At 47.8% G+C, this 57,671-nt stretch carries 35 protein-coding genes and 2 pseudogenes (2 of these 37 running past the window's edge); 20 read left to right on the forward strand and 17 right to left on the reverse strand.

The features are described from left to right. On the forward strand, positions 1-564 hold the 3' end of the coding sequence (gene putR / locus M1D98_RS01835) for a proline utilization transcriptional regulator PutR (protein ID WP_268521978.1). 672 nt of this gene lie to the left of the window's left edge; only the last 564 of its 1,236 coding nucleotides appear in the window; its start codon lies beyond the left edge, outside the window; it ends in the stop codon at positions 562-564. 36 nt (positions 565-600) lie between these two features. On the opposite strand, the gene M1D98_RS01840 is transcribed toward putR, so the two are convergent. The 3 genes from M1D98_RS01840 to M1D98_RS01850 form a co-directional block, all read right to left on the reverse strand. Then, positions 601-1,464 (reverse strand): TIGR03943 family putative permease subunit, encoded by an 864-nt coding sequence (locus tag M1D98_RS01840; RefSeq protein WP_010331348.1) that lies wholly within the window; start codon positions 1,462-1,464, stop codon positions 601-603. A 4-nt stretch (positions 1,465-1,468) separates the two neighbouring features. Next, positions 1,469-2,353 (reverse strand): permease, encoded by an 885-nt coding sequence (locus M1D98_RS01845; protein WP_456279941.1) that lies wholly within the window; start codon positions 2,351-2,353, stop codon positions 1,469-1,471. A 97-nt stretch (positions 2,354-2,450) separates the two neighbouring features. Beyond that, positions 2,451-3,305: an alpha/beta fold hydrolase gene (locus tag M1D98_RS01850; RefSeq protein ID WP_121641849.1), complete on the reverse strand. Its 855-nt coding sequence runs from the start codon at positions 3,303-3,305 to the stop codon at positions 2,451-2,453. Positions 3,306-3,467: 162 nt separating this feature from the next. Here M1D98_RS01850 and ffoR point away from each other — a divergent pair, with 162 nt between their 5' ends. Further along, positions 3,468-4,478, forward strand: a complete 1,011-nt coding sequence (gene ffoR / locus M1D98_RS01855; protein WP_121641850.1) for a ferredoxin--NADP(+) reductase — start codon at positions 3,468-3,470, stop codon at positions 4,476-4,478. 232 nt (positions 4,479-4,710) lie between these two features. On the opposite strand, the gene cobA is transcribed toward ffoR, so the two are convergent. The 5 genes from cobA to nirB form a co-directional block, all read right to left on the reverse strand. Further along, complete coding sequence (gene cobA, locus M1D98_RS01860) at positions 4,711-6,162, reverse strand: uroporphyrinogen-III C-methyltransferase (protein WP_121641851.1); 1,452 nt, start codon at positions 6,160-6,162, stop codon at positions 4,711-4,713. Positions 6,163-6,465: 303 nt separating this feature from the next. Beyond that, complete coding sequence (gene nirD, locus M1D98_RS01865) at positions 6,466-6,786, reverse strand: nitrite reductase small subunit NirD (protein WP_039075896.1); 321 nt, start codon at positions 6,784-6,786, stop codon at positions 6,466-6,468. 32 nt (positions 6,787-6,818) lie between these two features. Beyond that, positions 6,819-9,236: an NADPH-nitrite reductase gene (gene nasD, locus M1D98_RS01870; protein ID WP_010331341.1), complete on the reverse strand. Its 2,418-nt coding sequence runs from the start codon at positions 9,234-9,236 to the stop codon at positions 6,819-6,821. Between the two features lie 120 nt (positions 9,237-9,356). Further along, entirely contained in the window at positions 9,357-11,489 is a 2,133-nt protein-coding gene (gene nasC / locus M1D98_RS01875) for an assimilatory nitrate reductase catalytic subunit NasC (RefSeq protein WP_456279942.1), read from the reverse strand. 6 nt (positions 11,490-11,495) lie between these two features. Next, positions 11,496-13,811, reverse strand: coding sequence for a nitrite reductase large subunit NirB (nirB, locus tag M1D98_RS01880; protein WP_456279943.1), 2,316 nt, complete (start codon positions 13,809-13,811; stop codon positions 11,496-11,498). 178 nt (positions 13,812-13,989) lie between these two features. On the opposite strand from nirB, the gene M1D98_RS01885 reads away from it, so the two are divergent. The 5 genes from M1D98_RS01885 (at position 13,990) to zinU (ending at position 19,325) form a co-directional block, all read left to right on the forward strand. Continuing rightward, a complete protein-coding gene (locus tag M1D98_RS01885) occupies positions 13,990-15,195 on the forward strand; it encodes an MFS transporter (protein ID WP_435576943.1) in 1,206 nt (401 codons plus the stop codon). Between the two features lie 114 nt (positions 15,196-15,309). Continuing rightward, positions 15,310-16,224, forward strand: coding sequence for a GTP cyclohydrolase FolE2 (gene folE2 / locus M1D98_RS01890; protein ID WP_435576944.1), 915 nt, complete (start codon positions 15,310-15,312; stop codon positions 16,222-16,224). Beyond that, positions 16,221-16,838 carry a L,D-transpeptidase family protein gene (locus M1D98_RS01895; RefSeq protein WP_435576945.1) on the forward strand — a complete coding sequence of 206 codons (618 nt, stop codon included), beginning with the start codon at positions 16,221-16,223 and terminating at the stop codon, positions 16,836-16,838. Before folE2 ends, M1D98_RS01895 begins: the two co-directional genes overlap by 4 nt. 85 nt (positions 16,839-16,923) lie before the next feature. Next, positions 16,924-18,102 carry an FAD/NAD(P)-binding protein gene (locus tag M1D98_RS01900; protein ID WP_456279944.1) on the forward strand — a complete coding sequence of 393 codons (1,179 nt, stop codon included), beginning with the start codon at positions 16,924-16,926 and terminating at the stop codon, positions 18,100-18,102. A gap of 29 nt (positions 18,103-18,131) precedes the next feature. Then, positions 18,132-19,325 carry a zinc metallochaperone ZinU gene (gene zinU / locus M1D98_RS01905; protein ID WP_456279945.1) on the forward strand — a complete coding sequence of 398 codons (1,194 nt, stop codon included), beginning with the start codon at positions 18,132-18,134 and terminating at the stop codon, positions 19,323-19,325. 47 nt (positions 19,326-19,372) lie between these two features. Here the strand turns inward: zinU and M1D98_RS01910 are convergent, their stop codons facing one another. Together M1D98_RS01910 and M1D98_RS01915 are read right to left on the reverse strand one after the other, a co-directional pair. Beyond that, positions 19,373-20,053 carry an amino acid ABC transporter permease gene (locus M1D98_RS01910; protein WP_010330764.1) on the reverse strand — a complete coding sequence of 227 codons (681 nt, stop codon included), beginning with the start codon at positions 20,051-20,053 and terminating at the stop codon, positions 19,373-19,375. A 9-nt stretch (positions 20,054-20,062) separates the two neighbouring features. Further along, positions 20,063-20,926 carry a transporter substrate-binding domain-containing protein gene (locus M1D98_RS01915; RefSeq protein ID WP_010330765.1) on the reverse strand — a complete coding sequence of 288 codons (864 nt, stop codon included), beginning with the start codon at positions 20,924-20,926 and terminating at the stop codon, positions 20,063-20,065. A 167-nt stretch (positions 20,927-21,093) separates the two neighbouring features. Between M1D98_RS01915 and M1D98_RS01920 the strand changes: the two genes are divergently transcribed. The 7 genes and pseudogenes from M1D98_RS01920 to M1D98_RS01950 all read left to right on the forward strand — a co-directional run. Further along, the gene (locus tag M1D98_RS01920; RefSeq protein ID WP_121641860.1) at positions 21,094-22,230 is read left to right on the forward strand and encodes a zinc-dependent alcohol dehydrogenase; all 1,137 of its coding nucleotides are present in this window, start codon (positions 21,094-21,096) and stop codon (positions 22,228-22,230) included. A gap of 12 nt (positions 22,231-22,242) precedes the next feature. Then, positions 22,243-22,698 (forward strand): RDD family protein, encoded by a 456-nt coding sequence (locus M1D98_RS01925; protein ID WP_010330225.1) that lies wholly within the window; start codon positions 22,243-22,245, stop codon positions 22,696-22,698. Positions 22,699-22,780: 82 nt separating this feature from the next. Further along, positions 22,781-23,113, forward strand: coding sequence for a YckD family protein (locus M1D98_RS01930; RefSeq protein ID WP_010330226.1), 333 nt, complete (start codon positions 22,781-22,783; stop codon positions 23,111-23,113). Between the two features lie 135 nt (positions 23,114-23,248). Next, on the forward strand, positions 23,249-23,671 hold the full coding sequence (locus tag M1D98_RS01935; RefSeq protein ID WP_010330227.1) for a MarR family winged helix-turn-helix transcriptional regulator: 423 nt from the start codon (positions 23,249-23,251) through the stop codon (positions 23,669-23,671). Next, positions 23,659-24,000, forward strand: a complete 342-nt coding sequence (locus M1D98_RS01940) for a DUF3147 family protein (RefSeq protein WP_010330228.1) — start codon at positions 23,659-23,661, stop codon at positions 23,998-24,000. Before M1D98_RS01935 ends, M1D98_RS01940 begins: the two co-directional genes overlap by 13 nt. Positions 24,001-24,011: 11 nt before the next feature. Beyond that, the gene (locus tag M1D98_RS01945; protein WP_268538059.1) at positions 24,012-24,740 is read left to right on the forward strand and encodes an AAA family ATPase; all 729 of its coding nucleotides are present in this window, start codon (positions 24,012-24,014) and stop codon (positions 24,738-24,740) included. Between the two features lie 137 nt (positions 24,741-24,877). Further along, positions 24,878-24,981 (forward strand): annotated as a pseudogene (locus M1D98_RS01950) (hypothetical protein); the annotation flags it as partial. A 36-nt stretch (positions 24,982-25,017) separates the two neighbouring features. On the opposite strand, the gene nin reads toward M1D98_RS01950, so the two are convergent. The 5 genes from nin to hxlA all read right to left on the reverse strand — a co-directional run bounded on the left by nin (position 25,018) and on the right by hxlA (position 29,093). Then, positions 25,018-25,416: a DNA-entry nuclease inhibitor gene (gene nin, locus M1D98_RS01955; protein ID WP_268538058.1), complete on the reverse strand. Its 399-nt coding sequence runs from the start codon at positions 25,414-25,416 to the stop codon at positions 25,018-25,020. A gap of 23 nt (positions 25,417-25,439) precedes the next feature. Next, on the reverse strand, positions 25,440-25,889 hold the full coding sequence (nucA, locus tag M1D98_RS01960) for a DNA-entry nuclease (protein ID WP_268538057.1): 450 nt from the start codon (positions 25,887-25,889) through the stop codon (positions 25,440-25,442). Positions 25,890-26,065: 176 nt separating this feature from the next. Further along, positions 26,066-27,787, reverse strand: a complete 1,722-nt coding sequence (gene tlpC / locus M1D98_RS01965) for a methyl-accepting chemotaxis protein TlpC (protein ID WP_268538056.1) — start codon at positions 27,785-27,787, stop codon at positions 26,066-26,068. A 111-nt stretch (positions 27,788-27,898) separates the two neighbouring features. Then, a complete protein-coding gene (gene hxlB / locus M1D98_RS01970) occupies positions 27,899-28,456 on the reverse strand; it encodes a 6-phospho-3-hexuloisomerase (protein WP_010330233.1) in 558 nt (185 codons plus the stop codon). 4 nt (positions 28,457-28,460) lie between these two features. Next, complete coding sequence (gene hxlA / locus M1D98_RS01975; protein WP_010330234.1) at positions 28,461-29,093, reverse strand: 3-hexulose-6-phosphate synthase; 633 nt, start codon at positions 29,091-29,093, stop codon at positions 28,461-28,463. A gap of 229 nt (positions 29,094-29,322) precedes the next feature. Here hxlA and hxlR point away from each other — a divergent pair, with 229 nt between their 5' ends. From hxlR to M1D98_RS02005, 6 genes and pseudogenes are all read left to right on the forward strand, one after another. Next, positions 29,323-29,685, forward strand: a complete 363-nt coding sequence (gene hxlR / locus M1D98_RS01980; RefSeq protein ID WP_010330235.1) for a transcriptional activator HxlR — start codon at positions 29,323-29,325, stop codon at positions 29,683-29,685. Positions 29,686-30,256: 571 nt separating this feature from the next. Then, positions 30,257-41,020 carry a surfactin non-ribosomal peptide synthetase SrfAA gene (gene srfAA / locus M1D98_RS01985; protein ID WP_456279946.1) on the forward strand — a complete coding sequence of 3,588 codons (10,764 nt, stop codon included), beginning with the start codon at positions 30,257-30,259 and terminating at the stop codon, positions 41,018-41,020. 12 nt (positions 41,021-41,032) lie between these two features. Continuing rightward, entirely contained in the window at positions 41,033-51,784 is a 10,752-nt protein-coding gene (gene srfAB, locus M1D98_RS01990; protein WP_456279947.1) for a surfactin non-ribosomal peptide synthetase SrfAB, read from the forward strand. Positions 51,785-51,820: 36 nt separating this feature from the next. Beyond that, entirely contained in the window at positions 51,821-55,651 is a 3,831-nt protein-coding gene (gene srfAC / locus M1D98_RS01995; RefSeq protein ID WP_456279948.1) for a surfactin non-ribosomal peptide synthetase SrfAC, read from the forward strand. Positions 55,652-55,679: 28 nt separating this feature from the next. Beyond that, the gene (gene srfAD, locus M1D98_RS02000; RefSeq protein ID WP_268523719.1) at positions 55,680-56,408 is read left to right on the forward strand and encodes a surfactin biosynthesis thioesterase SrfAD; all 729 of its coding nucleotides are present in this window, start codon (positions 55,680-55,682) and stop codon (positions 56,406-56,408) included. Between the two features lie 101 nt (positions 56,409-56,509). Further along, positions 56,510-56,602: pseudogene (locus M1D98_RS02005) on the forward strand (hypothetical protein); the annotation flags it as partial. Between the two features lie 116 nt (positions 56,603-56,718). Here M1D98_RS02005 and M1D98_RS02010 read toward each other — a convergent pair. Both M1D98_RS02010 and M1D98_RS02015 read right to left on the reverse strand, forming a co-directional pair. Then, the gene (locus tag M1D98_RS02010; protein ID WP_456279949.1) at positions 56,719-57,276 is read right to left on the reverse strand and encodes a YcxB family protein; all 558 of its coding nucleotides are present in this window, start codon (positions 57,274-57,276) and stop codon (positions 56,719-56,721) included. 52 nt (positions 57,277-57,328) lie between these two features. Continuing rightward, positions 57,329-57,671 carry the 3' end of a DMT family transporter gene (locus M1D98_RS02015; RefSeq protein ID WP_268537605.1) on the reverse strand. It continues 596 nt past the right edge of the window, so 343 of the gene's 939 nt are visible here — the last part of the coding sequence; the start codon falls outside the window, past its right edge; its stop codon occupies positions 57,329-57,331.

A 57,671-nucleotide genomic window follows, 5' to 3' on the forward strand; every position in this document is an offset into this window, starting at 1 on the left:
TTAACGATCGATTCAAATATTGTCATCGTCGTAGCGAGTTTTTCCCAAAAAAGCTCCGTCTCCTCGGCAGCTTCTGAATTTATTAACAAGCTGTTAACACATTTTCACTTTCAAAAAATTCCCACCCCTATTTATATCGGTATCGGAAACGAATATGATCACCTTTTAAAACTTGGCAAGAGCTACACAGAAGCGCTTGAAGTAATAAAAGCAGCGGAGATCACCGGCAATCAAGAAAATATTCCATATGAATATGCAAAACTCGGCATTTACCGTTATTTAGAGAGCATTGAACAGAAAAATCAATTTTTAGAATACGAGAATAAGGATTTGGCTTTATTAAAAGCAAAAGACCAAGAAAGCAGCACCGAACTGCTGAAAACGCTGGAAATCTATCTCCTCAACAACTGCAAAACAAAACCAGCAGCAGAACAGCTGTTTATTCACCAAAATACATTGAATTACCGCATTAAACAGATTACTGAAATGACGTCGATTAATTTAAGCGATTTTAGGACACGATGCCAGCTTTATCTTGATTTGATGCTGATGAAAAAGAAATAAAAAAGAAACCAGTACATGTACTGGTTTCGTCTTCACTTAAAATCCTCTGTAAACATAAGGATCATCAGGCTTTTTAATGGTGTTCCAGTCGGTCACTTTCACGACAGGGAGAGTTGACTTGAATGGCTGATAATATTCTGAGGCCAGCGTGCCTTTAATATGAATCCATTCATCATCCTTGATGTTCATGTCCTTCGGAAACTCCACAAGCATCCCGTACACGCCGGAATCAGCGATACAGTGAATGATGCCAAACCTCAACACGAACAGCTGGTTTTTGTTAATCGCATTTCCTTTATACGCAAATCCATGAAATTCAATCGTCCGTCCGAGAAATTCACCCGGGTAGTTATAAATGGTTTCCATTCCTTTTAGGAAATCATCATCAGTCAGAGAAATCTCTTTTTTGCCGGAATACTTATCAAACAGCTGTTTCATCTGTTTGTCATAGCTGTCTTGCGCGTAATAAAGGCTGGCATCAGGCCGCAAATACTGTGTTTGCGAATAATGGTCTCCGCTCTCCATCGCTTTAAACGAGAACCCTTTTGTTTTGACAATGGATGAGTCAAGCGTCGCAATCGGGAAGAAAATACCTGACACCAAAGGAAAAAGAAAAACAACATAAATCAAATAACGCTGATAAAACGGCTTGTTTTGTTCATGGTCATGCTCGTGATCGTGGCCACATCCGCACCCGCAATCATGATCATGGTGATGCCCGCCTTTATCAGGCGATTTGATAAATACATATGCTTGAACGGCTGTCAGAATGGCCAACAGGAAGATCGCAATAAAGGAAAGATAGGAATATTTCATATTGATATATTTTGTAAGATTTCCTGAGGCATGCAGATGATAAAAGAAAAACGTAAATCCCATCAGCACCAATAGACGAAACATCCAATCACCCCTTTACCAGTAGTGATCCCGCTAAGACGAGCACGACAATGTACGTAATCAGCAGGAAAACAAATCGTTTTTTGAAGGCCGCAAGCATCATCAATAGATTCTTAATATCCACCATCGCCCCAAATACGAGAAAGGCGATGAGCGATCCTAATGAAAATGTGCTGCTGAAGGAAGACGCGATGAACGCATCGACTTCTGAACAGAGCGACAAGACAAACGCCAGCCCCATCATCACAAGGGAAGAAGATACATCATTTTGCCCGATCGCAAGCAGAGTGGATGTTTTGACATACGTCTGCATAGCGGCTGCGATAAAGGCGCCGATGATTAAGTATTTCCCCACGGAGAAAAATTCATCAATGGCATGCCGCAAGGTCCCTCCCAGCTTTTGTAGCAGGGTGTGGTGATGATGGTGGTGATGCCCGGGTTCCTCAGGATTTAAAAGCTGGTTATCCTTAAATTGATAGGATAAGATGATTCCAATGATCAACGAAACGGCAAGCGCCAGTCCGCCTCGATAAAAGACAACGCTCCATCTATTCCCGAACGCAATAAAAGTAGAAAATAAGACGATAGGATTGATGATAGGCGCGGTCAGCATGAAAGCAACGCCCGCATGCAGAGGAACCCCCTTTAACAGCAGACGCCTCGTTATTGGGATAATGCCGCATTCACAGGCGGGAAATAAAACGCCGGCCAGCGCGCCGAATAAAACAGCGAGAAAGCGGTTCTTTGGCATGATTCTTGCAATCATTTCTTCAGAAACAAACATTTGAATGATTCCGGAAAGGATGACGCCGATCAGAATAAACGGAATGGCTTCTATTAAAATGCTGATAAAAATTGAATTCAGCTGAAGAAAAGATGATTGTGCTGTCACAATAAAACCTCCGCTCATGTTAAGCTGCCTTTTATCATATCAGAAAAAAAAGCACTGCTTGTTTGACGGAGGAGGAGGAAAAATTGTTTCACTTTGTTTAGGATTCTAAAAATTCGAATATGATTCTATCTGTTTCAGCAGCGTCTTTCCCGAGCCAAATCAGGTGCCCCCATGAGTGAAGCAAACAGAGAACAGCGCCAGGAATGTGTTTTTTAGCATGATGGGCATGTGACTTGTCGATAAAACCATCATAAACACTTTGCATAATCAATACGGGGCATGAGATGGCCTGCAGCTCCTTTGAAGAGATAGCGGCGGTTTGTGACAAGTCTAGCAGAAAGCCGTCACCGGAGCGCTGCCGGCTGTTCATTTTCCGAAATGCTTCAATGTCTTTTTCGTCCATCATGGTCTTGATTCTCTGAAACGAAAGCGTGCTGAATTGCGGGCTCATGGCTTTGAACATCAAACGCGGGAAGGCGTTATTCAGAGAAGAAATCAGCTTCCATATCCACTTTTCCACAGGCGGGCGGAAGAGGATTTTTCCCATTCTATATTCAGCGTCTTTTGGGGTGAGCCATTCTTTGGTCACCGCGGATTGCAGGGTCAGAGTGATTACCCTTTCAGGATAATGTGAAGCAAAACTTATGCCGCTCGGGCCTCCTGCTGAGATGGCCATCACATGCACACTGTCAATTTGCAGATGATCTAATAGCTTTACATAGAAACGGCAGGCCTCAGCAAGACTTTTTCCGATCTCTTTTGACGTCTGTCCGTAACCGGGCCTTGAAGGCGTGATGATGGAATACCCCTGTTCAATCAGTCCTGTGTACCCGAACTCCTCGTAACAATTTGAATGTCCGCCATGCATGACAAGAATGGGGGTTCCCTTGCCCGCAACGGAATATTCAAGCGTATGTCCTTCAATAGTGATCGTTTCGACTCGTCTTTTCATCTGTTTCTCCCATTTGTTTTCTGCCTATTATAGGGCTTTCAACCATTTACCACAAGGAGGAGAAATGAATAAACACAAGTCATGAAATATGATATACTTTGTATTGATATTCATTCTCAATTAAAGTGGTTTTGATATAGATGTGAACGGGAGGCAGGACGGATGGCTGAGAATCAAGAGGTATATGACGTTACGGTGATAGGCGGGGGGCCGATCGGGCTGTTTACGGCTTTTTACTGCGGGATGCGGGAGCTGAAAACGAAAGTGATCGAATTTTTGCCGCGGCTCGGAGGCAAAGTGTCTTTATTCTTTCCTGAGAAAATCATACGCGATATCGGCGGAATACCGGGGATTGCGGGAAAGCAGCTGATCGAGCAGCTGAAGGAGCAGGCGGCGACGTTTGATCCCGACATCGTGCTGAATCAGCGTGTGACCGGATTTGAACGCCTGGAAGACGGCACCATTGTGCTGACAGGTTCTGAAGGAGAAAAGCATTATACTCGTACCGTGATTTTAGCTGTTGGCATGGGAACGCTTGAGGTCAATGAGTTTGACAGTGAGGATGCGACCCGGTATGCGGGCAAAAATCTTCATTATGGAGTGGAGAAGCTTGATGCCTTTAAAGGCAAGCGGGTCGTGATATCAGGCGGCGGTGATACTGCAGTCGATTGGGCCAATGAGCTGGAACCGATTGCGGCGTCTGTGACTGTTGTTCACCGGCGCGAGGAATTCGGCGGAATGGAAAGCAGCGTGACGAAAATGAAGCAATCATCGGTGCGGGTGCTCACGCCCTATCGTCTGGAGCAGCTACGCGGCGATGAGGAGCGCATCCAAAGCGTGACTGTTTGTCATACTGCGTCAGGCCAGAGGGAAGACATAGAGGTTGACGAGCTGATCATTAATCATGGTTTTAAAATTGATCTCGGACCGATGAAGGAGTGGGGGCTGGAGATTGAAGAAGGCAGGGTAAAAGCGGACACACATATGCGGACGAACCTTCCGGGCGTGTTTGTGGCGGGTGACGCGGCTTTTTATGAAAGCAAGCTGAAATTGATTGCCGGCGGCTTTGCAGAAGGCCCTACAGCGGTCAACAGCGCGAAGGCTTATTTGGACCCTAAGGCTGAGAATATGGCGATGTATTCAACCCATCACAAAAAATTGGTGCATAAATAAAACAGCCCTTGAGAAAAGGGCTGCTCAGATTGTTGACAAAGTCATAAAACGGTTTTCGTTTTATGACTTTGTCATCTTTTCAGCGTGATTGAAAACCCTTGAAGTCTAGGAAGGACGAGCATTGGAGCACAGCGAATGCAGCAATTCGTGAGCACCAACGCGCAGGACTGACAACGAATGCGAGGGTTTGTCGACACGCTAAACAGCCCTTTAAGGAAAGGGCTGTGAGCAATCAGCTGTGAAGAAGCTTTTTTTCCGCCTGTTGATTCTGAATCAAAGCAAACAATTCATCCTGTTCTTGAACAACGGTGAATCCATAAGCGCCGGCAACTGAGTCATCACCTATACAGACGATGGGAGGCCGGTTCGCTGATGGTTCCGGTGAAATGCCGATTTGTTCGCCTGTGCTGATCAATTGCTGAACGGACGGTTTGCTCGGACAGATGATCATGTGCAGCGGAGATTCATTGACGGTTCGCTGAATCATGTGGGTGAACCGGTCATCTATGACGTTTTCATGGGTGATATAAAACGAACAGGACTCATGCTTCTGCATGTTTTCCACTGAATGACGGCTCCCGACCACAAGACGTTTTTCTGAATCTGGCTGAACGAACGAGACGAGAAAACCCCGTTTCTCAAGCTCCGTCTCTGCATGTTCAGATGCCGCACTTAGTCGGGCTGTCAGCTGGCGGATGTCGATTTTCTTGGATGCCAGCGCTTGGAAAAATGCACAAACCGCATGGCGCGATGTGAAAAAAATGTCTTCAAAGGTGCCGATTTTTCGAAGAATCTCTTCATTGACAGGCATGTTCTCAATCCGCCATTTCGGCCATTCGATGACATCGGCACCGGAAGCACGCAGCTTGTCTGCAAGCGGGTCTTCATCTTCGCCATGAGTGACCACCATCATATGCTGTCCGATGAGCGGTTTGCTTTCAAACCAGCTGTGTGTTTGAAAATTGACGATATCCCCGATGACGATAATCGCAGGGTTTGTAATCTGGTGTTCCTGTACTTTTTGCTGAATGTTCTCAAGCGATCCTTTCACGCTCCGCTGGCGGCCCCATGTTCCCCATTGGACCACAATGACAGGGACAGAAGGCGATTTTCCGTATGCGATGAGCTGCTGGCAAATATAAGATAAATTCTTGATGCCCATGTAAAAGACAAGGGTTTGAACGCTTCGGGCAAGCCCCTCCCAGTCCAGATTCGGGGTTCCTTTTAATGATTTGTCATGCGCGGTAATCATGGCAAAAGACGATGCGAAATCCCGATGCGTGACGGGGATGCCGGCATATAACGGCGCTGCAATTCCGGAGGTGATGCCCGGCACCATTTCATAGCGGATGCCATGCTCATGGAGAGCATCTGCTTCCTCGCCTACTCTGCCGAATACACTCGGATCTCCGCCTTTCAAACGGACGACGGTTAATCCCTTTGATGCTTCTTCAACCAGCAGGGCATTAATGTCTCTTTGTTTCATAAAATGGCGGTCTGGCAGTTTTCCGCAATAAATAAATTGGCAGTCTGATGATGCGAATTCGAGCAGCTTCGGGTTGGCGAGCCGGTCATATAAAATGACATCCGCTTCCTTCAGCGCCTGCTTCCCTTTAATGGTGAGCAGCCCGGGATCGCCGGGGCCCGCTCCCACGAAATATACGATTCCGTTCTTCATGATCATGTCATCCTTCCGTCACTGTGAAAAATGAAGGGTCACTTGAAAAGTGATCCAAAGCGTGTCAACAAGCTCTTGCATTCGTTATCAGGCTCGCGCATTGGCGCTCGCTCAAAAAGGCGAGCGGCTACAAGCGTCCTGCACGAGCGCCGCTGTCACCGAATGATGCGGAAGTCTGCGCCCATGCTCGGCCGTCCTGAACTCAAGGGTTTTCAACACTGAAAAGAGGACAACATCCTAAAACCTTAACCCGCTTTAGGATGTTGTCAACAATCTGGGAATCACTTGAAAAGCGATTCGGTGGTTTGGTTAATATAAAAGATAAACATGTTCTCCTTCGACCAGCGTTTCGTATGTTTTGACACATCCGTGATCTGGTTCTTGGACGATTCCATCTTCTAAAGAGATTTTCCAGTCGTGCATCGGGCAGAAAACATATTCGCCGCTGACGATGCCTTCCGCCAGGACGCCGCCCTTGTGCGGACAGCGATTTTCGATGGCCCGGATGCTTCCGTTTGAAAGCTTAAAAACCGCGAGCTCCTTATCTTCAATATACACTGTTTTGCCTAATTGTTCAGGTAATTCTTCAATTTTACTGATCCATACTTTTGTTACGCCTTTGTTTACCATGTCCATTCCTCCTTCATGTTTGTTTTTTGTCATTATGATGTGGTCACGACGTTTTGAAATAATTCATTAGAACTTTGTTTGTTTTCCAAAAAGCCCTTCCATGGATCCTTGTGGACAGAGAGTGTTTCGTTCATTCGGCCGTTTAGCTCCTGCCGTTTTTCCGGATCGTTTAATACGGATTGGACATGGGATAAACCGACGCGCTCAAGCCATGCGGAAGTACGCTCCAGATAGTTTGCGGTTTCCCGGTAATATTGCAGGTAGGCGCCTGCGTATTCTAAGACTTCTTCATTTGTTTTCACCTTCATCAGCAAATCACCGGCGCGTAAATGGGTTCCGCCGTTTCCTCCGACGTAAAGCTCCCAGCCTCCGTCGATGCCGACAACGCCAAGGTCCTTAATGCCGGACTCTGCACAGTTTCGCGGGCAGGCAGATACGGCCATTTTCACTTTGTGTGGCGTGTTGAGTCCTTCAAATTTTTTCTCAAGGTCGATGCCTAATGCCATGGAGTCTTGCGTGCCGAAGCGGCAGAATTGCTGGCCTACACATGTTTTTACTGTGCGCAGTGTCTTTCCGTACGCGTAGCCTGACGGCATATCAAGATCTTCCCATACCTTCGGAAGGTCTTCTTTTTTCACGCCGATGAGATCAATCCGCTGGCCGCCGGTCATTTTCACGAGCGGGATCTCATACTTATCGACGACATCGGCGATCTTGCGCAAATCTGTGGAGTTGGTCACGCCGCCGTACATCCGAGGCACGACTGAATATGTTCCGTCTTTTTGAATATTGGCGTGCATTCGTTCGTTCACAAAGCGGGAAGTCCGATCATCCTCGTATTTGGTTGGATTGATCATGCCTAGGTAATAGTTCAGGGCCGGCCGGCATTTGGAACAGCCTTCTGGCGTTTTCCAGCCGAGTACGTTCATGATTTCTCTTGTATGTGACAGCCCTTTGGCCTTGATTTGTTCTACGACTTCATCTCTTGACAATGTGGTGCAGCTGCAAATCGCTTCTTTTTGCGCTGACGCATCAAAGTCTGATCCGAGCGTATGTTGGAGGATTTCTTCTACGAGCGGCTTACAGCCTCCGCATGAACGGGATGCACCGGTGCATGCTTTGATCTCGTCCGTTGACGAGCAGCCCTTTTCCTGTATGGCTAGAATGATGTCACCTTTTGACACGCCGTTACAGCCGCAGATGATTTCATCATCGCTCATCGCTGCGGTAATGCTTGTGCCGGCTTCTTGGTTGAGAGGCTGTAAGATTGAGATTTTAGAGGTTTCAGTGATATCGGCTTCTTTTTGAATCATAGAAAACAGGCGGTTGCCCTCGCTGCTGTCGCCGAATAAAACAGCACCGACAATTTGATTGCCTCTCAAGACGATTTTTTTATAGATGCCATCCTGTTCATCGAAGACTTTAATCGCTTTTTTCTCCTCTGATTCATCAAAGTCACCGGCGGAGAAAACCTCGACGCCTGATACCTTTAACTGAGTAGAGAGGACGGAACCTTCATACGGTTTTGTTTCGATGCCGCATATATGCTTCGCCAGCACTTTTGCCTGTTCATAAAGCGGCGCCACGAGCCCGTAAGCGATTCCCCGGTGCTCAGCGCATTCGCCGACCGCATAAATATGGGGGATTTCAGTTTCCATATAATCGTTGACAATGATTCCGCGGTTCACCGGAATGCCGCTTTCCGCGCCAAGCTGTGTATTCGGGCGGATGCCGACAGCCATGACGACTAAATCCGCTTCAATGCTTGTGCCGTCTTTGAAGCGGAGGCCTTCGACACGGCCATCACCGATAATTTCTTCGGTTTGTTTTTCAAGTAAAAATGTCATTCCTTGTTTTTCTAATTCGTTTTGCAGCAGGCGCCCCGCCGTTGCATCAAGCTGCCGTTCCATCAGAAATGGGGCAAGGTGGATGACAGAGACCTCCATGCCGAGATTCAAGAGCCCGCGTGCGGCTTCCAAACCAAGCAGGCCTCCGCCGATGACGGCTGCTTTTTTATATTGTTTTGACGCGGCGAGCATCGTGTCTGTATCTTTTATGTCCCGGAAAGCTGTGACGCCTTTTTTGTCTGCGCCCGGAATCGGAAGGATAAAAGGGACAGATCCGGTTGCCAGGATCAATTCGTCATAAGGCTGGATTCTGTCTGCATCTGTGATGATTGTTTTGTTTTCCGTGTCCACTTTGATGACTGTTTCATTTGTATACAATTGAATATGGTTTTCTTCGTACCAGTCCCAATCGTTTAACGTAATATCTTTAATGTCTGTATCGCCTTGAAGCACTTTTGACAACAGGATTCGGTTATAGTTGGGATGCGGTTCGGCACCGAAAATTGTGATCTGAAACTCGTCTTTTGCAACACTCAGTATCTCTTCAATGGCCCTTACCCCGGCCATTCCGTTTCCAACAAGAACTAGCTGTTTTTTTCCCATCAGATGATCCGCTCCTTATCAATGTTTTTTCCAGCGTAGCACAGCAAAAAGAAATATTTAAGATGCATGTTATAAAATGTAACAAAATATACGAAAAGTTCTAAAAATTTTATGAAAAATTTAAATAGGCCTGATTCGGACGGCGCACACCTTAAAACCGGGCATTTTGCAGACTGGATCTAAGGTCTCGCCGATTAAATCATTCACATTTTGAGCATCTGCCCAATGGATGGGAACAAAAACGGTGTCTTTTCTGATTTGATCTGATAATTTGCTGCGGACGGTGATGCTCCCCCGCGGCGATTCTATTTTTACGAGCACACGGTCTTCAATTTGAAAGGACGCTGCTGTTTGCGGATGGATTTCCATAAATGATTCAAAATGTCTCGCGGCAAGGGCGGCGCTTTTTCTCGTTTGGACGCCTGTTAAGTAGTGAGCCATGACTCGGCCTGTCGTTAAATAAAGCGGGTAATCGGCTGTCGGCTTCTCTTTTGGAACTGCCGGGTCGTTTGGAATGACACTTAGTGCCGCTTTTTGATCCGGATGTGCGAATGAGTCCGCAAACAAGCGCCCGGTTCCGGGGTGATCAGCTTCCGGACACGGCCAATGAATGCCGCCTTCACGTCTGAGCCTGTCGTATGTGATGCCCGAATAATCGGCAATCCCGCCCCGGCTCGCTTCTCTCAACTCATGAAAAATTTCCTCAGCTGACGCGTAAGAAAAATAACGGCCTTTCCCGAGCGCGGATGCGATCTCGCAAATGATCTGCCAATCATGCTTTGCCTCACCGGGACATGGGCGGGTTGCTTCTCTTAATGTCACGCGGCCTTCGACATTTGTCATGGTGCCCTCATCTTCTAAATAAGAGGAGGCGGGCAAAATCACATCTGCGTATGTCGCCGTCTCAGACATAAACATATCGATTGCGACAAAGAATGTCAGTTTTCTCAGCGCTTTTTTCACGAGATTGGCATTTGGGCTGGAGACAGCAGGGTTGGAGCACATGAGGAACAGCCCTTTGATATCGCCGCCGTTGATTTTTTCCATCATTTCATAGGCTGAGACTCCTTTTCGCGGGAGTTCATCCTGATGGATTCCCCACACTCTCGCAATATGCGCCCGGTGTTCTTCATTTTCGATAGAACGGTAGCCCGGGAGCTGATCGGCTTTTTGGCCATGCTCTCTGGCGCCTTGCCCGTTGCCTTGTCCGGTGATCGCCCCATAGCCCGAGTAAGGTTTGCCGATTTTTCCTGTGATGAGCACCATGTTTAAGAAGCCTTTTACAGCCGCCGTTCCATCGGTTTGCTGTTCGATCCCGCGCGCTGTAAACAGCATGCCGGACGTTTCCTTGGCAAACTTTACAGCGGCTTTTCGCAGGTGCGCCAGCGGGAGACTTGTTTGATCAGCGATATCATTCAGGCTCAACGTGTCAGTATGCTGTTTTAGCTCTTTGAATCCATTTGTTCGTGATCGAATGAAGTCAGTGTTTACGAGCTGTTCGTCGATGATGATTTTGACGAGACCGTTGGCAAGGGCGGCGTCTGTGCCGGGTTTGATTTTCAGATGAAGATCGGCGATTTTCGTTGTCGCTGTCTCGCGGGGATCAATGGCAATGATGTAAGCGCCGTTTTCTTTCGCTTTTTCAAAATACGGCATCATCGTAGGCTGGCATTCCGCAATATTGGTGCCGGCCAAAATGATCACACGGGTGTGGGGGATGTCTGCTAAGGGATTCGTTAAACCTCTGTCCGCACCGAATGTTTGATTGGCTGCGGTTGCAGCGGCGGACATACAAAATCTCCCATTGTAGTCGATGTATTTTGTCTGTAAGCCCACCCGTGCGAACTTCCCTAACAAGTATGCCTCTTCATTCGTAATTGAGGCGCTTCCGTATACCGCCATGGCGTCATGGCCGTGTTCGTGTTGAATCATTGTCACTCGGTCTTTGATGTGATTCAGTGCTTCTTCCCAGGAAACAGGCATAAATTCGCCGTTTTTCTTGAGCAGCGGCCGGGTGACGCGGGAGGCGTTCAGTGCATGCTGGTGGGCGTTCATGCCCTTCATGCATAATCGGCCCTGTGTCGTAGGATGATTAATCCCGATCGCTGTGAACTTTTTTCGTGTGACGATGGTTTGTTCCACGAGCTGCATTTTGCACTGCATGCTGCAAAACGGGCATTGGGTGTCATACGTTTTTTCTGATTGGATGTCTTGCTGTTTATCGCGGAAATATCTAAGCAGTCGTTCAGTCAAAATGCCTCATCCTTTCTTATGTGAGCCTGCCTGTATGGGCGGGTTTTGAATCATCGACAGGTCTGTTTGAAGACTTTCCAGCAGCTGCGTCCTAAGGTCTTCTTCCAATAGCACTTCTCTGATGTGCACAATTCCGAGACGGTCGATCCACTGATGAACGGCTTCTAAGTAATGCGCCGTCTCACGATAATATTGGATCAGCCCTTTGATCATGCCGGCAGTGCTGTCTGTGTTGTCTGTCACGAAAAACAGGGATCCGGAACGGGCGTGAGTTCCCCGGACCCCGCCGATATAAATGTCCCAGCCAGCGTGCGTCCGAATCGCGCCGACATCTTGTATGGCGGCATCGGTACAGTCTGTTTCACATGATAGACTGACAGAAATGGAAGCGGGCATGGAAAGCCCCTCAAGTTGCCTCTCGATTTGAGCTGCCAGCTGCTGAATCGATCGGTTTTGTCCGCATGTACATGCTTTGACACTTTGCAGCGTGCGGCGGTGTTCGTTTGAGCGAGCGGGCATTTTCAGGTGTTTTCTGATGTTCGGGAGATCCGCGGGTTTGATCCCGGAAAGCTTCAATCTTTGGCTGTGAGTGAACGATACGTCTGGGATGCTGTATGCCTCGATGATGTTGGCGATGTCTCTTAACTGCTCCGCGGTTGCGCGTCCGCCGTACATTTGCGGAATCAGGATGCACGTATCTTCGGCCTCTGGTTCAGACTGAACAAAATCGGGCTGCAGCTTTTCCATGTAGTATTGAATCGCCGGAACACATTTGTGGCAGCCGTCTTTTGTTTTCCAGCCAAGCTGGCTCATGACTTCCGCCGGATCGGTGAATGGTCTGCGTTGAAGCTCAGCGATGATGCCGTCTTCTGTTACATCAGTGCAGCCGCAAAACGTAGGTGTGCCGGCGGGCTCTGCATATTCGCTGCTGGCCATGTACCTCAAAAGGTTTTCCACGAGCGGCTTGCATCCTCCGCAGGAGCCGGATGCTTTGGTACAGTGCTTGACTTCCTCGACAGTGGTTAAGCCTTTCGTGTGTACCGTGTCTTCAATCGCGCCTTTCGTCACTGAGTTGCATTGGCAAATCGTTTCACTGGAAGACATAGAATCAAATAACGTGCCGTTTTCCTTCGGTTCGAATAGCTGCTTTTTCACGATCGAGATGTCTCTTTGTTTGAGCAGGCTGTCGAGAAAACGCTGCTTGTCACGCGTGTCTCCGATTAAAATAACGCCGGCCAGTTTCTCATCCTCAAAGAGTGCTTTTTTATAGATGCCTGCTTGTTCATCGCAAATGTTGATGCTCGTCGTGCGTTCATCCTCATGAACCTTTCCGGCTGACCACACATCAATTCCGGCTATTTTTAAAGCCGTGGATGGTGCCGAGGCTTGATATCCCTCACATAGATCGCCGCAAATATGTCTGGCGAGAACTTTTCCCTGCTCATAAAGCGGCGGTACCAAACCGTATATTGTTCCGTTATGCTCGGCACATTCCCCGATGGCATATACATTCGGTTCGCTCGTCTGCATGCAGTCATTCACGATGATCCCGCGGTTGACTGCGATTCCCCCTGATACAGCCAATTCAATATTCGGCCTTACGCCAGCCGCCATTACAACCAAGTCTGCCTTCAGTGAAGAGCCGTCTTTAAAACAAATGCCGTCAGCCCGCGAGGCCCCAGAAATGGATACGGTGTCTTTCTCCAAAAGAAAGGTTAAGCCTTTCCGCTCCAGCTCCGTCTGCAGCAGCCTCGATGCCGTTTGATCGAGCTGTTTTTGCATAATGCCGGCGGCGTGGTGAATGACGCTGACATCCATGCCGAGGTGCTGTAACCCGACTGCGGCTTCCAGTCCTAATAATCCAGCTCCGATTACCGCTGCCTTTAGATTGTATTCTGACATGCTCATCAATGCTTGGCAGTCTTCTATTGTTCGAAATCCATAGACGCCTTTTTTGTCCGCCCCGGGGATGGGGAGAATATATGGGGAGGAGCCTGTTGCCACAATCAATTTGTCATAAAACAGGGTGCGTTTCCGGTCCGTGCTGACCCGCTGCTGATCTGTATCAATGTGAACAACCGTTTCGCCTGTATAAAGGGTAATCCCGTGCTTGTCGTACCAATCCTTACTGTTCAGTGTAATGTCATCGAGTGACGCCTCACCCTGCAAAACAGAGGATAAGAGAATGCGATTATAGTTGGGATGCGGTTCGCTTCCGAAAATGACAATCTCAAACATTTGGCGATTTAGCTTTAAAATTTCTTCAATACAGCGGATGCCAGCCATTCCGTTCCCTGCTAACACCAACCTTTGTTTCTTCATGTGCCAGACCTCCTTTGGCGCAGCAAATAAGTGTTCCTTTCAAAAATTATGTCACAATGCATGGTCAACGCATTAAACGTGTCACAAAAACTGACACAAGTCTTTTCCAGAAAAAGATGGTCATATATCCTTTATTCAGAAAATTTAAAATAATGGAGAGTCAAGAAAGGGGAATCTTATGAAGCTGTCAGAGCTGAAAACTAGCGGCCATCCACTCACTTTGCTCTGTTCTTTTTTATACTTTGATGTGAGTTTTATGATATGGGTGATGCTTGGGGCGCTTGGTGTTTATATTTCTCAGGATTTTGGCTTGTCTCCTGTTGAGAAAGGGCTTGTCGTGGCTGTGCCGATTTTATCAGGATCTGTGTTTCGTATCATTTTAGGTGTGTTCACGGACAGAATCGGGCCGAAAAAAACGGCAATGCTCGGAATGCTGGTGACAATGGTTCCGCTGCTGTGGGGGACATTTGGCGGCCGCTCGCTCCCTGAGCTGTATGCCATCGGGATTCTGCTTGGTGTGGCGGGGGCAAGCTTTGCCGTAGCGCTGCCTATGGCAAGCCGGTGGTATCCCCCTCATTTGCAAGGCTTGGCGATGGGGATTGCCGGCGCGGGGAACAGCGGCACTCTGTTTGCAACGCTGTTTGGCCCGCGTTTTGCAGAGCAGTTCGGCTGGCATATTGTCATGGGAATTGCGCTCATTCCTTTATTGATCGTCTTTGTTTTATTTGTATCCATGGCAAAGGATTCTCCCGCACAGCCGGCGCCGCAGCCGCTCAAAAGTTATCTGCATGTGTTCGGGCAAAAGGAAACATGGTTCTTCTGCCTGCTGTACAGCGTTACATTCGGGGGATTTGTGGGGCTTTCAAGCTTTTTATCTATTTTCTTCGTCGATCAATACCAGCTGTCAAAAATTCACGCGGGAGATTTCGTTACATTATGTGTGGCGGCGGGAAGCTTTTTTCGGCCTGTCGGGGGCTGGATTTCCGATCGTGTCGGCGGGACAAAAGTGCTTTCTGTCTTGTTTGTCATCGTGGCCTTGTGTATGGCTGGAGTCAGCAGCCTGCCGTCTCTCTCAATGGTCATCGTATTGTTGTTTGTCGGAATGATGGGGCTCGGAATGGGGAACGGAGCCGTATTCCAGCTCGTGCCGCAGCGCTTCCGCAAAGAAATCGGCATGGTGACGGGAATTGTCGGTGCGGCCGGCGGGATCGGAGGGTTTTTCCTGCCGAATATCTTAGGATCGTTAAAACAGATGACAGGCACATATGCTATCGGTTTTATCACGTTTTCCTGTATCGCGCTGCTGGCATTTGCACTCGTGCTTGCCGCAGGCTATTACTGGAGGAAAAGCTGGAGCGTAAAAAGCAGCCCGGCGGATGTATAGGTTTTCAAGGACATGCTTCGTGCGTGTCTTTTTTATTTTCTCTTGATTTTCATCGATGAAGCGATCAGAATAAATAGTAATAATTACGATTTAATAATGAGAGGAGTTTTCTGATTGAATCAACACACGCTGCTGCCGGAAAAACCGGAGCGTCTTCAATATTTTGGGTCGGTCAGTCCGCTGAAAGGCGATAAACCTGTAGAAAAAGAAAAAATGACGGATCTGCAAAACATCAGGAAAGATTATTTTTTTGACATTCAGCATGTAGGTGTCGCTAACGTGTCCCATCCGGTCACAATCACTTCTGCCATGGCGCCTGCTAAGCAAACAACGGCCGCAAACTTTACAATGACTTGTGATTTGCGGAGAAATCAAAAGGGAATTAACATGAGCCGGTTAACAGAGCTGCTTCAAGCCTATCATCAAAACGGCTGGATTCTCTCATTTTCCACACTTCAGCAATTTACGAAAGAGCTTGCGGAAAACATGGGCCAGTCCTCCGCATCAGTCGAAGTGCGGTTTCCATGGTTTTTCGAACGAAAAAGCCCGAAGCTTGAGAAAGCGGGCCTGATGCATGCTGACATATGGATGTCTGTCACCTATCGCGAAGATCAGCCGTTTGAACAGCGTGCCGGCATCTCAGCGAAAGTAACGACCCTGTGCCCTTGCTCCAAGGAAATCAGTGAATACAGCGCCCATAATCAGAGGGGAACGGTCAGCATTTGGGCTGACATTCATCCGGCCGCATCGCTGCCAAGTGATGTTAAAGCCGATTTGCTTCATGCAGCGGAATCAAATGCCTCCGCTAGACTGCACCCGGTGTTGAAGCGCCCTGATGAAAAAGCCGTAACAGAAACGGCATATGAAAACCCGAGATTTGTGGAGGATCTCGTCCGGCTGATCGCTGCCGATTTGTATGAGCTTGAATGGGTGACAGCTTTTGAGATTGAATGCCGCAATGAAGAATCGATCCATCTTCACGACGCCTATGCAAAGCTGCGTTTCTCGAAACAGGAGGATCGAATATGAAACTCTTATTATTATTTGTTGCAGTTCTTGTGCCGGCCAGCCTGCTGTCGGCCTGCTCTGGCCATGCGGAAGAACACGCAAATGCCGATACAAAGAAAACGGAAGAACACACAAGCGCTGATAAGAAGAAAACGGCAGATCACGCAACGTCCGACCAAAAGACAGAAGAAACCAGCATTGATTGGACAAAGCCTTCAGGCGGTGAATACCCGAATATCAAGGAGAAGCTTGTCTGGATTGATGTGGATGTGAAAGGCCAGAAGGCTTACATTAAAGAAGGAAGCAAAACCTTATATACAATGATTGTCTCGTCAGGACTGGATCAAACAAAAGATGACGCTACGCCAAAGGGCACCTTTTATATAGAGCCTGAACGGGGAGAATGGTTTTTCTCTGAAGGGTATCAGGAAGGCGCGGAATACTGGGTCTCATGGAAGAACCATGGCGAATTTCTATTTCACAGTGTACCGATGACAAAGGATAAAAAGGTCATCGAAAAAGAAGCAAAAAAACTAGGGATGAAGGCATCTCATGGATGTATCAGACTGGCCATCCCAGATGCGAAATGGATATATGAAAACATCCCTCAACATACAAAAGTTGTGATTGGCTGAATGGAAAAGCAGTTGACAAAAAGGATAAAAGAACATACTATTTAAATCGTAACAATTACGTTTTGTAGAGAGAGGAGATTCTCCTATGTATAAATGGCTGATCATTGGCGGCGGCATCCAAGGCTCAACCTTGGCTGTGCATCTTGTGAAAAGCGGAAGGGCATCGATTGAGGAAATGGCTGTCATTGATCCCCATGAACGGCCTCTTGAATGCTGGAAACGAAACACAAGCCGCATTCAGATGAAATACTTACGCTCTCCTTCGGTTCATCACGTAGACACAGAGCCGTTCAGCCTGCAAACGTATGCGGATAAAAGCCAATGGCCGGAAGTGTTCCTTGGAAGATATAAAAGGCCCTCGCTGTCGCTCTTCAATCAGCACTGTGAGACGGTGCTGGACGAGATACAGATTGATCAAGCATGGAAAAGGGGCATGGTGACAAATCTGAGAAGGGAAGATGGATTGTGGGTAGCGGAGATAGATGGCGCCGGAACACTCACGGGTGAACGAGCGGTTTTAGCCATGAGTTTTTCCCATCAGCCCTTTTGGCCGGAGTGGGCAAAACCATTTCAGTATGACGGCGTTTATCATGTCTTTGACAAAGATGTGCACGGTGTAAGCAATAAAAGGGTGCAAATGGCAGTTGTCGGCGGGGGGATAACGGCGGCTCATTATGCCGTAAAGCTCGCAGATGACGGCCATGATGTAACGATGCTGGCGAGGCACCCGTTTCGGATCTATGACTTCGATAGTGATCCGGGGTGGCTTGGTCCGAAATATATGAAAGCATTCAGCAAAACGTCTGACTACCAACAGAGAAGGCAATGGATTACAAGCGCCAGACACCGCGGCTCATTTCCAAAGGACATGTCAAGAAAGCTTGCTGTCTATAGGGAAGAGGGCAGAATAAAAGTCATTCAGGATGAAATTGAGTCTTGCCAAAAAACAGATGACGGCAAGCTAATGATACACGGAAAAGCCAGCCAATCGCCATATGAATACGAGCGTATCGCACTGGCAACAGGTTTTACTTCAGACATCAGCCGGTTCGATTGGGTACAGAGAGCAGCGCAAGCGGAGCAATTGCCTTATGCAGGCTGCGGTTTTCCGATCGTTGGCAAGGATTTGGAATGGGGAAAAGGATTATATGTGATGGGAGCCTTTGCTGAATTAGAAATCGGGCCGACAGCGAGAAATATTTCCGGAGCGCGAAAAGCTGCTTACACCATTACATATACGGCGAGCATACAAGTTAAATCGTAATGATTCTATTTTGTCAGGGGGACATTCATATGAAAAAAATTCCGGTTACCGTACTGAGCGGTTATCTTGGCGCGGGAAAAACAACATTGCTGAACAGCATTCTGCAAAATCGTGAAGGCTTAAAAATAGCCGTCATCGTCAACGATATGAGCGAGGTGAACATTGACGCGGGATTGGTTAAGCAGGAAGGCGGCCTTTCCAGAACAGATGAAAAGCTTGTGGAAATGTCAAACGGCTGCATTTGCTGCACGCTTCGTGAGGATTTATTAATTGAAGTCGAGAAACTGGTAAAGGAAGGGCGGTTTGATTATATCGTAATCGAATCGACGGGAATCAGCGAACCGATCCCGGTGGCCCAGACTTTTTCTTATATCGACGAAGAGATGGGGATCGATCTTACAAAATTCTGTCAGCTGGATACGATGGTGACAGTGGTTGATGCCAACCGTTTTTGGCATGATTATCAGTCAGGCGATAGCCTTCTGGACCGCAAAGAAGCATTAGGGGAAGAAGATGAAAGAGACATTGCCGACCTCTTGATCGATCAAATCGAGTTTTGCGATGTTCTGATCTTAAATAAATGTGATTTGGTCAGTGAGCAAGAACTCGAACAGCTTGAAAAAGTCCTTCGCAAACTGCAGCGAAGGGCCAAATTCATACGTTCCGTCAAAGGAAATGTTAAACCGCAGGAGATATTGCATACAGGGTTATTTAACTTTGAGGAAGCGAGCGGATCAGCCGGCTGGATTCAAGAGCTGACGGCAGGCCATGCGGAACACACCCCGGAAACAGAAGAATACGGCATTTCTTCATTTGTGTATAAGAGACGTTTGCCGTTTCATTCTACACGGTTTTATCGCTGGATGGATCAAATGCCAAAGAATGTGGTTCGTGCCAAAGGAATCGTCTGGTGCGCCTCGCATAACAATCTCGCTTTGCTGATGTCACAAGCTGGGCCGTCGGTAACGATTGAGCCTGTATCGTATTGGGTGGCGGCACTTCCAAATCTTGAACAGGAGCAAGTCAAACAGCAGGAGCCGGAAATTTTGGAGGACTGGGATCCGGAATTCGGCGACCGGCTGACGCAGCTGGTGTTTATCGGAACCAACTTGGATGAAGAAGCGATCACGAAAGAGCTTGATCAATGCCTGCTGACTGAGTATGAATTTGATTCCGACTGGTCGCTGTTTGAGGACCCGTTCAAGTGGAAGCTGAATCAATAGGAAAAAAGCCGTCTCCTGAGGAGCGGCTTTTTTAATGAAACGTTTGTTTAAACATAATGAGCGTATTTTTTCTCAAGAATATTCTGAAGTGCGGCCGCTGCTGAGCAGATGGCCCAATAAATGAGAGCGGTCAGAATATACATGGTCATGTAATCAAACTCTCTGCCGCCGATGATTTTCGCATGCTGGAGCAATTCCGGCACTGTGATCATCGCAGCGAGAGAGGACGCTTTGATTAAGTCGAGCAATACGTTGGCAAGCGGAGGGAGCGCAATACGGACCGATTGCGGCAAAATGATACCCCTCATTGTCTGCCAATAGGAAAGGCCGAGAGAGGATGCGGCTTCCCACTGTCCTTTTTCAACGGATGAAATCGCTGAACGGTTAATTTCCGCAATGTAGGCTGCGCTGTTCAGGCTAAAGCCGATTAGAGCGGCAGTGACTGCGGAAAATTCAATGCCGATATAAGGAAATCCGAAATAAAGGATAAATAAGATCACTAAAATCGGAACGCCCCGCATAAAGGAAATATAGAGCTTCGCCGGCCATCTTAACAAGGCGAGTGTAGACATTCTGGCAAGTGATATGAATAGGCCGAGCACCGTTCCCGCAAACATGCTCACAAATGAGATGAGCAGTGTATATCCAATCCCTTGTATGACATAAGGAAACGAGTCAATCGCCAGCTTTGTGTTGAAAATATATTCCCACTGAATGCTATTGATCATGGCGTCCGATTACAAATCAACGTCCTGAACGTCGACTTCCAGTTTCTTTGATACATCTGCTTTATTGAAAAATTGTTTCGAGAGCTTAGCCAAAGTGCCATCCTTGCTCATCTCTTTCAATGTTTCGTTCATCTTTTTCTGAAGTGCCGCATTGCTTTTTTTCATGACAAGCGCCTGTTTGTTCGGCATATACTTAATGTCAGGATGGATCGTAATATTGAGATCCGGGAATGCTGCGAGCGCAAGTGTCTGCAGGTAATAGTCATTTAAAATGACATCAGTGCGTCCGTTGGCGACATCTTTTAAATACTGCTCATTGGTCGCATTATCATAAATGACTTCTTTGGCGCCGTATTTTCTCGCTACATCCATGTAGACTGTCGTAGCTGCGCCAGCCGCTTTCTTCCCTTTTAAATCTTTAAGCGTTTTAATTCCTGATAAATCGTCTTTTCGGACAATTGCTGTGCCGTATGAGTATTTATATGGAGTGGAAAACGCGAATTTCTTCTCGCGGTCCTTTGTCACATCGATGTCATTTGCGGCTGCGTCAACCTGGCCGCTGTTCACCGCTGTCAGCATCCCGTCAATTCCCATCTCCTTGAACTCAACCTTTAGCCCCAGGCGTTTTGCCGCTTCACGAACGACTTCAACCTCATAGCCCGTCAGCTTATCGGAACCAGAATCGGTATCGTGGTAAGAAGTGGGATAAAGCGTGCCCGATGTAGCGACAACGATTTTTCCTTTGTCTTTGATCTGATCCCAGCCTGTATCCTTGGAATCGGCTTCATTTTTGCCGGAACAGGCTGCCAATATGAGAAAGAAAGCCATTGTGAAACTGAATATAACGGCTTTTGATTGCATGAATGATTTCACCTTTGTTTCCCCCAATCTGTTAATCAACTAAAAAGATAGCATTGAACATAAGGGGTTGCAATATGTTGAGCTCGTTTTCAAAAAGTTAGAATTGTGTAGACAAATGCGTGTGCACGTTTAAAAGCTGCTATGAAGGGAAGGAGTGATAAAAAAGGAGTTGTCCATGGATGAAAGCATTGACATACCAAGGAAAAGAGCATGTTGAAGTGAAGGATGCAGCTGATCCAGGGATTCAACACGATAAGGATGCCATAATCCGTATTACCGCAACAGGCATTTGCGGCTCCGATCTTCACCTGTATAAAAACGGGATTCCGGCCGCTCCGGATTATATCATCGGTCATGAACCAATGGGAATCGTTGAAGAAGTCGGAAATGAAGTCAAAACGCTAAAAAAGGGTGACCGTGTCGTTATTCCATTTAACATCGGCTGCGGCGAATGCTTCTACTGCAAGCATCAGATGGAGAGCCAATGTGATGAATCAAATCCAAACCCGCATACCGATGCCGGCGGCTTATTCGGTTTCTCCGAATTCAACGGAAATTTTCCGGGTGGACAGGCTGAATACCTTCGTGTCCCTTACGCTGACTTTTCTTCCTTTAAGGTGCCGGCAGACAGCGACCTTGAGGATGAACAAGTATTACTTCTATCGGATGTCATGCCGACAGCTTTTTGGAGCGTGGAGCACAGCGGTGTGAAAAAAGGTGATACCGTCCTGATTCTCGGATCGGGGCCAATTGGCTTGATGGCGCAAAAATTTGCTTGGATGAAAGGGGCAAAACGTGTCATCTCCGTTGACCAAGTCCCGCATCGGCTTGAACACGCTAAACGGACAAACGGGGCGGAAACGTTTAATTTTTCGGAACACGATGAGATCGGACAGCTTCTTTATCATGAAACAAACGGCGGAGCAGATGTTGTCATTGATTGTGTGGGAATGGACGGAACGCCGCTTTCTCAAGAAAATACGTCTGAAAAGCCGAATCAATTCGGTACGATCAGTCCGATCCTCACCGCTTCTGAAGCCGTCAGAAAGTTTGGCACAGTCCAGCTGACAGGAGCATATATCTCTCAAGCGGACGGTTTTCCGCTCGGAGATTTCTTTACCCGAAATGTATCAATCAAAATGGGCCAGGCGCCCGTCATTCACCTGATGCCAATGCTATATGAAATGGTGAAGCAGAAAGAAATCGATCCAACCGACATTATTACGCATAAATTAAGTCTTGCTGATGCCCCTAAGGCATATGATATATTCGATAAGAAAGAAGATGGAAACATCAAAGCGATATTGAAACCATAATGGGGGAGTCAAATGAATATTTACAAACCAGCCGGATTCTGGATCAGACTGGGAGCTTCATTGTTGGATTATATTATAGTCTCTGTTCCTCTATTGCTGATCTATTGGCTGATTACAGGAAACGACCCGAACGACAGCATGTTCATTAGCTTGATTGTTCTGCTGTATTCTATTTTGCTGCCGGTGTTTTGGAACGGCTACGTTATCGGAAAAAGAATCTGCGGTATCAGAATCGTAAAAAAAGACGGATCACAGGTCAGCCTGTTAACGATGTTTTTGCGGGTTATTGTTGCCGGCCTGGTTTACACATTAACATTCGGCCTAGGCTTAATCGCCAGCCTGATTATGATCGCCGTGCGGGAAGACAAACGGACACTGCATGATGTAATTGCAGGAACGTATGTCACTTACGCGTCTCCGGGTGAAGCAGAACTTTATACTGACGAACAGATCAGAAAGAGCGAATAATGGTTCGCTCTTTTTATTTTGCATGCATAAAAAATGAAATACAGCAAAACATATGGAAAAATGCAAAGGAGGAATAAATTGGATGAAACGAATGAAAATAAATATCATCATTTTGTTCTTAGCCGCAGCTGTCGGTTCTCTGACAGGCACAGCTGAAGCCTCTGAAAAACAGCAGCAGCCACCCGCAAATGTAACATTGACAGATCAGCAAAAGAAAGAAATTGAACAGCTTGAAGCAGACATACTGAAAAAGCGCAAAGACGTAGTCTCGAAGTATGTGGAATATGGTGTTCTGCCTAAAGAAAGAGGAGAACACATCAAAAACCATATGGACAAACACTTTGAAATGATGAAACAAAATGGCTTTGTTCCAAAGCCTCACCCCCATCCGCATAAATTTGAAAAAAGACATTAAAACGGTAAGCATCCAATGGGAATTGGGTGCTTTTATCATGTGAATAAGCTGCTAGTAACAAATAAGTGAAACTTGAGAAAAAATATCGTATTGTTATTTTATATCGTATAATAAGATATAAAAGGGGTGTGTACGATGGAATTGGATTTCATAACTAAGTTAAATCAGCAGTGGACAGATATTTATTATTTATTACATTACAAACATAAAGACAATATTTCTCACCAGGCAATACGGCTCATGCAGCATATTGAAAAGCGAGGCGAAGCAACAATAGGGGCTTTGGCTGAATACTTGTCTGTCTCTCACAATACAGCGTCAGAGCATACTAAACGTTTAATTCAAAAGGGATTTGCGGCTAAACGGCGAAGTCACCAAGATGAACGAAAGGTTTTCGTTTTCTTAACACAAGAAGGAAGAGCTGTTCTTGAACAGCATACACAGCTAGATAAAGAGAAATTAAAACAAATCATTGAACGAATGAGCACATCAGAAAAGGATTTACTTGAACAGGCCTTTGAACTTTTAAGTAAGGAAGCTAAACAATGGCAGTCCTAAGCAAAGTGATCATCTCTGCGTTGATTATTGGTTTTGTAACTGAAATATCAAAAAGACATCCGACCTATGGAGGAATCATAGCCGCTTTACCCTTGGTCAGTTTATTAAGCCTTTTTTGGATGCGAATGGAGGGTGAAAAAACAGCTCAATTAAGCCAATTTGCATCAGGTGTGCTTAGAGGAATCCCTGCTACAGTTTTTTTGCTTGCTATTTTGGCGTTTTTGCTGAAAATTCATGTGCCATTCTGGTTGGCGGTATGCTTTGGATTACTAGGATGGGCTATGTTTTTATACATACAGAAGATTTTCCTCAATATATTATGTAACTGAAAGGAGATGCTATGTTTTTAAAAAAGGTTACTCTTCTTCGAGATAAGATTTCGGACTTTGGCAGGTTTCCTTTTTCTATCCCGGCTATCAGCCAATTACATGACATTTTATTTACTAGCCAAGTAACTTTTTTTGTAGGAGAAAATGGATCCGGTAAATCTACTTTGCTTGAAGCGATAGCACATAAATGTGAATTCAATACAGCGGGTGGAAGCCGAAATAATGTCTATGAATTACAGGAGTCAGATTCTCACTTAGGCGATTACATACGCTTGTCTTGGCTTCCAAAAGTAACAAATGGCTTCTTTTTAAGAGCTGAATCGTTTTATCATCTTTCTCTTCATCTGGATAAGATGGAATTAGATGCTCCTCAGCCATACCTTTCTTATGGCGGGAGGCCGCTGCACGAGCAATCACATGGAGAATCCTTTATGTCTCTGTTCCGTCATCGTTTTAATGAAAAAGCGATTTATCTTTTAGATGAGCCGGAAGCGGCACTTTCTCCAGCCAAGCAGTTGGCTTTTTTGAGGTTAATACATGATTTGGTGAAGGGTGGAAATGTGCAGATGATCATTGCGACTCACTCCCCGATCCTCCTGGGCTATCCCAATGCAAATATTTTAAGCTTTGATGGTGGAAGGTTACATCATACAGATTATGAGGAAACAGAACATGTTCAATTAACACGATATTTTCTTGGACACAGAGAAAAAATATTGAATGAGCTGTTCCGAGATTGATATCGAGTTGATATAAAACGCGTTTCATAGCCTATGAAAGGTTTATCAAATATTTCTGGAGTGATAACACACTATGATCCGCCAGCATCCATACAAATCCGTATCTTTTTTGGTAGCCGTTCAGCCAGCTTAACAGATATGTCAATCGAGATGAGGAAAATACACATGATTTAAAACGCTTGAAGAAAAAAGTTTTTATTGGTATCAGGATGTAAGTAAGACAAACGGAGAGAGTTTATAAAGAGTCCCTGAGAGTCATGCTCTCAGGGCTTTTTCATTACACAGAAACAGCATCAATAATATAAGTGTCGGCGTGCAGATCTGACATCTCAGCCGGCACAGTCCAGCATGTCAATTGATAGTCTCCTTTAGGAAGATCAAAGGACAGCCTTTTAGACATAATGCTTTCAATTTCAATTCCGTTTTCTGTGACTTGAAAAGGAACAGTCACTTTCTTTTTGTAGGAGTTTACAGTTTCTGAACTGTTCAGTCGCAAAAGAATAAAGGCCTTTGTATTTCTCTGTGCTTCAAATGAAATCGCTCCGTCCGCCGCAGCAAATCCTTTTTCGATCGCTTCGTCAGTCCAATCCATAACAGGAGGTGCAGAATCCTTTTGAAATACAGTAAATTGATGATATGAAATCGACAGTTCTTGTGGCTTCCATGACTTGATCAATGTGCTGTTCCTCCTCTAACTGTTTACTGAATGGTGAATAAAACCTTTGTGCCGTCTGGATAATCGGTAAGCTGATGCCCGACCCAGGAGCCTGCACCGCGGTTGTCTGCGGGAGAAATATATTCTACTGAAGCTCCCTCACCGCCTTCTTTGCACATGGCCATTGGCCATTCATCTCTGTCATACCCCGTTTTAGGAGGTACGTCTTTTAATGATTGCTCGCGGCGTTCCTCAGCGCCGTCTCTGTCGATGGTGCATACATCTGAGTGCCCCTCATTTATCGCATCCTCAATATGTTTTGCCGTTTCGGGATAACGGTCCGAAGGGAGGGCGATTGTTTCGTCATATTCATTCGTTTGAGACGTTTTTTGATCAGCTGAGAAAAAGTCTCCCTTGATCAGGCCGACAGCTGCAGCTGCTATGACGACGATGACGAGAAGTATCGTTTTTATGATGTCCATCGTGATGTTCACCTCCCGCTTTTAGCAACGTTAAAACTGACCCAAGAGTAATCCAGAAAACGTTTGGTGTAAAGGTTAAAACATTTTGTTTTACACTCGTTTTATTGCTGATATCGTAATTTTAGAAGAGCGAAATATTTGTTTTTAGTAAAACACTGTTTCTAAATTTCAATAATGACACTGAGTCATCAGTCGATTTCAGGTTGATCAATCATTTTAAATTGGCTTATGATACCGGTAAGCTCCTCAGCTAATTGAGATAGCGTTTCAGAAGCTGCAGTAATCTCTTCCATAGCAGCAAATTGCTCTTCTGTTAGTGCGGCAGCCTGCCGGGTATTTTCTGTGGATTCCTTTATGTCGTCCGTATTGGCTGCAAAAGAGTTGTTTATTTGGTGTGCAGTAGCTGAAATGTTTGATACAGATGATGATAAATCACTAATCTCGGCACTGATTTCACCTGTTGCGGCTGCAATTTCCTTAAATGCATTTCGGGTGCGCTGGATCATAGTGACACCTTCCGCAGCCTCTGTTTTCACATGGTCAACAGATCTAGCAGAAAGGTTCATATCTTTTTGTATTTCTGTAACCAGTTTTGAAATCTGTCCCGCAGATTGTTGAGATTCTTCCGCTAATTTACGTACTTCATCGGCAACAACTGCAAAGCCTTTGCCATGTTCACCGGCTCTGGCAGCTTCAATCGCTGCATTGAGCGCCAGGAGATTTGTCTGATCGGCAATTTGGGTGATGACGGATAAAATTTGTTCAATTTGTTTTGAGCGGCCGTCCAGCTGCTGTATGATTTCCCCGCTTTTCTGAATCGACTGGTGTATCGCATCCATTTGTGCCTGTACATTTAGTACTTCCTTTTGCCCAATGTCGGCTTTTGTTTGTGCAAGCTTTCCTTTGTCAGCAATTGCGGCAGTATTTGAAGAAATATCTTGGATGTCTGCTGAAGCTTGTTTTAGTGAGCTTTCACTGTCTTCAATTCGATTGATCTGATGCTGGGCCCCATTTGCAATCTGCTGTACAGCTTCTGTGATCTTTTCTGAAGCTTGATTTGTTTCCTCTGCACCTGCTGAGAGCTGCTGAGAGGCTGACGCAAGCTGAAGGGCTGATTGCTGTACGGTCTGGATGGTATCGTTCAGTTTCATTCGCATTTTATTGTAATAGAAGCTGAGTTCTGATAGCTCGTCACCGGATTTGTCTGACACCTCTATTGTCATATCTCCGTTTCCGGCACTTTCAAAGGCGCATTTTAAAGCGTTCAGCCGCTTATTGATTCTTCTAGTGAAAAACAGGACAAGGATGACTGATACAATAATGACAATAACAAGAACGATAGCGAATTGAATGAGAAGTGATTGCGTAAGTGATGTTAAAGTGTTTTGATTGGCTCCTGTATACAGCATGCCGATGATATTCCCATTTTGATCTTTTAAAGGCATGTATGCCGTCTGATGAGAAGAGCCTGCTACGTCTGCTTGTCCGTAAAATCGTTTTCCATTCTTTAAAACAGCGTCAGTCACTTCAGAAGAAGCCTGAGTGCCTACAGCTCTTTCGCCATTCTTCATGACATTGGTTGCTACACGAGTATTCCCTTGAAAAATTGTAACGGTATCGCCTGTTTTTTCGCCAAGCAGATCAACGATATCTTCATTACCGTTGATTTGGGTTTGGCCTTTATACAATTTGTTGTTTTTAACCTCCCAATCCCCTGAAATAACATCGTCGATATAAGCGCTGCTTAAAGCGAGATCGCCTTTCGCTTTTTCAGTCGCCATTTGTTTCATGCTGTCTGTAATATCCTTAAGCATCACAGTGCCAACTGATGCTGAAAACATAAGAATAATCACGAAAACCAGGCAGAGAATTTTAGTTCCCAGCTTAAGCCTTAGTCGGTTTATCAACATAATTCCTCCTTTTTATGATTTTGTAGGTCATATTACTTATCGGTTTTTAGGTTTAAAGTTTTATTTTGGCAATTTAAAAACCGGCCTGATCTTCAGGCCGGTCGTGTGACGCTATTCAAGGTTTGCGTGGTGGGTGAACATGGTTTCGGAATTGAGTCCTTTTTTCTCCATGAGTTTTAAAATCACCGCATCATAGAATAGCAGCAAAGTTTGCTCAAATAATGAACCCATTGGCTGTATGGTTTTATCGCTTCCGTTTGACCGGTCTTTAGGAGAACCGGGCATTTTGACGATGAGATCCGCTTGTTTGCCAATGCTTGATTCCGGGTTGATGGTTAAAGCGGCAACAACCCCGTGTAAGCTTTTTGCTTTGGCTGCTGTATGGATCAGGCTCTTTGTCTCGCCTGATCCTGAGCCGAGAATGACGAGATCACCTTCGCGAAGCGGCGGAGTAAGAATCTCGCCAACGATATGAGCGTTAAAGCCCATGTGCGCCAATCTCATTGCGAAGGATTTTGCCATTAGGCCAGACCGCCCCGCTCCCGCAGTGAAAACTTGATTGGACGAGAGAATGTGGTCGGCGAGCTGATCCGCTTCTTCATCAGAAATATAAGCCGCTGAACGGTGTAACTCATTCAGAATTTCCGTTACGTATTCAGTCGTTTTCATTTCGTTATCCTTGGGCAATAAGCTGTTTCATTTTTGAAGCTGTTTCGGCTTTATCGGCTGCGCTTGTAATGCCGCCCCCAACAATGACAAGGTCGGGCTTTTGTTTGATCACTTCTGGCAGTGTATCAAGCTTAATTCCACCCGCAATTGCGGTTTTTGCGTTTTTTACGGCATTTTTGATTGTCGTTAATTCTTCGAAAGAGTTTTTGCCCTCTGCTTGAAGATCATATCCAGTATGGACGCAGATGTAATCAACACCGAGTGCGTCAATTTCTTTCGCGCGTGATTCAATATCTTTCACGTTAATCATGTCGACTAAGATTTTCTTCTTTTGTTTTTTGGCTTCTTCTACTGCGCCTTTAATTGTTGCATCGTCTGTAGCCCCTAAAACGGTGATGATGTCAGCGCCTGCTTCCGACGCTTTCATGATCTCGTATCCGCCGGCATCCATGATTTTCAGGTCTGCTAGAACCTTCAATTGCGGAAATGCTTCTTTTACTTCTTTAACGGCTCTGAGGCCTTCATTGATGACAACGGGTGTTCCGATTTCAACCACGTCGACGTATTGTTCCACTTCTTTGACGAGCTCGATGGCCTCCGGAATATTGACGAGGTCTAATGCTAATTGTAATTCCATTATTGATCCACTCCCTTTTCGAATTATTTTTCATTCTATAGGCTCCCACTTTTCATGAGAAGTAGGCACTTTAAAGTCAACTAGTTACTTGGAGGATACTGTGAGAAGAGGCAATCAGATTTCTTTCGCTTGGTTTTATGAGTGAGTATAATAAAAAGGAGTCTGCAAAAAAGTAAGTAAGTGACGATACGTATCTAACATACAAAAAATATGCTAAGGGGGATTTCTATTGAGCCGGATGGACGACAAAAGGTTTAATTGTGAGAAGGAATTAACGCTTGCAGTGATCGGCGGAAAATGGAAAATGCTCATTTTGTGGCATTTGGGGAAAGAAGGAACAAAACGGTTCAATGAATTAAAAACTTTGATTCCTGATATCACGCAGAAAATCCTGGTGAATCAGCTGAGAGAGCTTGAGCAGGATTTGATTGTTCACAGGGAAGTGTATCCGGTTGTCCCGCCGAAGGTTGAATATTCCTTGACCCCGCAAGGAGAAAGCCTGATGCCTATTCTGGATGCCATGTATGAGTGGGGGAAGGGCTATATGGAATTGATTGATGTCGACAAAAAAATCATAAAGGAATCGTTGTAAGACGCTCTTCACAAGGGTGTCTTTTTTTGTTTGTTTTTCGGTTTTTGCGAGGTAACAGGTGCGATGTAAAGATTGTAAATGGCTTTCAACAATCAAAGGGATAGAAAGGAACGGTTTGACTTAAAGATTTTTATTTTTCTGTAAATAATGTTTAGTGGAAATTGTTGCGGCATCCCGCAAAAATATCCCAGTAAATAAACTGGAATCTTTCGGTATCCCGCATGAAACTTTTCACCCATTTTTCGGTGATAAAAACACTTTTTTCATTTAAAGTGAACGATAGCAAGGTAAAAAATATTGAAAACAATGAATAAATAGCCAAAATTGTTTTGTATTGGGATGAAGAGTCTTGCGGTCTTTATCTGCTTGTGGTATACGCCGCGAAGATGATGGATGGCAGCCGTTTTGATAGCGGCAATCCGTTTTTTTGTTTAGATGCACTGGTTTTTAGTGTAGTTCTTTTGGCTTTTTTGGCTGTTAGTCCATAAGTATTAAAAGCTTATATGGATAAGAAAGGGAAATGCATTGCGCATGTTCACTGCTTATTGAAGATTAGGGGAGGTATGACGATATGGAAATAACTTTTTACCCTTTAACGGATGCACAAAAACGAATTTGGTATACAGAAAAATTTTATCCTCATACAAGTATTTCAAATCTTGCGGGGATTGGCAAGCTGGTTTCAACGGAGAAGGTTGACTGGGTGCTAGTTGAGGAAGCGATACAAACGTTTATCCGCAGAAATGACGCCATGCGCCTTCGTTTGCGGCTCGATGAAAACGGTGAGCCCGTACAATATATAAGCGAGTATCGGCCTGTTGATATAAAACATACTGACACCACTGGAGATCCGAATGCGATAGAGTTTATTTCACAATGGAGCCGGGAGGAAACAAAAAAGCCTTTGCCGCTGTACGAGTGTGACTTATTCCGTTTTTCCATCTTCACCATAAAGGAAAATGAAGTGTGGTTTTACGCAAATGTTCATCATGTGATTTCTGATGGAATTTCTATGAATATTCTCGGAAATGCGATTATGCACATTTATTTAGAATTAGCGGGCGGCTCAGAAACAAACGAAGGGATCTCGCATTCATTTATCGATCATGTTTTATCTGAACAGGACTATGCTCAATCAAAGCGGTTTGAAAAGGACAAGGCGTTTTGGAACAAGCAATTTGAAACGGTGCCTGAGCTTGTTTCTCTTAAACGGAATGCTTCAGGCGGAGGGAGTTTAGATGCTGAGAGGTTCTCTAAGGATGTGCCTGAAGCGCTTCATCAGCAAATCCTATCGTTTTGTGAGGCAAACAAGGTCAGTGTTCTTTCAGTGTTTCAATCGGTGCTTGCCGCCTATTTGTACAGAGTCAGCGGCCAGAATGATGTCGTGACGGGAACCTTTATGGGCAATCGGACAAATGCGAAAGAGAAGCAGATGCTTGGCATGTTTGTTTCGACAGTTCCGCTTCGTACAAACGTAGACGGCGGACAGGCATTCTTAGATTTTGTCAAAGACCGAATGAAGGATCTCATGAAGACGCTGCGTCACCAAAAGTACCCGTATAACCTTCTGATAAACGATTTGCGTGAAACAAAGAGCTCTCTGACCAAGCTGTTTACGGTTTCTCTTGAATATCAGGTCATGCAGTGGCAGAAAGAAGAGGATCTTGCCTTTTTGACTGAGCCGATTTTCAGCGGAAGCGGATTGAATGATGTTTCGATTCATGTAAAGGATCGATGGGATACTGGGAAGCTCACCATTGATTTTGATTACCGCACCGATTTATTTTCGCGTGAAGAAATCAACACTGTTTGTGAGCGCATGATTACGATGATTGAGAACGCGTTAACGCATCCGGATCATACAATTGATGAATTAACGCTGATTTCTGAAGCGGAAAAAGAGAAGCTGCTTGAGAGGGCCGGTGGTGAATCTGTCAGCTACCGCAAGGATATGACGATTCCAGAGCTGTTCCAAGAAAAGGCTGAGCTGCTTGCTGATCAGCCAGCGGTTGTGTTTGAAGATCGCACATTGTCCTATCAAACGTTACATGAACAATCTTCGCGCATCGCTAATCTATTGAAACAGAAAGGCGTTGGTCCGGACAGTCCTGTCGCGGTTCTGCTTGATCGCTCTGAACGGATGATTACGTCGATCATGGGAATTTTAAAAGCGGGCGGAGCCTATGTGCCGATTGATCCCGCGTTTCCGGCGGAACGCATCCAATATATTTTGGAGGACTGCGGTGCGGACTTTATTCTGACTGAATCGAAGGTTGCGGCTCCTATGTCCGATGCGGAGCTGATTGATTTTGATCAGGCGATTGCCGAAGGTGCAGTCGATAGTCCGAATCCAGATGTGAACGCACGGAACCTTGCTTACATTATTTACACATCGGGAACAACCGGACGTCCGAAAGGCGTGATGATCGAGCATCGCCAGGTTCATCATTTGGTTGAATCTTTGCAGCAGGCGATTTATCAAAGCGGCAGCCAAACACTGCGGATGGCATTGCTTGCGCCGTTCCACTTTGATGCGTCAGTGAAGCAGATTTTCGCGTCGCTTCTATTGGGACAAACCCTTTTTATAGTACCGAAGAAAACCGTGACAAACGGAGCTGCCCTTGCTGCATATTATCGCAGGCACAGCATCGAAGCGACGGACGGAACACCAGCCCATCTGCAAATGCTGGTCGCGGCGGGCGATTTTGAAGGCCTCAAGCTGAAGCATTTGCTGATCGGAGGAGAAGGCCTGTCGTCTGTTGTTGCGGACAAGCTGCTGAAGCTGTTTAAAGAAGCAGGCACAGCGCCGCGTTTGACCAATGTGTACGGGCCGACTGAAACGTGTGTTGACGCGTCCGTTCATCCGGTGATCCCGGAAAGTGCCGTTCAATCAGCATATGTACCGATTGGGAAAGCACTGGGAAATAACCGCCTATATATTTTGGATCAAAAAGGCCGGCTGCAGCCTGAAGGTGTGGCGGGCGAGCTTTATATCGCCGGTGATGGTGTTGGCCGGGGCTATTTGCATCTGCCTGAATTGACGGCTGAGAAGTTTTTGCAAGATCCATTCGTGCCAGGCGATCGCATGTACCGGACCGGAGATGTTGTGCGCTGGCTTCCAGATGGAACAATTGAATATTTAGGCAGAGAGGATGACCAGGTCAAAGTTCGCGGATACCGGATTGAGCTCGGAGAAATTGAAGCCGTGATCCAACACGCGCCAGACGTTGAGAAAGCTGTTGTTTTGGCACGCCCTGACGAACAAGCAAATCTTGAGGTTTCCGCATATGTTGTGCAAAAGACTGGCAGCGAATTTGCGCCGGCCAGCCTGCGGGAGCATGCGGCCAGACAGCTTCCTGACTATATGGTCCCGGCTTACTTTACAGAAGTGGCAGAAATTCCGCTCACGCCAAGCGGCAAAGTAGACCGCCGCAAGCTGTTTGCGCTGGAGGTGAAGGCGGTCAGCGGAACGGCCTATACGGCGCCGCGAAATGAGACGGAAAAAGCAATCGCAGCCATTTGGCAGGATGTGCTGAATGTTGAGAAGGCAGGGATCTTTGATAATTTCTTTGAAACGGGCGGGCATTCATTGAAGGCCATGACGCTTTTAACAAAGATTCATAAGCAAACAGGCGCCCATATTCCCCTTCAATACTTATTTGAGAATCCGACGATCGCGGCTCTTGCAGAGGAAGCCGAACACAGAGAAAGCCGGGCATTTACAGCGATTGAACCTGCTGAAAAACAGGAGCATTACCCGCTTTCGCTGGCACAGCAGCGAACATATATCGTCAGCCAGTTCGAGGATGCGGGAGTCGGCTACAATATGCCGGCGGCAGCGATTTTGGAAGGGCCTTTAGAGATTCAAAAGCTGGAGCTCGCATTCCAAGAGCTAATCCGCCGCCACGAGTCGTTGAGAACGTCATTTATTCTTGAAAACAGCACGCCGAGACAGAACATTCATGACAGCGTCAATTTCGACATCGAGATGATTGATAGAGGCAGCCGCTCCGATGAGACGGTTATGACGTCATTCGTCCGGAGATTTGACTTGGCGAAAGCGCCGCTGTTCAGAATTGGCTTGATGGAGCTTGGAGAGAACCGTCATATGCTGCTGTTTGACATGCACCATTTGATTTCTGACGGTGTGTCCATCGGCATTATATTGGAGGAGTTAGCACGGATATACAAAGGCGAACAGCTTCCTGAGCCTCGCCTTCAATATAAGGATTACGCTGTGTGGCAAAGCGTCCAGGCTGCTGAAGGGTACCAGAAGGACCGGGCGTATTGGAAGGAAGTCTTTGCGGGCGAGCTTCCGGTGCTTCAGCTTCTGTCCGATTATCCGAGACCGCCTGTTCAAAGCTTTGAAGGGGACCGGGTGTCAATCAAGCTGGATGCGGGATTAAAGGATCGCTTACATCGTTTGGCTGAACAAAATGGCGCCACGCTGTATATGGTGATGCTGTCCGCTTACTATACGCTTTTATCAAAGTATACGGGACAAGATGACATCATTGTCGGCACGCCGTCAGCGGGCCGAAACCACTCTGATACAGAGGGCATTGTCGGGATGTTCGTCAATACGCTCGCGATTCGCAGTGAAGTGAAGCAGGATGAGACGTTTACCCAGTTGATCGCGCGTGTCCGCAAACAGGTGCTGGATGCCTTTTCTCATCAGGACTATCCGTTTGAGTGGCTTGTAGAAGATTTGAACATCCCGCGTGATGTAAGCAGACATCCGCTGTTTGACACGATGTTCAGTCTTCAAAATGCGACAGAGGGCATTCCGGCTGTCGGCGATCTGTCCTTGTCTGTTCATGAGACCAATTTCAAGATTGCAAAATTTGATTTGACGGTGCAGGCGAGAGAAACCGATGAAGGCATTGAGCTTGATTTGGACTACAGCACGAAGCTGTTTAAACAAAGCACGGCTGACAGGCTGCTCAATCATTTTGCGCGTTTGCTTGATGATGCTGCGGCTGAGCCTGAGAAACAGATTTCTGAGTACAAACTTCTTTCTAAAGAGGAGGCTGCTGCGCAAATTCAGCAGTTTAACCCGGGAAAAACACCTTATCCGAAAGGCAAAACGATTGTTCAGCTGTTTGAAGAGCAAGCGGCGAAAACGCCAGACCAGCCGGCACTTCAATATGAAGGCAAATCACTTACTTATCGTGAGCTGAATGAACGGGCCAATCGGTTGGCGCGCGGCATTCTTTCTCTAGGGGCAGGTGAAGGCAAAACGGCGGCAGTCTTATGCGAGCGGTCAATGGACATGATTGTGTCGATCCTCGCCGTTTTAAAAGCTGGCTCGGCTTATGTGCCGATTGATCCGGAACATCCGATTCAGCGGATGCAGCATTTCTTCCGTGACAGCGGAGCGAAGGTGCTTCTTACTCAGAAAAAATTAAAGGCTTTAGCAGAAGAAGCAGCATTTAGCGGTGTTATCGTGCTTGCGGATGAGGAAGAAAGCTATCATGCCGATACGCAAAATCTCGCATTGCCTCTTGACTCCGCGGCGGTCGCCAATCTGACGTATACGTCCGGAACGACAGGAACACCAAAGGGAAATATCGTGACACATGCCAATATTCTGCGCACGATGAAGGAAACGAATTATCTCAGCATTACAGAACAGGATACGATCCTGGGCCTTTCCAATTACGTATTTGACGCATTCATGTTTGATATGTTCGGTTCTTTGTTAAATGGTGCCAAGCTTGTGCTGATACCGAAAGAAACTGTTTTGGATATGGCTCGCCTGTCTCGGGTCATAGAGCGGGAGAATATCAGCATTCTCATGATTACAACCGCTTTGTTCCACCTGCTTGTGGACTTGAATCCGGCGTGCTTGTCAACGCTGCGCAAGATTATGTTTGGCGGGGAGCGGGCTTCGGTTGAGCATGTCAGAAAAGCTTTGCAAACGGTTGGAAAAGGCAAACTCCTTCACATGTACGGGCCGTCTGAAAGCACGGTTTTCGCGACGTATCATCCGGTTGATGAATTGGAGGAGGACACGCTGTCTGTTCCGATTGGAAAACCGGTCAGCAACACGGAAGTATACATCCTTGACCGGGCTGGACACGTACAGCCTGCCGGGATTGCCGGGGAGCTTTGCGTGAGCGGCGAAGGACTCGTGAAAGGCTATTACAACCGCCCAGAACTGACTGAGGAGAAGTTCGTTCCGCATCCGTTTACGTCCGGTGAACGCATGTATAAAACGGGTGACCTTGCCAGATGGCTGCCGAATGGCGACATCGAATTTATCGGGCGGATCGATCATCAGGTGAAAATCCGCGGACAGCGCATCGAGCTTGGAGAAATCGAGCATCAGCTGCAAACCCACGACCGCGTGCAGGAGACTGTCGTGCTTGCTGTTGATCAAGGAGCGGGAGACAAGCTGCTCTGCGCGTACTTTGTCGGAGAGGGAGACATCTCATCTCAAGAGCTGAGAGAACATGCGGCGAAGGATCTGCCGGCTTATATGGTTCCTGCGGTGTTTATCCAAATGGACGAGCTGCCGCTGACCGGCAACGGAAAAATCGACCGGAGAGCACTGCCGCTTCCTGATGCCAACGTCTCAACAGGTGTTTCATATGTTGCGCCTCGCAATGAAACGGAACAAAAACTCGCGGACATTTGGGCGCAGGTGCTTCAGGTTCAACAGGTCGGCGCTTATGACCACTTCTTTGACATCGGCGGACATTCATTAGCAGGCATGAAGATGCTTGCCTTGGTTCATCAGGAACTGGACGTTGAGCTGTCACTCAAAGATCTCTTCCAGTCACCTACGGTTGAGGGTTTGGCACAGGTGATAGCCTCTTCTGAAAAAGGGACAGCCATCAGCATCAGCCCGGCAAAGAAACAAGATACGTATCCTGTTTCCTCACCGCAAAAACGGATGTATGTGCTCCAGCAGCTTGAAGGAGCGCAAACGAGCTATAACATGCCGGCGGTTCTGCGCCTTACAGGTGAGCTTGATGTTGAAAGGCTTAACAGCGTCATGCAGCAGTTAATGCAGCGTCATGAGGCCTTTAGAACCACGTTTGAAATGAAAGATGGAGAAACGGTGCAGCGGATTTGGGAAGAAGCTGAGTGCGAGATGGCCTATTTCGAAGCTGCAGAAGAGGAGACAGAGCGGATCGTTTCCGAGTTTATCAAACCTTTCAGAATTGATCGGCTTCCGTTATTCAGGATGGGGCTGATCAAGCATTCAGACACCGAGCATGTTCTGCTGTTCGATATGCACCATATTATTTCTGACGGTGCGTCTGTCGGTGTGCTGATTGAGGAGCTTTCGAAGCTGTACGACGGAGAAATCCTTGAGCCGCTCCGCATTCAATATAAGGATTACGCCGTGTGGCAGCAGCAGTTCATCCAGTCTGAGCTTTATAAGAAGCAAGAGGAGCATTGGCTGAAGGAGCTGGAAGGAGAGCTGCCGGTGCTGACGCTTCCGACTGACTATAGCCGGCCTGCGGTTCAAACATTTGCGGGAGACCGTATTGCATTTTCATTAGAAGCAGGGAAAATCGATGCGCTGCGCAGACTTGCAAAAGAAACGGATTCCACACTGTACATGGTGCTACTGGCATCATACAGTGCGTTTTTATCAAAACTGAGCGGGCAGCATGATATCATCGTCGGTTCACCTATAGCCGGACGCTCTCAAGCGGACGTCAGCCGCGTCATCGGAATGTTCGTCAATACATTGGCGCTGCGCACGTATCCGAAGGGTGAAAAGACGTTTTCTGGCTATCTGAGTGAAGTGAAAGAAACGGCACTCAGCGCTTTTCGTGCGCAGGATTACCCGCTTGAGGACCTGATCGGAAACCTGCAGGTTCAGCGTGACACGAGCAGAAATCCGTTATTCGACGCCGTTTTTTCGATGCAAAATGCGAATATCAAGGATCTGGCGATGAAAGGGATTCAGCTTGAGCCGGATCCGTTTGAACGGAAAACGGCCAAGTTTGATATCACGCTGACGGCTGACGAAACCGATGGCGGGCTTACGTTTGTGCTTGAATACAATACAGCGCTGTTTAAGCCTGAAACAATCGAACGATGGAAGCAATACTGGATGCAGCTTCTAGATGAAGTCACCGGCAATCCGAACCAGCCGCTCTCCAGCCTGTCACTTGTCACGGAACCAGAAAAACAAACGCTTCTTGAGGCATGGAAGGGCAAAACGCTCCCTGTGCCGACAGACAAAACCGTTCATCAACTATTCGAAGAAACGGCTCAGCGCCACAAAGACCGCCCGGCTGTCACCTACAACGGCCAGACATGGACGTACGGCGAGCTGAATGCGAAGGCGAATCGCCTTGCCCGAATTCTGATCGACTGCGGCATCAGCGCGGATGAGCGCGTCGGCGTTCTCACGAAGCCATCGCTGGAAATGGCTGCCGCGGTGCTCGGCGTCTTAAAGGCGGGAGCGGCGTTTGTGCCGATTGATCCTGACTATCCGGATCAGCGGATTGACTATATTTTGCAGGACAGCGGCGCGAGGCTTCTCTTGAAACAGGAGGGCATTTCAGTGCCGGATAGCTTCTCGGGAGACGTCATTCTTCTTGATGGCAACCGCACGATTCTAAGCCTGCCGCTTGATGAAAACGATGAGGAAAATCCAGAGACGGATGTAAATGCAGAAAACCTCGCGTACATGATTTACACGTCCGGAACGACCGGACAGCCGAAGGGTGTCATGGTCGAGCACCATGCGCTTGTGAACCTGTGCTTCTGGCACCATGACGCGTTCAATATGACAGCGGAGGACCGCAGTGCGAAGTACGCGGGCTTTGGATTCGACGCCTCCATTTGGGAAATGTTCCCGACGTGGACAATCGGAGCCGAGCTTCACGTCATTGATGAAGCGATCCGCCTCGATATCGTCCGTCTGAACGATTATTTCGAAACGCATGGCGTGACGATCACGTTCTTGCCGACACAGCTGGCGGAACAGTTCATGGAGCTTGAGAATACGTCACTGCGCGTATTGCTGACAGGCGGAGACAAGCTGAAGCGTGCGGTGAAACAGCCGTACAAGCTCATCAACAATTACGGGCCGACTGAAAACACAGTCGTTGCCACAAGCACAGAGATCAATCCGGAGGAAGGCTCGCTTTCTATCGGGCAGGCGATCGCCAATACGAGAGTATACATTCTCGGCGAAGGCAATCAGGTGCAGCCGGAAGGCGTAGCCGGAGAGCTCTGTGTAGCGGGACGCGGATTGGCGCGCGGCTATCTGAATAAGGAAGACGAAACCGCGAAGCGGTTTGTCGCTGATCCGTTTGTCTCGGGTGAACGCATGTACCGCACCGGCGATTTGGTGAAATGGGTGAACGGCGGCATCGAATACATCGGCCGGATCGACCAGCAGGTCAAGGTTCGCGGCTACCGGATCGAGCTGTCAGAAATCGAAGTCCAGCTCGCCCAGCTTTCTGAGGTGCAGGATGCGGCGGTCACAGCTGTCAAAGATAAAGGCGGCAATACAGCGATCGCGGCGTATGTCACACCGGAAACAGCTGACATAGAAGCACTGAAATCAGCACTGAAGGAAACCTTGCCGGACTACATGGTCCCGGCATTCTGGGTGACGCTGAACGAACTTCCGGTTACCGCAAACGGGAAGGTTGACCGCAAAGCCTTGCCTGAGCCGGACATCGAAGCGGGAAGCGGAGAATACAAAGCGCCGACAACGGATATGGAAGAGCTGCTTGCCGGCATCTGGCAGGACGTGCTCGGCATTTCTGAAGTCGGTGTCAGCGACAATTTCTTCTCGCTCGGCGGAGACTCCATCAAAGGAATCCAAATGGCGAGCCGCTTGAACCAGTACGGCTGGAAGCTGGAAATGAAAGACCTCTTCCAGCACCCGACAATCGAAGAGCTGACCCAATACGTGGAGCGTGCCGAAGGCAAACAGGCGGACCAAGGCCCGGTGGAGGGTGAAGTCATCCTGACGCCAATCCAGCGCTGGTTCTTTGAAAAGAACTTCACGAACAAGCACCATTGGAACCAATCGGTGATGCTTCACGCCGCGAAGGGCTTTGACCCTGAATGGGTGGAGAAAACATTGCAGGTATTGATCGAGCATCATGACGCACTTCGCATGGTGTACCGTGAGGAGCCGAAAGATGTCGTTCAATATAACAGAGGACTTGAAGCTGCTTCAGCCCAATTGGAGATCATCCACATTGAGGGGCAAGCGAAAGATCATGAAGACCGCATAGAGAGAGAAGCGGAGCGTTTGCAAAGCAGCATCGACTTGCAGGAAGGCGGCTTGTTAAAAGCAGGTCTGTTCCAAGCGGAAGACGGAGACCACTTGCTTCTAGCCATTCACCACTTAGTGGTTGACGGCGTGTCGTGGCGGATTTTACTGGAGGATTTCGCCGCGGTTTATACACAGCTTGAGCAAGACAATGAACCGGTTCTCCCCCAGAAAACACATTCATTTGCGGAGTATGCAGAGAGATTGCAAGACTTCGCGAACTCCAAAGCCTTTTTGAAAGAAAAAGAGTATTGGAGACAGCTTGAAGAACAAACAGTCGCGGCAAAGCTTCCGAAAGATCGCGAATCTGGTGATCAGCGAATGAAACATACAAAGACAATCGAATTTTCGCTGACTGCTGAAGAGACAGAACAGCTCACCACAAAGGCGCATGAGGCATATCACACAGAAATGAATGATATGTTGCTTACGGCATTCGGATTGGCGATGAAGGAGTGGACAGGTCAGGATCGAGTAAGTGTTCATTTAGAGGGGCATGGACGTGAAGAAATCATAGAAGACCTGGTCATTTCCCGCACAGTCGGCTGGTTTACGAGTATGTACCCGATGGTGCTCGATATGAAGCATGCGGATGATCTGGGCTACCAGCTGAAGAAAATGAAAGAAGATATCAGACATGTACCGAATAAGGGAGTCGGATACGGCATTCTCCGCTATTTGACGGCGCCGGAACATAAAGAAGATGTGGCGTTTTCGATTCAGCCGGATGTCAGCTTTAACTACTTAGGACAGTTTGATGACATGTCGGATGCAGGCTTGTTCAAGAGATCAGAGCTGCCGTCAGGACAGTCGTTAAGCCCGGAAACAGAAAAACCGAACGCGCTCGATGTTGTCGGATACATTGAAAACGGAAAACTGACGATGTCACTGGCCTATCATTCTCTTGAATTTCATGAAAAAACGATACAAACATTCAGCGACAGCTTTAAAGCCCATCTGCTCAGAATCATACAACATTGCCTATCTCAAGATGGAACGGAATTGACGCCGAGCGACCTTGGCGACGACGATTTGACGCTGGATGAACTGGATAAATTAATGGAAATTTTCTAATAGAGGTGGCATATGAGCAAAAAATCGATTCAAAAGGTGTACGCACTGACACCGATGCAGGAGGGAATGCTGTATCATGCGATGCTTGATCCGCATTCTTCCTCGTACTTCACACAATTAGAGCTTGGGATTCACGGTGCTTTTGATCTTGAAATCTTTGAGAAAAGCGTCAATGAACTGATTCGGTCATACGATATTCTCCGTACGGTATTTGTGCACCAGCAGCTGCAAAAACCGCGTCAGGTCGTGCTAGCGGAACGCAAAACAAAGGTGCATTATGAGGATATCAGTCATGCGGACGCAGACCGCCAAAAAGAGCACATTGAGCGTTATAAACAAGATGTGCAGCGCCAAGGCTTTAACCTGGCAAAAGACATATTGTTCAAGGTAGCGGTTTTCCGTCTTGGTGCAGATCAGCTGTATCTAGTCTGGAGCAATCATCATATTATGATGGACGGCTGGAGCATGGGCGTGCTCATGAAAAGCCTGTTCCAAAACTACGAAGCGCTCAGAGCGGGCCGGACTCCGGCAAACGGTCAGGGCAAGCCTTATTCTGACTACATCAAGTGGCTTGGGAAACAGGACAGTGAAGAAGCGGAGAGCTACTGGAGCGAACGCTTGGCGGGTTTTGAACAGCCGAGCGTGCTCCCGGGCCGTCTGCCTGAGAAAAAAGACGAATACGTTAACAAAGAATATTCATTTACATGGGACGAAAAACTGGTTGCCCGCATTCAACAAACCGCAAACCGCCATCAAGTGACAGGGCCCAACCTGTTTCAGGCCGTTTGGGGCATTGTTCTCAGCAAATACAACTTTGCGAATGACGTTGTCTTCGGCACGGTCGTATCAGGCCGGCCGTCTGAAATCAACGGGATTGAAACGATGGCGGGGCTGTTTATCAACACCATTCCGGTGCGGGTCAAGGTTGATCGTGATGCTGCTTTCGCTGATATTTTCTCAGCTGTTCAGCAGCATGCAGTAGAGGCGGAGCGTTACGATTACGTGCCGCTCTATGAGATTCAAAAACGCTCGGCTCTTGATGGCAATCTATTGAACCATCTGGTCGCGTTTGAAAATTATCCGCTTGACCAAGAGCTTGAAAATGGCAGCATGGAAGAACGCCTCGGGTTCTCTATCAAGGTAGAAAGCGCATTTGAACAAACGAGCTTCGATTTCAACCTGATTGTGTATCCAGGCAAAACGTGGACCGTCAAAATCAAATATAACGGTGCCGCCTTTGATTCCGATTTTATCGAACGGACAGCGGAGCACCTTACCCGCATGATGGAAGCGGCTGTTGATCAGCCGGACGCTGTTGTGCGTGAGTACGGGCTTGTGGGAGGCGAAGAACAGCGGCAAATTGTCGAGGTGTTTAACGAGACGAAAGCCGAACTTCCTGAAGGCATGGCCGTTCATCAAGTGTTTGAAGAGCAAGCGCAACGGACACCAGCGAGCACTGCTGTCGTATATGAAGGAGCTGAGCTGACGTACCGTGAGCTGAATAGAGCGGCTAACCGTCTGGCGAGAAAGCTTGTCGAACAAGGTCTTCAAAAAGGGGAAACAGCTGCGATTATGAATGACCGCTCAACAGAAACCGTTATCGGCATGCTGGCTGTGTTAAAAGCAGGAGCCGCCTATGTGCCGCTTGATCCAGCGCTTCCTGAAGACCGTCTTCGTTTCATGGCGGAGGACAGCTCAATTCGAATGGTATTGGCCGGAAAGGCGTATGCAGATCAGGCGCATCAGCTGCAAGTGCCGGTTCATACCCTGGACAGCGGCTTTGAAGAGAGCGAAGAGGCTGGCAATCTCAATCTGCCATCCGCCCCGGATGATTTGGCATACATCATGTATACATCTGGTTCGACGGGCAAACCGAAAGGCGTCATGATTGAACATAAAAGCATCTTGCGCCTCGTCAAAAATGCCGGGTACGTTCCTGTTACTGAAGAAGACCGCATGGCGCAGACGGGAGCTGTCAGCTTTGATGCCGGCACGTTTGAGGTATTCGGCGCGCTGCTGAATGGCGCAGCGCTTTATCCGGTCAAAAAAGAGACGCTGCTTGATGCGAAACCATTTGCGGCATTCCTGCGTGAGCAGAGAATCACGACCATGTGGCTGACATCCCCTTTATTCAACCAGCTTGCAGCAAAGGATGCCGGCATGTTCGGCACACTGCGCCATGTCATCATCGGCGGAGACGCACTCGTGCCGCATATTGTAAACAAAGTGAGACAGGCATCACCGTCGCTTTCGTTATGGAACGGGTACGGCCCGACAGAAAACACGACGTTTTCGACAAGTTTTCTGATCGATCGTGAGTATAGCGGTTCTATTCCAATCGGGAAGCCTATCGGACATTCGACTGCCTACATCATGGATGAGCAGCAGCGTCTGCAGCCAATTGGCGCGCCCGGCGAGCTTTGCGTCGGCGGAATCGGTGTAGCGCGAGGGTATGTCAATCTCCCTGAGCTGACCGAGAAGCAATTTCTTGAAGACCCGTTCAGACCGGGGGAAAGAATTTACCGCACTGGCGACTTGGCGAGATGGCTGCCAGACGGCAATATTGAATTTTTAGGAAGAATCGACAACCAAGTGAAGGTGCGCGGCTTCCGAATTGAGCTTGGCGAAATTGAAACAAAACTGAACATGGCAGAGCATGTGACAGAAGCTGCGGTAATCATCCGGAAGAACAAAGCGGATGAAAATGAAATGTGCGCATACTTTACGGCAGACCGTGAAGTGTCTGTGAACGGGCTGAGAAAAACGCTGTCTCAAACGCTGCCTGACTATATGGTTCCTGCCCATTTCATTCAGCTAGATAGCCTGCCGCTCACGCCAAACGGCAAAATCAACAAAAAAGAGCTGCCTGCGCCGCAATCAGAAGCTGTGCAGCCGGAGTACACAGCACCTGAGACAGAGAGTGAAAAGAAATTAGCGGAGATCTGGGAAGGGATTCTAGGCGTCAAAGCAGGCGTTACCGATAACTTCTTTATGATCGGCGGCCATTCTTTAAAAGCGATGATGATGACGGCAAAAATCCAAGAGCATTTCCATAAGGAAGTACCGATTAAAGTGCTTTTTGAAAAGCCGACTATTCAAGAATTAGCGCTGTATTTAGACGAGAACGAAAGCAAGGAGGAGCAGACGTTTGAACCGATCAGGCAAGCACCTTATCAGCAGCATTATCCTGTATCCCCAGCCCAGCGGAGAATGTATATCCTCAATCAGCTTGGACAAGCAAACACAAGCTACAACGTCCCCGCTGTACTTTTGCTGGAGGGAGAAGTAGATAAAGACCGGCTTGAAAACGCGATTCAGCAATTAATCAACCGGCACGAAATTCTCCGTACATCGTTTGACATGATTGACGGAGAAGTGGTGCAAACCGTTCATAAAAATATATCGTTCCGGCTGGAGGCTGCCAAGGGACGGGAAGAAGACGCGGAGGACATGATCAAAGCGTTCATTCAGCCGTTTGAATTAAACCGCGCGCCGCTCGTCCGTTCGAAGCTTGTCAAGCTTGAAGAAAAACGCCACCTGCTGCTGATTGATCTGCACCATATCATCACTGACGGCAGTTCAACAGGCATTCTGATCGGTGATCTCGCCAAAATGTATCAAGGCGCCGATCTTGAGCTGCCGCGGATTCACTATAAAGATTACGCTGTCTGGCACAAGGAGCATGCCGATCATCAAAAGGATGAAGCATTCTGGCTCGATACCTTTAAAGGCGAGCTGCCGATTCTTGATCTTCCGGCTGATTACGAGCGGCCTGCTGAACGGAGCTTTGCGGGAGAGCGCGTGATGTTTGGGCTTGATAAACATATCACGGCTCAAATCAAATCACTCTTGGCAGAGACAGATACGACCATGTACATGTTTTTGCTGGCAGCGTTCAAAGTGCTCCTTTCTAAGTACGCGTCACAGGAGGACATCATTGTCGGTTCGCCGACTGCGGGAAGAACACATCCTGATCTGCAAGGTGTGCCGGGCATGTTTGTCAACACGGTGGCATTAAGAACGGCGCCTGTGGGAGATAAAACGTTTGCGCACTTCCTTGAAGAAGTCAAAACAGCCAGTCTTCAAGCATTCGAGCATCAGGGCTATCCGCTTGAGGAGCTGATTGAAAAGCTTCCGCTTACAAGGGACACAAGCCGAAGTCCGCTGTTCAGCGTGATGTTCAACATGCAGAACATGGAGATTCCATCATTGAGACTGGGAGATTTGAAGATTTCTTCGTATTCCATGCTTCATCACGTGGCGAAATTTGATCTTTCCTTGGAAGCGGTCGAGCGAGAAGAGGACATTGGCCTAAGCTTTGACTATGCGACTGCCCTGTTTAAGGATGAAACAATCCGCCGCTGGAGCAGCCACTTTGTCAATATCATCAAAGCGGCCGCGGCCAATCCGAGCGTTCGGCTGTCTGATGTCGACCTGCTTTCTCCAGCAGAAACGGCTGCTTTGCTTGAAGAAAGACATATGACCCAAATCACTGAAGCGACCTTTGCCACCCTATTCGAAAAACAGGCACAGCAAACACCTGATCATCCTGCGGTGAGGTCTGGCGGACATCTGCTGACCTATCGCGAACTTGATGAACAGGCGAACCAGCTGGCACATCATCTTCGCGCGCAAGGGGCAGGAAGTGAAGACATCGTAGCAATTGTCATGGACCGGTCAGCTGAGGTTATGGTATCGATTCTTGGCGTCATGAAAGCGGGAGCAGCTTTCCTGTCGATTGATCCTGATACCCCTGAAGAACGAATCCGCTATTCATTAGAGGACAGCGGAGCGAAAATTGCGGTCGTGAACGAAAGAAACATGACGGCCATCGGGCAATATGAAGGGACAATCGTCAACCTTGATGACGTGAAATGGAGAAATGAAAGTAAGGAACGCCTCCCTTCAATCTCAGGATCTCGCAGTCTGGCATACGTCATTTATACGTCCGGTACGACCGGGAAGCCGAAGGGCGTGCAGATCGAGCATCGCAATCTGACAAACTATGTTTCTTGGTTTAGTGAAGAGGCGGGCCTGACGGGATCCGATAAGTCTGTATTGCTTTCATCTTACGCATTCGATCTCGGATATACGAGCGTGTTCCCTGTTCTTTTGGCAGGGGGCGAGCTCCACATCGTGCCGAAGGAAACCTATACGGCACCGGATGAAATTGGGCGTTATATCAATGAACACGGGATCACCTATATCAAACTGACGCCGTCTCTGTTCCATACGATGGTGAACACAGCTAGCTTTACAAAAGAGCCAAACTTTAAATCCTTGCGCTTGATCGTCTTGGGAGGGGAAAAAATCATCCCGGCCGATGTTCTCACCTTCCGCAAGGTGTATGGACATACCGAATTTATCAATCACTACGGCCCGACAGAAGCAACGATCGGCGCCATCGCCGGACGGGTTGATCTGTCTGAACCGGAGGCATTCGCGCAACGCCCGACAATCGGACAGCCGATTGCGAATGCCGGCGCGCTTGTGTTGAATGAGGCTTTGAAACTAGTGCCTCCGGGAGCGAGCGGCCAGCTTTATATCACGGGACATGGGCTTGCGAGAGGATATCTCAACAGGCCTCAGCTGACAGCCGAGAGATTTGTTGAAAATCCATATTCACCGGGCAGTCTCATGTACAAAACCGGAGATGTCGTGCGGACACTTTCTGACGGTTCGCTTGAATTTATCGGACGGGCTGATGATCAGGTGAAAATCCGCGGCTACCGCATTGAGCCGAAAGAAATTGAAACGGTCATGCTCAGTCTCAGCGGCATTCAAGAAGCCGTTGTGCTGGCCGTTTCCGAGGGTGGGCTTCAAGAGCTTTGCGCGTATTACACGGCAGAGCAAGCCGTTGAAAAAGCAGCGCTCCGGAACCAGCTTTCACAAACACTGCCGTCTCATATGATTCCTGCTTTCTTTGTGCAGGTGGACGCGATTCCGCTGACGGCAAACGGGAAAACCGACAGAAACGCATTGCCAAAGCCGAACGCGGCACAATCAGGACACATGGACTCAGCCGCACCAGAAACAGCACTTGAAGAGAGCCTATGCCGCATTTGGCAGAAAACGCTTGGCATAGACGCGATCGGCATCGATGACAATTTCTTCGATTTAGGCGGCCATTCCTTAAAAGGAATGATGCTCATTGCCAACATTCAGGCCGAGTTGGAGAAAACCGTACCGCTTAAAGCGTTGTTTGAGCAGCCGACTGTTCGCCAGCTGGCGGCTTACATGGAGGCAGCGGCAGTTTCAGGCGGCCATTACGTGCTCAAACCGGCTGACAAACAGGAGATGTACCCGTTGTCATCCGCGCAGAAACGGATGTATGTACTGAATCAGCTCGATAAGCAGACGATCAGCTACAACATGCCATCTGTTCTTCTGATGGAAGGCGAGCTTGATCTTTCGCGTCTGCGCGACTCACTCAATCAGCTTGTGAACCGCCACGAGTCACTGCGGACGTCATTTGCAGAAGCAAATGGTGAGCCTGTTCAGCGCATTTTAGATGAGGCGGCGATTAATCTTCATGTGCTTGAAGCGAAAGAAGACGAAGCGGAACAAAAGATCAAGGAGTTTATCCGGCCATTCGACTTGAACGATGCACCGCTCATTCGCGCGGCATTGCTTCGAATAGAAGCAAAAAAACATTTGCTGCTTTTGGATATGCATCACATCATCGCAGACGGCGTATCAAGAGGCATTTTTGTAAAAGAATTGGCGTTGCTTTACAAAGGAGAACAGCTTCCAGAGCCGGCGCTTCATTATAAGGATTTCGCCGTTTGGCAACATGAAGCTGAGCAAAAGGAACGGATGAAGGAGCATGAGGCGTACTGGCTCTCGGTTCTTTCAGGCGAGCTGCCTGAGCTTGATCTGCCGCTCGATTACGCCCGTCCGCCTGTGCAAAGCTTTAAAGGGGATACGGTCCGTTTCTGTACGGGAAGCGAGACGGCAAAGGCGGTAGAGAAACTGCTCGCAGAAACCGGAACGACTTTGCACATGGTGCTTCACGCTGTTTTCCACGTCTTTTTAAGCAAAATATCCGGACAGCGGGATATCGTCATCGGATCCGTTACTGCCGGCCGTACGAATGCCGATGTCCAAGACATGCCGGGAATGTTCGTCAATACGCTTGCCTTACGAATGGAAGCGCAAGAACAGCACACCTTTGCAGAGCTGCTGGAGAAAGCGAAGCAGACGAACTTGTCAGCGCTTGAACATCAGGAATATCCGTTTGAGGACTTGGTCAATCAGCTTGATCTTCCTCGGGATATGAGCCGAAATCCATTGTTTAACGTAATGGTGACGACAGAAAATCCTGATAAAGAACAGCTTACATTAGACAAACTAAGCATTTCACCTTACGAGGCCCATCAGGGAACGTCTAAGTTTGATCTGACATTAGGCGGATTTACTGATGAAAACGGCATCGGCCTGCAGCTCGAATATGCGACTGATCTGTTCTCAAAAGAAACGGCTGAGAAATGGAGCGAATACGTTCTGCGTTTATTAAAAGCTGTCGCAGAAAATCCGAACCAGCCGCTTTCCAGCCTGTCTCTCGTCACTGAACCAGAAAAACAAACGCTTCTTGAGGCATGGAAGGGCAAAACGCTCCCTGTGCCGACAGACAAAACCGTTCATCAGCTATTCGAAGAAACGGCTCAGCGCCACAAAGACCGCTCGGCTGTCACCTACAACGGCCAGTCATGGACGTACGGCGAGCTGAATGCGAAGGCGAATCGCCTTGCCCGAATTCTGATCGACTGCGGCATCAGCGCGGATGAGCGCGTCGGCGTTCTCACGAAGCCATCGCTGGAAATGGCTGCCGCGGTGCTCGGCGTCTTAAAGGCGGGAGCGGCGTTTGTGCCGATTGATCCTGACTATCCGGATCAGCGGATTGACTATATTTTGCAGGACAGCGGCGCGAAGCTTCTCTTGAAACAGGAGGGCATTTCAGTGCCGGATAGCTTCTCGGGAGAGGTCATTCTTCTTGATGGCAACCGCACGATTCTAAGCCTGCCGCTTGATGAAAACGATGAGGAAAATCCGCTTACAGCTACAAAAGCGGAGAATCTCGCGTACATGATTTACACGTCTGGAACGACCGGGCAGCCGAAGGGTGTCATGGTCGAGCACCATGCGCTTGTGAACCTGTGCTTCTGGCACCATGACGCGTTTAATATGACAGCGGAGGACCGCAGTGCGAAGTACGCGGGCTTTGGATTCGACGCCTCCATTTGGGAAATGTTCCCGACGTGGACAATCGGAGCCGAGCTTCATGTCATTGATGAAGCGATCCGCCTCGATATCGTCCGTCTGAACGATTATTTCGAAACGCATGGCGTGACGATCACGTTCTTGCCGACACAGCTGGCGGAACAGTTCATGGAGCTTGAGAATACGTCACTGCGCGTATTGCTGACAGGCGGAGACAAGCTGAAGCGTGCGGTGAAACAGCCGTACAAGCTCATCAACAATTACGGGCCGACTGAAAACACAGTCGTTGCCACCAGTACAGAGATCAATCCGGAGGAAGGCTCGCTTTCCATCGGGAAGGCGATCGCCAATACGAGAGTATACATTCTCGGCGAAGGCAATCAGGTGCAGCCGGAAGGCGTAGCCGGAGAGCTCTGTGTAGCGGGACGCGGATTGGCGCGCGGCTATCTGAATAAGGAAGACGAAACCGCGAAGCGGTTTGTCGCTGATCCGTTTGTCCCGGGTGAACGCATGTACCGCACCGGCGATTTGGTGAAATGGGTGAACGGCGGCATTGAATACATCGGCCGGATCGACCAGCAGGTCAAGGTTCGCGGCTACCGGATCGAGCTGTCAGAAATCGAAGTCCAGCTCGCCCAGCTTTCTGAGGTGCAGGATGCGGCGGTCACAGCTGTCAAAGATAAAGGCGGCAATACAGCGATCGCGGCGTATGTCACACCGGAAACAGCTGACATAGAAGCGTTAAAGTCTTCACTGAAAGAAACCTTGCCGGACTACATGATCCCGGCGTTCTGGGTAACGCTGAACGAACTTCCGGTTACCGCAAACGGGAAGGTTGACCGCAAAGCCTTGCCTGAGCCGGACATCGAAGCGGGAAGCGAAGAATACAAAGCGCCGACGACCGACATGGAAGAGCTGCTTGCCGGCATCTGGCAGGACGTGCTCGGCATTTCTGAAGTCGGTGTCAGCGACAATTTCTTCTCGCTCGGCGGAGACTCCATCAAAGGAATCCAAATGGCGAGCCGCTTGAACCAGCACGGCTGGAAGCTGGAAATGAAAGACCTTTTCCAGCACCCGACAATCGAAGAGCTGACCCAATACGTGGAGCGTGCCGAAGGCAAACAGGCGGACCAAGGCCCGGTGGAGGGTGAAGTCATCCTGACGCCGATTCAGCGCTGGTTCTTTGAAAAGAACTTCACGAACAAGCACCACTGGAACCAATCAGTGATGCTTCATGCGAAGAAGGGCTTTGATCCTGAACGGGTGGAGAAAACATTACAGGCGCTGATCGAACATCATGATGCGCTTCGCATGGTTTACCGTGAGGAAACCGGAGAGATCATTCAAGCATATAAATCGATCAGCGAAAGCAAGATCAGCTTCGATATCGTGGACCTATACGGCTCCGATGAAGAGATGCTGAAAAGCCAGATCAAGATTCTAGCGGACAGGCTGCAAAGCAGTCTCGATCTGCAAAACGGACCGCTTCTCAAGGCGGAGCAATACCGGACGGAAGCTGGGGACCACCTGCTTATCGCTGTACACCATCTCGTGGTCGACGGCGTATCATGGCGGATTTTGCTTGAAGATTTTGCATCAGGCTACATGCAGGCTGAGAAAGAAGAGAACATTATCTTCCCGCAAAAAACAAACTCATTCAAGGACTGGGCGGAAGAACTGTCGGCATTCAGCCAATCAGCACACCTTTTGCAACAGGCTGAATACTGGGCGCAAATGGACGCTGAACAGGTTTCTCCTGTGCCGAAGGACTACGAAACAGAGCAGCGGATCGTCAAGCATACATCATCTGTCCTTTGTGAATTAACGGAAGAAGACACTAAACATCTCTTAACGGATGTTCATCAGCCATATGGAACAGAAATCAATGATATTCTTCTCAGCGCGCTCGGTTTGACAATGAAGCAATGGACAGGCGATGCCAAAATCGGCATGAACCTAGAGGGGCACGGACGGGAGGACATCATTCCGAATGTGAATATCTCCAGAACGGTCGGCTGGTTTACGGCGCAATATCCTGTTGTGCTCGACATGTCTGAAGCGGATGCATCAGCCGTGATCAAAACAGTCAAAGAAAACCTGCGCCGCATTCCGGACAAAGGTGTTGGCTACGGCATTCTTCGTTATGTCACAGAAACAGCGGCTACAAAGGGCTTCACGCCAGAGATCAGCTTCAACTATTTAGGCCAGTTCGACAGCGAAGTGAAAACCGACTTCTTTGAGCCGTCCGCTTTCGATATGGGGCGCCAAGTAAGTGAAGAATCAGAAGCACTGTACGCCCTGAGCTTTAGCGGCATGATCAGAAACGGCCGGTTTGTGCTTTCTTGCTCCTACAACGAGAAGGAGTTTGAAAGAACCACAGTCGAGGGGCAAATGAACCGGTTTAAAGAAAATCTCCTGATGCTGATCCGCCATTGTACGGAAAAAGAAGAGAAGGAATTCACGCCAAGCGACTTCAGCGCTGAAGACCTTGGAATGGACGAGATGGGCGATATCTTTGACATGCTTGAGGAGAATTTAAAATAAAACGCAAGGGAATTACAGAAGGCGGGAGCGAAGCATATGAGTCAATTTAGCAAGGATCAGGTTCAAGATATGTATTACCTATCGCCGATGCAGGAGGGGATGCTGTTTCATACCATCCTGAATCCCGGCCAGAGCTTTTACCTTGAACAAATCACGATGAAAGTAAAAGGCAGCTTGAATATCACATGCCTTGAAGAAGGCATGAATGTGATCATGGACCGGTACGATGTATTTCGTACCGTGTTCATTCACGAAAAAGTAAAAAGGCCTGTCCAAGTCGTATTGAAAAAACGCCAGTTTCATATAGAAGAAATTGATCTGACACATTTAACGGACAGCGAGCAAACAGCCAAAATCAATGAATACAAGGAACAGGATAAGATCAAAGGCTTTGATTTGACGCGGGATATTCCCATGCGCGCAGCCATTTTCAAAAAAGCTGAAGAAAGCTTTGAATGGGTATGGAGCTACCACCACATCATTTTGGACGGCTGGTGCTTCGGTATTGTCGTGCAGGATCTGTTCAAGGTATACAATGCCCTGCGCGAACAAAAGCCGTACAGCCTTCCACCTGTCAAACCGTATAAGGACTATGTCAAGTGGCTCGAAAAACAGGATAAACAAGCGTCACTGCGTTACTGGCGCGAGTACTTAGAGGATTTTGAAGGACAAACGACGTTTGCAGAGCAAAGAAAGAAACAAACGGACGGCTACGAGCCGAAAGAACTGCTCTTCTCATTGCCGGAGGCGGAAACAAAGGCCTTTGCCGAGCTTGCAAAATCGCAGCATACCACTTTAAGTACGGCGCTGCAGGCAGTCTGGAGCGTATTGATCAGCCGCTATCAGCAGTCTGGCGATTTGACTTTCGGCACAGTCGTTTCCGGGCGTCCCGCGGAAATCAAAGGCGTTGAACATATGGTCGGGCTGTTTATCAACGTTATCCCGAGACGGGTGAAACTGTCTGAGGATATCACATTTAACGGTTTGCTCAAGCAGCTGCAGGAGCAATCACTTCAGTCTGAGCCGCATCAATATATGCCGCTCTATGACATCCAAACCGAGGCCGATCAGCCAAAACTGATTGACCACATCATTGTCTTTGAAAATTATCCGCTTCAGGATGCAAAGAATGACGAAAACAGTGAAAACGGCTTTGAGATGGAGGATGTCCATGTTTTTGAAAAGTCGAATTATGATCTTAACCTGATGGCTTCCCCGGGGGATGAGATGCTGATTAAGCTTGCCTATAACGAGAATGTGTTTGATGAAGCGTTTATTCTGCGCTTAAAATCTCAGCTTCTCACAGCGATTCAGCAGCTTATCGAGAAGCCGGATCAGCCTGTCAGCACGATCAATCTCGTTGACGATAAGGAGAGAGAGCTTCTGCTTACCGGCTTAAACCCGCCGGCTCAAACTCATGAAGCAAAGCCTCTGACAGAGTGGTTCAAGGAAGCAGTGAACGTTAATCCGGGTGCACCGGCGCTGACGTATTCCGGCCAGACGCTTTCCTATCGCGAATTAGATGAGGAAGCAAACCGCCTTGCACGCCGGTTGCAAAAGCAAGGCGCGGGCAAAGGCTCCGTTGTAGCGTTGTACACGAAGCGTTCGCTTGAGCTGGTGATCGGCATTCTCGGCGTATTAAAAGCGGGAGCGGCTTATCTGCCGGTTGATCCAAAGCTGCCGGAGGACCGAATGTCGTATATGCTGACTGACAGCGCGGCAGCCTGTCTGCTGACACATCAAGAGATGAAGGGAAAAGCGGCTCAGCTGCCGTATACAGGGACAACGCTCTTCATTGATGATCAAACACGGTTTGCAGAACAGGCAAGTGACCTTGAAATCTCGATTGAACCCGATGATCCGGCATATATCATGTACACGTCCGGCACAACCGGAAAGCCGAAGGGCAATATCACCACCCATGCGAATATTCAAGGTTTGGTCAAGCATGTAGACTACATGAGATTTTCTGAAACAGATACGTTCTTATCTGTTTCGAATTACGCCTTTGACGCCTTTACCTTTGATTTCTACGCTTCCATATTAAATGCGGCAAGGCTGATCATTGCAGATGAACAAACGCTGTTGGATACAGAATCTCTCACCAATTTGATTCAGCAAGAAAATGTCAATGTCATGTTTGCGACAACCGCACTATTTAATCTTCTCACAGATGCGGGAGAAGAATGGATGAAAGGGCTTCGCTGCGTGTTATTTGGCGGAGAACGGGCATCTGTGCCTCACGTCAGAAAAGCGCTGCGAATTATGGGGCCGGGTAAGCTGATTAACTGCTATGGGCCGACTGAGGGAACGGTGTTTGCGACAGCTCACGTCGTGCATGATCTACCGGATTCCACCACCTCATTGCCAATCGGCAAGCCGATCAGCAATGCCAGTGTTTATATTCTCAATGAGCAAAACGAGCTTCAGCCATTCGGAGCGGTTGGTGAACTGTGCATCAGCGGAATGGGCGTTTCAAAAGGGTATCTAAACCGCCATGACTTGACGAAGCAAAAGTTTATCGCGAATCCGTTCAAGCCGGGAGAGACGCTTTACCGCACAGGGGATTTAGCACGTTGGCTGCCAGACGGAACAATTGAATACGCCGGCAGGATTGACGACCAGGTCAAAATACGCGGGCACCGGATTGAACTTGAGGAAATCGAAAAGCAGCTGCAGGAATATCCGGGTGTGAAAGATGCGGTCGTTGTGGCAGAACGCCATGCGTCTGGAGATGCGTCCATTAACGCCTATCTTGTGAACCGGACGCAGCTTTCAGCTGAAGACGTAAAGGCGCGCCTGAAAAAACAGCTTCCTGCATACATGGTGCCGCAAACCTTTACTTTCTTGGACGAACTTCCTTTAACAACAAATGGAAAGGTCAATAAACGGCTCCTTCCAAAACCGGATCAGGATCAGCTGGCGGAAGAATGGATCGGGCCCCGAGACGAGACGGAAGAAACGATCGCCCAAATCTGGTCTGAAGTTCTCGGCAGACAGCAGATCGGCATTCATGACGATTTCTTTGCGCTCGGCGGGCACTCCTTAAAGGCAATGACCGCCGCGTCCCGCATCAAAAAAGAGCTCGCGATTGATCTGCCGGTAAAGCTTTTGTTTGAAGAGCCGACGATCGCCGGCATTTCAGCGTATTTGAAAAACGGGGGCTCAGATGGATTGCAGGATGTAACGGTCATGAATCCCGATCAGGAAGATCAGATCATTTTCGCATTCCCGCCGGTCTTGGGCTATGGCCTCATGTACCAAAATCTTGCCAGCCGCCTGTCGTCATACAAGCTGTGCGCCTTTGATTTCATTGAGGAGGAAAACCGGCTTGACCGCTATGCCGATTTGATTCAGAAACTTCAGCCGGAAGGGCCTTTGACACTGTTCGGGTATTCAGCGGGATGCAGCCTGGCGTTTGAAGCGGCCAAAAAGCTTGAGGGACAAGGACGCATTGTGGAGCGGATCATCATGGTGGATTCCTATAAAAAACAGGGTGTCAGTGATCTGGACGGGCGCACGGTAGAGAGTGATGTCGAGGCGTTGATGAATGTCAACCGGGATAATGAAGCGCTCAACAGCGAAGCCGTCAAACAAGGCCTCAAGCAAAAAACACACGCCTTCTACTCATACTACGTCAACCTGATTAGCACAGGCCAGGTGAAAGCGGATATTGATGTCCTGACATCTGGCGCTGATTTTGACATGCCGGAATGGCTTGCATCGTGGGAAGAGGCCACAACAGGTGCTTACCGTGTGAAAAGAGGCTTTGGAACACACGCTGACATGCTGCAGGGGGAAGCGCTAGACAGGAATGCCGGAATTTTGCTCGAATTTCTTAATACACAAACCGTAACGGTTTCTTAAATGAAGTGATGAAAGGAGGAGACGGCCAATGAGCCAGCTCTTCAAATCATTTGATGCGTCGGAAAAAACGCAGCTCATCTGTTTTCCGTTTGCGGGCGGCTACTCGGCATCGTTTCGCCCTCTCCATGCTTATTTGCAAGGAGAGTGTGAGATGCTCGCTGCCGAGCCGCCGGGACACGGCACGAATCAAACGTCAGCCGTTGAGGATCTTGAAAAGCTGACCGATTTGTACAAACAAGAATTAAACCTCCGCCCTGATCGGCCGTTTGTGCTGTTTGGACACAGCATGGGCGGAATGATTACCTTCAGGCTGGCGCAAAAGCTGGAGCGGGAAGGCATCTTTCCGCAGGCTGTTATCATTTCTGCGATACAGCCGCCGCATATTCAGCGGAAGAAAGTGTCCCATCTGCCGGATGATCAGTTTCTTGATCATATTATCAAATTAGGCGGGATGCCCGCTGAGCTTGTTGAAAACAAGGAAGTCATGTCCTTTTTCCTGCCTTCCTTTCGATCAGATTACCGGGCTCTTGAACAATTTGAGCTTCACGATGTAGCCCCGATCCAATCGCCTGTTCATGTCTTTAACGGACTTGGTGATGAAAAATGCATTCGGGATGCGGAAGGCTGGAAGAAATGGGCGAAAGACGCCACATTTCATGAATTTGACGGCGGGCACATGTTTCTGTTGTCACATACGGAAGAAGTGGCAGAACGAATTTTTGCGATCTTGAATCAGCATCCGATCATTCAATCGTGACCATAAGCGGACAGCACTGGCTGTTCCGCTTTTTTATGTGGAATGACCATTTTTACATGATATAATAGTCGGAATATACTCAATTAAAGGCAGGTCGGAGCATGCGCGCGTCTCCTCAGATGAAATGGTTTATATTGCTGTTTCCATTTGTATTCGCCATCGGAATGAACTCATTCAGAAATTCCTTTCCATTTTCTGTTGTTGTGTGCATCGTGTTTGTAGGTGTATCGGCTGGAATCGAGCTGGTGCCGTTTTTAGATAAACAGAAGGCAAAAGAAACGCAGCAATCATTATAAAAGGACCAGCACTATCAGCGCTGATCCTTTTTAAATTTCACTTTTTTTGTCTCACTATTTTTAAGGATAATGGCTCGGAACCTATTCATTTCCTCTTTAGAATGAAAAAAATGTTTTGGTATCGCAATATATTGGCTGCTGGATGTATTGATCCGGAAGACATTCTTATATTCGAGAACAGACGTGATTTCATTCCAATGAAAAATGAGGTCCTCCTTTTTAGAGCATATACGGATTCCATCTTGATTGAGGGTATACGTTCTTTTGGATTGAATCCGTTCATTCTTCTTGTATGCTCTGAAAAACTTTACATACAGAAGAAGGAGGAGCAGCAGTGTAAACAGAACAGACATGACGATAATGAAAATACTATTCATAATTAAGTTAAGCGCTTCGCTGCCATAAACGAGACGGGGCTGTCCGTTAATGAAATGAACTGCAGCAAAAATGGCGCAAAACAACAGAAAGTAAAAGAATGACATTTTTGCAACTTGATAAAAAAAGATTTCTCTTACATCTTTAAACGTAATTTCTCCTGGAAGATTGATGCTTTCACTAGCATATTGAATCATACGTACACTTACACCTCGAACCATGTTTTTCCTATCAGTCTAGCATAATTTCTCATTTTTTTGCAGAGACCCTATGGTGATATGTCTTTTTCTGCACATTGATATTGCTCCCCACCACGCCAATCATAATACAAACAGCTCCGGCTAGATGATACCAGGCGAGTGTTTCGTTTAGAATCACCACTCCCGCTATCATTGTCACGATGGTAGACACGTGATTGAAGGCGCTCATTTTAAACGCCTCAATCCTCGAAAGTGTATAGTTGGACAGAAACGAAGTGACGAGTGAAGATAGCACGCCCAGATACACAATGGCAAGAACAAAGCCCGGCTCCCGGAATGGCTGAAAATAAGTGCCGACAGTTCCCGCCGCGCTGTGGCGAACAAGGGCGATG

It is taken from the genome of Bacillus sp. K7 (genome assembly GCF_053903245.1).

Bases quoted from the DNA above. Each gene is read 5' to 3' on its own strand.
- M1D98_RS01895 (WP_435576945.1), top strand. From the start codon at position 16,221: ATGAAACTCTTATTATTATTTGTTGCAGTTCTTGTGCCGGCCAGCCTG.
- M1D98_RS01920 (WP_121641860.1), top strand. From the start codon at position 21,094: ATGAAAGCATTGACATACCAAGGAAAAGAGCATGTTGAAGTGAAGGAT.
- tlpC (WP_268538056.1), bottom strand. From the start codon at position 27,787: ATGTTGATAAACCGACTAAGGCTTAAGCTGGGAACTAAAATTCTCTGC.
- srfAB (WP_456279947.1), top strand. From the start codon at position 41,033: ATGAGCAAAAAATCGATTCAAAAGGTGTACGCACTGACACCGATGCAG.
- srfAA (WP_456279946.1), top strand. From the start codon at position 30,257: ATGGAAATAACTTTTTACCCTTTAACGGATGCACAAAAACGAATTTGG.
- zinU (WP_456279945.1), top strand. From the start codon at position 18,132: ATGAAAAAAATTCCGGTTACCGTACTGAGCGGTTATCTTGGCGCGGGA.
- M1D98_RS01885 (WP_435576943.1), top strand. From the start codon at position 13,990: ATGAAGCTGTCAGAGCTGAAAACTAGCGGCCATCCACTCACTTTGCTC.
- M1D98_RS01850 (WP_121641849.1), bottom strand. From the start codon at position 3,305: ATGAAAAGACGAGTCGAAACGATCACTATTGAAGGACATACGCTTGAA.
- hxlA (WP_010330234.1), bottom strand. From the start codon at position 29,093: ATGGAATTACAATTAGCATTAGACCTCGTCAATATTCCGGAGGCCATC.
- M1D98_RS02010 (WP_456279949.1), bottom strand. From the start codon at position 57,276: ATGATTCAATATGCTAGTGAAAGCATCAATCTTCCAGGAGAAATTACG.
- M1D98_RS01945 (WP_268538059.1), top strand. From the start codon at position 24,012: ATGTTTTTAAAAAAGGTTACTCTTCTTCGAGATAAGATTTCGGACTTT.
- srfAC (WP_456279948.1), top strand. From the start codon at position 51,821: ATGAGTCAATTTAGCAAGGATCAGGTTCAAGATATGTATTACCTATCG.
- nirB (WP_456279943.1), bottom strand. From the start codon at position 13,811: ATGAAGAAACAAAGGTTGGTGTTAGCAGGGAACGGAATGGCTGGCATC.
- nirD (WP_039075896.1), bottom strand. From the start codon at position 6,786: ATGGTAAACAAAGGCGTAACAAAAGTATGGATCAGTAAAATTGAAGAA.
- M1D98_RS01900 (WP_456279944.1), top strand. From the start codon at position 16,924: ATGTATAAATGGCTGATCATTGGCGGCGGCATCCAAGGCTCAACCTTG.
- M1D98_RS01930 (WP_010330226.1), top strand. From the start codon at position 22,781: ATGAAACGAATGAAAATAAATATCATCATTTTGTTCTTAGCCGCAGCT.
- srfAD (WP_268523719.1), top strand. From the start codon at position 55,680: ATGAGCCAGCTCTTCAAATCATTTGATGCGTCGGAAAAAACGCAGCTC.
- hxlB (WP_010330233.1), bottom strand. From the start codon at position 28,456: ATGAAAACGACTGAATACGTAACGGAAATTCTGAATGAGTTACACCGT.
- M1D98_RS01940 (WP_010330228.1), top strand. From the start codon at position 23,659: ATGGCAGTCCTAAGCAAAGTGATCATCTCTGCGTTGATTATTGGTTTT.
- M1D98_RS01925 (WP_010330225.1), top strand. From the start codon at position 22,243: ATGAATATTTACAAACCAGCCGGATTCTGGATCAGACTGGGAGCTTCA.
- nasD (WP_010331341.1), bottom strand. From the start codon at position 9,236: ATGGGAAAAAAACAGCTAGTTCTTGTTGGAAACGGAATGGCCGGGGTA.
- M1D98_RS01840 (WP_010331348.1), bottom strand. From the start codon at position 1,464: ATGTTTCGTCTATTGGTGCTGATGGGATTTACGTTTTTCTTTTATCAT.
- M1D98_RS01910 (WP_010330764.1), bottom strand. From the start codon at position 20,053: ATGATCAATAGCATTCAGTGGGAATATATTTTCAACACAAAGCTGGCG.
- M1D98_RS01935 (WP_010330227.1), top strand. From the start codon at position 23,249: ATGGAATTGGATTTCATAACTAAGTTAAATCAGCAGTGGACAGATATT.
- ffoR (WP_121641850.1), top strand. From the start codon at position 3,468: ATGGCTGAGAATCAAGAGGTATATGACGTTACGGTGATAGGCGGGGGG.
- cobA (WP_121641851.1), bottom strand. From the start codon at position 6,162: ATGATCATGAAGAACGGAATCGTATATTTCGTGGGAGCGGGCCCCGGC.